Source organism: Bradyrhizobium sp. CCBAU 45394 (genome assembly GCF_028128655.1).
GTDB lineage: Bacteria > Pseudomonadota > Alphaproteobacteria > Rhizobiales > Xanthobacteraceae > Bradyrhizobium > Bradyrhizobium diazoefficiens.
Genome location: NZ_LBIX01000172.1, coordinates 343,545 through 398,109, shown reverse-complemented (window position 1 = coordinate 398,109; position 54,565 = coordinate 343,545). Strand labels below are relative to the sequence as shown.

The window sequence follows — 54,565 nt, the reverse complement described above, 5'->3', positions numbered from 1 at the left end:
GTTTCCCTGATGGATACATCCAGCTTCGTTTTGACACCTTCCTCTCCAGAAAGTGGAGCAGGATCAAGCAGCTCGACGTGATAAATGGACGCCGAGGATGACCAGGCTCAACGCCAACAAGGTCGCCGGGAAAATATCCTCGGACAGGAAAGCTACGGCGATCACGAGGCTCACCAGCGGCTGGCCAAACTGAAGCGGGGCGATCGAGGTGACGCCACCGTGCTCAAGCGCCCAAAACCACACTGCAAAGCCGATCAGCGTGCAGAAGACGGCCAGGAAACCGAGCGCGCCCCAGACGGCGAACGAGAGTTGACCAAGACCGGCAGCCAAGGCCGGAAATGCGGGAAGAGTGATCAACCCAGCGAGAAGAAGCGACCAGCAGGTCGCCGCGAACAGGCCGATCCGCGCTGAGAGCCGTGCGCCTGCGACATAGCCAACGCTGACCGTGACCGTACCGGCAAGAACAAGAAGGTCGCCGAAGAGCGTCGGCGCTGCCACGCTTCCGGCAGGGTTGCGGCCGGGAATGAGAATTGCCACGCCCATGAGCGCCATCGCGCTTCCAAGCCACCAGAGCGGCCTTGGCCAGCAGCGGGAAAGCAGGAAATGGACGGTCGCCGTGAAGATCGGAGCCAAGGCAAGGACGAGGGCGGCGTGCGAGGTGCTGGTGCGTGCAATGCCGACGCCCTGCAGGACGAATGATCCGGCGAACCCGACCAGGGCGCTGATCAGCAGCGCGATCCAACCACCCCGGTCGCTCGGGAGTTCTGGCTTCAATGAGACGGCGATGGGGATGAGAATGGCAGCCGATAGCAACAGCCGCGCCAACCCGATCAACCCAGGTGACAATTCGCGGGCAACGATGGCGGTTGCTGCAGGAGTAGCTCCCCAGATCACGACGGCGACGCCGGCGCCCATGTATGCAAGGCGGGTTTTCGCTGTGGTCATTGCAGAAACCTCGGGGGGCCGGGCTGCAGGCCAAGATGACGATTACCCATTCTCGATCAGCGTTTCTTTGCGTTTGAAATGAGTATGGAGATCCCCCGGCAAGTCGATCATGGGGCTACGTCGCCTGCCTAAACCGCAGTCCACTCCGTTCTGAGGACGGCCATTATCAATTCATCGCGATGGATTCCTCCAAAATAGGCGCTGCCACGTGCGATGCCTTCTGCCTTGAAGCCCACAGCTTCATACGCTCTGCGGGCTCGTTCATTCTCTGGAAAAACGCTTAGCCAAACACGGTGAGCTTCGGTTTCCCGAAAGACGGTGCCAACAACCGCGCGAACAAGCCGCCTCCCTAGCCCCTTGCCAGGGTTCGACACCGCTATCCGTTTCAGACAGGTCACTCTCTCCGGAGCCCCCCAATCCCGGACAATGGCGAATCCAACAGAAGCCGCGCAATCCCTGGCAATGAAATAGGCATAGTGATTGTCATCGATAGCCGCCAGATGCCGCGCCTCGTCCCACCGGCCGACGAGTGTATGGTATCCTTCCGACCGTTCGGTCATCATCACGAATGGCAAATCCGTCTTGAACGCGCGCTCGATCTTAAGGTTCATCATCGGTCCATGCCTTCAAATAGATCGTGCGTCACACCGTCTTCCTCATATTTCCCCTCGGCGCCACTCCCCAGCCGGCAGCACGCGGATGCAGATGTAACGCGTCGCTCTGGTTCCGCGGCGAGATCAGAGGGCTCCTTAGTTGGGTCCTATCCGCCGCATTCTTGTCAACCGAAGCTTAAGGCACGACGTCGCTCGTGGCGCGCAAACGCGTGCGCGATTAGCTTGTCCATGAGGTCGGTTTGAGACAAGCCGCTTGCTTCCCAAAGCTTGGGGTACATGCTGCTCCATGTGAACCCTGGCAACGTGTTCGCCTCGTTGACAAAGACTTCATCGCCTTGAACAAAGAAGTCGACTCTGGCCATACCTTCGCAGCAGAGCACGTTGAAGACCTCAACGGCAAGTTCCTGAAGACGGCGAGCCTGTAGCAGGGGAAGGTCTGCCGGGATGTGCAGAGCGGCGCCATCGGCGTCGATATATTTTGCCTGATACGAATAGAAGCCGTGCTCGCTCGCGGGAACAATCTCGCCGAGCCCAGACGCTCGAATATCACCTGTCGATTCCTCCAGGACAGAACACTCGATCTCCCGCGCTCCGTTCAGAGCTTGCTCGACCAGGATCTTGCGGTCGTAGCGGAACGCGAGAGCACACGACGCTGCGAATTCCTCCTCGGACCGCGCGCGGGAGACGCCGACCGATGATCCCAGATTGGCGGGCTTTACGAACAAATCCGGCGTCCCGAGCGCGGCAACTGCCGCAGCGTATTCGATTCGGGACGAGGCAGTCGTTGTTAGGAACGGCACCACGGGAAGGCCAGCGTCGCGCATCAGCCGCTTGGAAACTTCCTTGTCCATCGCCACGGCAGAACCCGTCACCGACGAACCGACGAACGACACGTCGGCTAATTCCAGTGCTCCCTGCACCGTCCCGTCTTCTCCGTTCGGCCCGTGCAAGATCGGAAATGCAACGTCGATACTCCCCGCGTCACTTCCTGTTGGTCCGTCGCAATGAACGAGGCGGCCTCGCCCGCCCGGCACAAGGCCGATCTCCGGTGCCTCGTCCGAAATTGTGAGCGCTGTAGAACCCGTTCCCGCGCCATTCCCTGAATCGCAGGCAAACCAGCGACCATCTCGCGATATGCCTATGAGATAAACGTCATAGCGATCGCTGTTCAGAGCTCGAAGGATATTGGCAGCGGATGCCCTGGAGACTTCGTGCTCAGCCGAGCGCCCTCCAAACAGCAGCCCGACAGTAATCTTACGTCGCTCTTTCGTCATCTCTCCACCGTATGCTGTCACAAACCAGCATCAGTCGGCTTCGAGCCAAGCTCTTGAACCTGGGTCACGGGCGGATAATATTGAGGCGCCTCCTTTCGATCGAACATGCCGTAGTCGCGAGACACGAGATACAATCGGATCGATGTCACGACGCCTGCCAACAAGAATTCCTCTGCCATTCGAAGCCCGTCTGCAAGCGACGATGCCAGGGCCAGGACGATGTATTCTCGCTCGCGAGAAATGCTCGCCAGAAGGTCACCTTCAACGCCCGCTTGGATGGGCGAGTTGGCGGTGGAAACGATCATGAATCGTTCTGGCCGCAGAACCGGGTCGTTGTAGCTGTTGGTGGTTTCGAATTGACGCGGAGCGCCGGCTTGAGGAGTCCACTCGCAGACGAGCTGGCCGATGCGCAGGCGATAGTCCTCGAAGTGCAGCTTTCTTCCCGCGATTTGCGCGGCATGATGCTTTGCGTGGGTACGCCATCCGGCAAGGCTTGCCTCATCGCGCCAGTGAGAGTGCGAAAGCACGATGCCTGGCCGACCGACGCTTTTGAAGCGGTCAATGAACAGAAGGCCGGGATTCTTGTCCAATTCGGGTCGTAGACCGGCGGCAATATCGAAATAGGCCTGCTCGTGTCCTGGTCGCGGCATAACTTCGAAGAACAATCCAATCATATCCGCTCCACTAGATTGTCGGGTCTGCATGCACCGCGCGGTTGGAGGTGGGACCGCATATCATCACTCTGAGTTCCGTTCTTGATGCGCCAAGAGCGATCCGCCGATGATTAGGCCCATTGCCAGAAACTACGATGGCTCAACGGAGTCATTGAGGCTGATGGCGGCGCTCATGATGCCAACGTCTGGAATCGCAAGTAAACCCTGGGACATTCCGCTCAAATAGCGCGACCAAATTTGCATTTTGCATAAGGTTTCAGGTGGCTCTATGAAAAGGGCCAGTTCTAAAAAATACAGAGAGCCAGAAAGATGCTCTTGCTGGAGGGGACGCTGCTCTTGTCGCCGGGAGTGAGCAGACCTTGTTGCTGCAACTGTCTGGGGGGTGAGGACGCGCATTACGAGCGGACGCCCGACCACCGGCCAACGCCTCCATGTGCCGCGCAGCTTGGCCGCCGATGGCGTCCACGCCCTTCAAGCCGGGGAAACTTACGGCACAACTCTTCGAGGCTGGCGCAATATCGCCCGTTGTCGGGCAAGCTGTTTCACAAATCAAAAGAGCGAGGATTGTTTCTTGGATTTGCGGCATGGAATGAGAGGGAGATCGACCGTGCCACACGGGTTGTCGACCGGATAATCCGTTGACGTGCACAATGCGGGGCCGTCACGCAGCGCGGAGTGTCGGCCGGATAGCTCCCGCTAGATGACCGTCAATCGGCGGCGTCCAATTTTGCCCGCCGAATAGCGCTTACGGCCCCAGGCCCACGAGGCTGGTACCGCCGCAGACATAGAGCACCTGGCCGGTGACGAAATCGGAACGTTCGTCGAGGAAGAAGGTGATGGCGTGCGCCACGTCCTCGCGCGAGCCGAGCCGCCCGACCGGGACGTTGCGCGCCATCCGCGCCTGCTGCTCGGAGCCCTTGGGAATGACGCCCCAGAAATTGTCGGTCAGGATCGGCCCCGGCGCGACCACGTTCACGGTGATGCCGCTCGCGGCGAGCTCCAGCGCCCAGGTCCGCGCCATGCCATGCACGCCGGCCTTGGTCGCCGAATAGGCCGAGCGCGTCGCCGCGCCCATCGCCGCCCGCGAAGAGACGAACACGATGCGCCCGAAGCGACGCGACAGCATCCCTTCCAGCGCCGCCTGGGTCAGCAGCATCGGCGCGCCGAGGTGCAACTGCGCCAGCATCAGAATGTCTTCCGGCTTCGCGTCGGGCAGCAGGTTCGGCAGGATGACGCCCGCATTGTGCACGAGGCAGTCGATGGCGTGATTCCGGCCGATCTCCTGCGCGATCGCGCGCGTCTCCGCGATGTCGGTCAGATCGGCGCGATAGGCCGCGAGCAGATCATGGGTCCAATCAGGCTTCTCCAGCCCGACCGAGACCACGCGCTGCCCCTTCTCGACGAGCTTTCTCGCCAGCGCCTCGCCGATCCCCGAATTGCCGCCGGTGATGAGTGTGGTGCGGATCTCGCTCATGATCGATTCCCTACCCCGCGTCAGACCTGACGCCGCTTGAGGTCGCGGAGGTCGAAGAAGGCGCCATCGCGCATCAACCTTGCGACAAAATCCTTCAGCCCGCCGCGCTGGATCTTCTCGGTCGCGGTCAGCGGCAGGCTGTCGACGAAGCAGATCCAGCCCGGCGCCTTGTAATAGGCCATCTGCTCCAGGCTCCAGCGGACGACGTCCTCGGCGAGCGCGCGGCCGGCGCCGGCCTCCTCGGCGATGATGACGGCGGCAACCTCGTCGCCGCGCACCTGATCGGGCGTCGCCGCAACCGCGGCCTGCCGGATCGCGGGATGGCGGTTGAGGACGGACTCGACCTCGACCGCGGCAATGTTCTCGCCGGACCGGCGGATCACGTTCTTCTTGCGATCGACGAAATGGAGGTCGCCGTCCGCATCGCGCGACACGATATCGCCGGTATGCAGCCAGCCGCCCTCCCACGCCTCGGCGGTGGCCTCCGGGTTCTTCAGATACTCCCGGAAGAAGCCGTAGCGCGGGTCGGCGCCAGCCCGCCGCACCAGGAGCTCGCCCGGCGTCCCAATTGGGGCGTCATTGCCGCCGTCGTCGACGATACGAACGTCAACTTCGGGTGCGGGTCGCCCGAAGCAGCTGGTGCCGATCTTGCGCGGCTCGACGTTGGCGGCGATGACGCCGCCGCTGCCCGTCTCGGTCATCGCCCAGGCCTCCAGCAGCGGAAAGCCGAAGCGGTCCTCGAACGGCGCGTGCAGCAGCTTGTCGACGCCGGCACCGAAGCCGAAGCGAACGGTGTGCGCGCGGTCCTGCTCCGACGGCGGCGCGCTCATCAGCATCGAGGGCATGACGCCGAGATAATGCAGGCAGGTCGCGCGGCTGTCGCGCACGGAAGCCCACCAACTGCGCGGATGGAAGCGATCGAGCATGGTCAGGCTGCCGCCGACCGACAGCATCGCCATCAGCGACACCGCCATCGCGTTCATGTGGAACAGCGGCAGCGGCGTGATCATGCGCTCGCCGTCGGGCTTGAGCGCGATCAGCCCGCCGACGTCGCGATACCAGTTTCCGGAATGCAGGAAATAGGCGTTGGTGAGCACGCAGCCCTTGGGCTGACCTGTCGTCCCCGACGTATAGAGCAGCGCGCATTCGGTCGCGCCGTCACCCGTGCTCGCCGGCCGCACGCCGCCGAATGGCGCGGGCACGTCGTCCTCGCTGGTCACGACGGGGATCGGCCGACCGGCCTGGCGCGCCGCCGTCTCGACCTCGTCGCGCCGCTCGGCAAGCACGAACGCCGCGTTCATCTCGGAATGCGCGATGATGTATTCGAGCTCGCTCAGTCGCAAATCCGGATTGATCGGCACCACGGAGACGCCGAGCGCGTTGAGCGCGAACCACAGCTCGACGAACACCGGCCTGTTCTGGAGCAGCAGCCCGACCCTGTGGCCTTCGCCGTAGCCGCGGCCCGCGAACGCGGCGCGCCAGCGCTCGACCCGTTCGAGCATGGCGCGATAGGTGATCTCGCCCGCCGCGATGCCGTAGATGCCTGATGTCTCCGGCAGCACGTTGAGGAAGCCCGCCTCGCCGCGGCGAAGCGCGGTCTCGCGAAAGCGGGCGTAGACTGTGGTCGCAGCGGTCAAATTCGTCTCACATGAAGAGCTGGATGTTGCCGAACGGCGCGTCGAAATTGACGAGATCGACGCGCTTGAGCTTGATCTTCAGGGCATCGCCGACCTGGACGAGATCGTGCGAGGCCCATCCCGAATAGCGCTCCAGCATGTCGCCGCGCGTCTCGGTGTAGATGTAGGACGTCCGCGCCTTGAACACGCCGGCAGCCGTGTCGCACGCCACGATCTGCGGCGCCTGCAAAAGATGATGGCAACGGCTCTTCGGCTTCTGGCTGAAGGTGCGCTCGCCGGCCAGACGCTCGACCCGCACCTTCAGGAGCAGCAGGTCCTCATACATCAGCGACGGCTGAAGCACCGGATCCTGCTGCTGCCATTCGAGCGGCATCCAGTAGCGCCCCTCGGGGTGAAACAGATCGAGCCAGGCCTGCCACTGCATCGTGTCGAGCAGCTCGGCCTCGCGATAGATGAAGTCCGTGATCGTCTTCTCGGTGATCATTCGGCGGCCTCGACACGCTTGTCCATATCCATGGTCATGAATTTCGCCCAGGCGTGGAACTGGTTGCGCATCTGCCGCTCGGAGGTGCCGTTGATCACCGCCGTGACGTCCTGCTCTTCATGGCTCTCGTAGAGCCGCCGCAGATTGACCCATTGATTGCCGTTGGATTTCAGGCCTTCCTGCGCCCGCTCGTACATTTCGAGGTCGTCGTGGCCGACGATCGAGGTCGGCGCGTTGATGAAGCGGTTGTACATCAGCGCCCGCTCGTAGAGCTTGTCGGGCGCGCCGACCAGGCGATAGACCCAGCTCTCGACCAGGGTCTTGTCGACCGCGATCGGGATGAAGTTGCGCAGGATCTGGACGGCACCCTTGACCATGATGTTGGGGAAATAGACGGTGTTGTGCCTGACCTCGCCGAGGATCTCGTGCGCCCGCTTCTCGCCGTAGGCCGCGACCATCTGGTCGAGATAGCCCGGGACATCCGAGTAGTTCGAATGGATGGAGTTGGCGACGCCGGTATGGCCGTGGCCGTTCGGCCAGATCCGGATGCCGCTCTGCTCGTAGAACTCGTACGGGCTCATGAAGGGACCGTAGAGCTGCACCGCCATCGGCGTTTCCGTGGAATCGCCCTGCTCGCGCTTCCAGACCTTGACCGCAGTGCCGGCCGAGCTCTCATGCGCCACCATCGGATGGCAGGTGTCGGTCTGGTTCTCGACCAGCATCTTCCAGTTGCAGGTGTGCATGTAGCGGATCGGCGTCGCCATGACGGCGAGCTTGCCCTCCGGCGAGCGGTCGACCATGTTGTCGATGGTCGAAAGGCTCTCGCCGAAATAGTCCTCGAAGGAGACGCCGCTGTCGCTGAGCCGCGCGAAGATGAAGTCGCGATGGATCACGACGTTCTTGACCCTGGACAGCCCCTCATTCGCCTGGGTGTCGCCGAAGCCGGTGCCCTCATAGCCCTTCTTCAGTGGGATCGCGAGCAGCGAGCCGTCGGTCTTGAAGGACCAGGCGTGATAGGGGCAGCGGAAGAACTTTCCGGTGTTGCCGCAGGGCTCGGAGGCGATCTTCACGCCCTTGTGCGGACAGCGATTGTAGAACACATGGATGGAGCCGTCGGTATGGCGGCTCGCCAGCACCGGCTGGCGGCCGATCGTGGCGGTGATGAAATCGCCAGGCTTCGCCAACTGGCTGGCATGCCCGACATAGACCCAGCTGTTCGGGAACAGATGCTCCATCTCGAGCTCGAAGATCTCGGGGTCGACATAGACGTCGCGATGAACCTCGGCCTCGCGCACCAGCGCGGCAATCGCGTGGGCATCCCTTCCGTATTTCGCCATGGCGTCCCTCGCCTCCCTCACAAATCCAGCACCAGACGTTCCGACTTCGCGCGCGACACGCAGATCTGCATGACCTTGTTGGAGGCCTTCTCGTCGTCGCTGAGGATGACGTCGCGATGGTCGGGCACCCCTTCGACCACGCCGCACTGGCAGATGCCGCAATCGCCGCGCTGGCAATCGTAGAGCACGTCGAGCCCCGCCGCCTCCAGCGCCTGGATAATGGTTTGGCCGGCTGCGACGCCGACGACCTGTCCGGTCGATCTGATCTCGACCTCGAACGGCAGGTCGGGTGAAGACGGCTGCTCCGCCTTGAAGAGCTCGTAGTGAATGCGGTCCGCGGCGACGCCCTCGGCAAGCGCGGCCGCCTTCACCGCGTCTATCATCCCCGCCGGACCGCAGACGTAGATGTGGGCGTTCGCGGCTGCTCCTCCGAGCGCCGCGGCAAGATCCAGACGGGACTCGTCGCTGTCGTAGTGAACGGACAGACCTTTGGCGCAAATGTCCCGCAGATGCGGCAGGAACGCCAGAAGTCCTTGCGTGCGGCCGGCGTAGTGCAGGCGAAACGGATTTGCGCGGGCGGTGAGCTCTGCCGCCATCGACAGGATCGGCGTGACACCGATGCCGCCGGCAAACAGCAGCGCAGGCGCCGGCCCCTCGTGCAGATGAAAATTGTTCACCGGCGCGCTTGCCTTGACGACATCGCCGATCTTCAGCGCATGCATGAACTGCGAGCCGCCGGTCGAGGCCTCCTCGCGCAGCACCCCGAGCGCCAGCGCATCCTCGGCAAGACCCGGCAGGGCCATCAGCGAGTACGGCCGGTCGCCTCCGTTCGGGAGCGCCACGCGGATGTGTGCGCCTGCCTGCCATGGCGGCACGGGGCCGTCCTCCACGCCAAGCACAAGGCTCCGTACGAACGGTGTCTCCGCGGCATACGACCTGACCCTGAGCTTGAGCGGATGCGCGTCCATTCAGGCATCTCACGAATTATATGAATTTGCATATTTTTAGACATGTAATAATTGGATGTCAATCGGCCGCAAGGGGGCGCCATGGGCGGGCATGGCCGGAGGCCCCGGCGCCGGCCGCCCTATTCGATCGGCGCGGGCCGCACCAGCTGGAAGAGATCGCGAGGCCTCGCGTACCAGCCCGACCCGTGCATGCGGGCGATGAGGTCGAGGCCGACCGTATCGATATAGCCTCTCTGTGCATCGATCACGAACTGCTCGGCCACATGAGCACAGACGATCTCGCCGATCACCGCGATCTGCCGGGGCCCGGTCTCGTGAACCGAGAGGGAGCGACATTCGAACGCCACCGGGCACCCCTCGATGAGCGGAGGCGCAACCATCTGCGAAGGACATGTTTGAAGTCCCGCGATCTCCATCTCGTCGACACCGGCCGGAGCATCGACGGCCGTCGCGTTCATGGCTTCAGCCATCTGGTGCGACACCAGGTGAGCGACGAACTCGCCCGTTTCGACGATATTCTGCGCCGTGTCTTTCAAGCCCTTGTTCGGATGACGCAGCAGGCCGAGCACGACCGTCGGCGGTTCATGCCCGAGGACGTTGAAGAAGCTGAAGGGCGCGGCATTGGCGGCGCCGTCCCGGGAACGGGTCGTCACCCACGCGATGGGGCGCGGCGTAACGGTCGCGGTGAGAATCTTATAGCGGATATCCGCCGGAAGCTGGCCCATGTCGAAGAGCATCGGTCCCTCAATTGCGCGCGCGAACGGCGCTGACGGTTGATACTGCCCGCTTCGGTCGATCGTCGACGACGAGCTGGAAAACGTCCGGACGGGAATAGTGCCCCGCGGCGTCGAAATCAAACTTGCCGCGCGTCACCTCATCGAGCGCAATGTCGGCATACAGGATGGTCTCCCCCTCGAAGCATGGGCCCGCCAGCACCTTGCCGAGCGGATTGACGATGGCGCTGCCGCCGCGCATGAGCACGGTCTCGGGATCGGCACCCAGCGCGCACTCGTAGTCCGCCGGGAAGGCGCCGCGCTTGAGATGCTGACAGGCCGTCAGGACGAAGCAGCGTCCCTCCAGGGCGATATGCTGCATGGTCGGAAGCCAGGTATCGCGATCATCCGCGGTTGGAGCGCAGTAGACGCTGATGCCCTGGCTGTACATGTGCATCCGCAGCATCGGCATGTAGTTTTCCCAGCAGATCACGGCGCCGATATTGCCAAGCGAGGTCTCGAACACCGGCATGGTCGAGCCGTCGCCGAACCCCCAGATCAGCCGCTCGCCCGCGGTCGGCATCAGCTTGCGGTGCTTGCCGACGAGCCCGCGCGCCCCGTCGAAGAACAGGGCCGTGCAGTAGAGCGTGCCCTGCTCTCGCTCGATGCAGCCGATGACCGTAAAGGCACCGGTTGCGGCCGCCGCCGCAGCGATCGTCTCGACCTCCACGCCATCGAGATCGATGGCCGCCTCCCAATACGAACGGAACGCCTCGCGTCCTTCGGGCTTGCGCATGCCGACGGGAGCGCCGAACGAATTTCCCTTGGGATAGCCGCCAATGAAGGCTTCGGGGAAAACGACCAGCCTGGCGCCGGCACCAGCGGCCTTCTCGATCAGGGCTGCAGCCTTTTGCGCCGACACCAGCGAGCTTGTCGGATCTGACGCGGCCTGAACGACGGCCGCCTTGTAGGTGTTCGGTCGGTTGCTATCCATCATGTCATCCCGGGCACGGAAACGGAGAGCGGGCCGCTGCTGCGGCCCGCCGGCATGTCATACTCAGTGATCCGTCTCGATTTGCGGCCTGTTCGGCAGCATGATCGATCCGATCACGGCGACGACCGTGCAAATGACGACCGGATACCAGAGCCCCGCAAACACGTCGCCGACCGCGAGCGAAAGATAGGTTGCAAAGAACGGCAGGAAGCCACCGAAGATGCCGGCGCCGATGTGGTAGGGAAACGAAAGCGCCGTGTATCGGATGTTGGCCGGGAACACCTCGACCAGGAACGACGCCACCGGCCCATAGACCATCGCGACGATGACGGTCATGACGACCAGCAGAAAGACGATGTAGGCCGACGACACCTTCGCGGGATCCGCCTTGGCGGGGTAACCCGCCTCGGACAGGGCCTTGCGATAAGCCGCCGCATCGTATCCGGCAATCGTCTTGCCGTTGACCGTCATGGCTACGGCCTGGCCATCGACCGGGGCGGCATAGCTGAAGTTGATGCCGCTTCCGATCAACAGCTTCTTGGCCTGGACGCAAGGCTTGCCGTGATCGCCATGCGAGCTCAGCAATGCGGCCGCAAGGCCGAACCGGCATGCTTCGCTGGTGGTGTCGGCGTGCACCGTCACCGGCGCGCTACGCGTCGCGGCCACGAGCTGCGGATTTGCTGCCTCCAGCAGCGACGAAAACATCGGCCGGTAGCACAGCGCCGAAAGTACGAGACCCGTCATCATCAGCCATTTGCGTCCGACCCGATCGGACAGCCAGCCGAAGAACACGAAAGCCGGCGCACCGATGACGAGGCCGATGGCCATCAGGGTATAGGATGTCTGCAGGTCGATCCTTGCGATCTGCTGCATGAAGATCATCACGTAGAACTGGCCGGTGAAGTAGGTGGACCCCATGCCCGCGGTTACACCGAACAGCGCGATCAACACCAGGCGAAGGCTGGACCACCGGGCAAAGGTGTCTCTGACCGGGCTCCTGGACAGGCGACGCTCTGCCTTGAGACGCGTGAAGACGGGCGATTCATGCAGCTTCGCTCGGACGTAGATCGAGAACGCCAGCATCGCGATCGAGATGATGAAGGGAGCGCGCCATCCCCAGGCCTTGAAATCGGCCTCGCTCATGACGCTCTGCGTGCCGATGATGACCGCGATGGAGAGCGCCAGCCCGACCGACGATGTGATCTGGATCCAGCCGGTCAGAAGCCCGCGCCGGTCCGGACGCGAATGCTCCGCAACGTAGATGACGGCACCGCCATACTCGCCGCCGACCGCGAGGCCCTGGATCAATCGCAGCATGACCAGCGAGATCCATGCAGCATGACCCACGCTGGCATAGGTGGGCAGGAAGCCGATCAAGGCCGTGCCGCCGCCCATCATCACGATGGTGATGAGGAAGGTATATTTTCGACCGACCAGATCGCCGATGCGGCCGAAGACCACTGCGCCGATCGGCCGGATCACGAAGCCTGCCGCAAGAGCACCGAGCGACGCAAGCACGGCGGCGGTCGGGTTGTCCGGCGGAAACAATACCGAACTCATGAACACGGCCAGCGAGCCGTAGATGAAGAAGTCGTACCACTCGAACACGGTGCCGAGGGTCGAGGCGAGAACGACCTGCCGCTCCTCGCTGCGCGTCAGATTCTGGTCGGCGGGTACCGCCGTCGCTCGTGCATCCATCGTCATTCCCCTGTTTGCGCCCGCGGCCAAACCCAGCCCCGCTTCAGGCAATTTTATTTAGTCATATACATATGATCTCGTCAAATACAGCAAGCTTGAATATCCGGCGCGACGCGCCCAATAATGCGCCAGCACGACACCCGCCATAACGCCCTGATCTATAAGGATTTTCAGTGAAGAAGCCGCGCCGCCCCCGTCCGCCGGATCCGGCGCCCGCATCCGCACGAGGAGCCAAACCCGGCAAGATCACCAAGGCGGAACGGCCCGGACGGCGCGGCATTCAGTCGATCGAGATCGGCTTCAAGATCCTCGACTACCTCAGGACCGAAATGCGGCCCGTGCCGCTGAAGATGATCGCCGCCAACACCGGAATGTCCGCGGCCAACGTCCACTATTATCTCGTGAGCTTTCAGGCGGTGGGCATCGTCCGACAGGAGAGCGACACCGGCTGCTATGCCCTCGGCCCCTACGCATTGAAGCTCGGCATGGCGGCCATCGAGCAATTCGACGTCTTCGCCGTCGCGCGGCCGGCCATGACCGAACTCGCAACGACGATCGGCCACACCGTATTTCTCGGCGTGTGGGGCAATCGCGGACCGACCATCATCTATCGCGTCGAGGGCGGAGCCAGCCGGCCCATCATCGAACTGCGCGTCGGAAGCGTCCTGAGCCTGCTGCGGTCCGCGCTGGGGCGAAACTTTCTTGCACATTTGCCGCGCTCGCTGACGGGCGAGATGCTGGATCAGGAGCTCAAGGAGGAACGCTCGCGCGAGACGCGGGTCGATGACGCGCCAACCACCAAGGCCGAGGTGGAGGAGATGATGGACACGATCCGGCGCGACGGCATCAGCCGTTGTCGTGACGCGCTGCTGCCGAACTTCACCTCCCTATCCGCGCCGATCTTCGACCAGGGCGGGTTCATGATCGCGGCCATCACGATGATGGGACCCATCGGTATTCTCGACGATGACCTGAAAGGTCCGACAGCGACGGCCCTGAGCGCCCACGCGCGCGCCCTCTCCGCGACCGCCGGCTGGCAAGGCGGAGGCTGAACCGCCGCCGGCGGCTCGATCGGGCGAGAGCAGCGGCCGCGCATCAGAGCTCGCAGTTACGGCAGATTGTCCCGCAGAAAAATGTCGATGCGGATGCGTTCCTGGTCGGGGCTGATGGGCTCACCCGAGCAATGCGCGAGCAGGACGCGCGCCGCGGACCGCGCCTCGTGGCCGGGGTCCTGGTTGATGATGGCGTCGAGCGTGCCGCGGACCAGGAAGCGCCGCGTGTGCTGGGTCAGCTCATGGGTGATCCAGACCACCTCGCGCGCGCGGCCCGAGGCCTCGAGCGCATCGGCGATGCCACGGTTCCCGGCGCCGCAGCAATAGATGCCGCGGAGATCGGCATGGCGCGCCAGCAGCGCGGCCGTGAGCTTCCGCGTTCGGTCGCTGTCGTCGCGGCCCTCGATGACCGGGAGCGCGCGCAAATCCGGATACTCGCTGGACAGGATCTGGTGGAAGCCGAACTGCCGCTCGGTGTGATCGCGCAGCGACAACGATCCCGCGATCACCGCGACCGTCCCCTCGTTGCCGGCGAGGAAGCGTCCCATCAGCGTGGCAGCGGTCCGCCCCGCGGCCGGGTTGTCGATACCGACATAGTGCAGGCGGCGCGAGCTCGGCGCGTCCGACACCAGGGTCACCACGGCGACCCCGCGGCCCACGAGTTCGTCGATCGCGGCGCGTACCCTCGGATGGTCGAGCGCGATGACGGCGACGCCTTGATAGGCCGGCGACAGGTTTTCCAGCGCGCTGGCCAGCACGTCCGGATCGAACACGTCGACATGGAGAATATCGATGAAGCCGCGCTGGCCGGCGAGCCAGTCCGCGGTGCGCTGGACCTGCTCGGTCAGGTTGGTCATGAAGCTGTTGCTGCCGGTCGGCAGCACGAACGCGAAGCGGAACGTCTGGCCGCGGGCAAGCCGCGCGGCCGCGACGTCGGCACGATAGCCGAGCTTGGCGACCGCGGCCTCGACGCGCGCAACCGTCTTGGCGCGCACGCCCTCGCGCCGGTTGACGACGCGGTCGACGGTGGCGAGCGAAACGCCCGCCGCGCGCGCGACATCCTCGAGCGTCGCGCGAAGCACCGGCTGCGCCGCGCCGGCTGTCATTCGCGCGCCGCCCACAGCATGCCGCGGATCATCAACGTCCGGATCTCAGGGACGTCGAGCTCGTAGGCGCGGTGGCCGAGCGAGGAGTAGAATACCCTGCCCGCGCCGTAGCGCTTCTTCCACACCACCGGCATGACCACGCCCTCGATCCAGGGCGCGTGCTCGCCGGTGAAGGTCGTCGTCGCCAACACCTCGTTGGCGGGGTCGACATGCATGTAATACTGCTCTGAACGATGCTCGAAACTCTTCAGGCCCTTCATGATGGGGTCGTCCGGCTTCGTCAAGTCGACCTTGTAGTCGATGATGTTGCCGGGATGCGCGACCCACTGCCCGCCACACAGGAACTGGTAGTCGACGGAATCGCGGAACGCGTCGCACATGCCACCATGATGGCCGGCGAGCCCGACGCCGCTGCGCACCGCCGCGCAGAGATTGAGCGCTTCCGCCTTCTCGATCTTCGACATGGTGTAGATCGGGATGATCAACGACAGATCGTGAATCGCGGGATCGGCGAACGCCGCCGTCGTGGTTTCGATCCGCACCTCGAAGCCTTCCGCCTTCAGCCAGCCGCGGATCATCGAGGCACAGAGATCCGGATCGTGTCCCGGCCAGCCGCCCCAAACAATCATTGCCTTGCGCATGTTTCTGTCCTCAGTCGATCTGTCCGGTTTCGCGTCCGGCCGGCAGCATCGCCGGCCGCTCGACGCGGCTCTCGATCTTGACGCGCCGCCCGTCGTCGGCGGAGGTCTGGAACGCCTCCATCACCTCCAGCACGTGGAAGGCGAGCGCGCCACTGGCGCGATGCGGCCGGTTGTTCAGGATCGCGGCGGCCATGTCGGCGACGCCCATCGAGCGGAACTCACCGTCGACATGGCCGTGCGTCGGCGGCACCGTCTCCCATTCACCGCCGGTCCTCGCGACCTGCACCTCGCCGCCGAAGCGGTTCGGGTCCGGCACCAGCATGCTGCCCTTGTCGCCATAGATCTCGATCGGCGCGTGCCGGTGCTTCGGGACATCAAAGCTCATCGCGATCGAGACGACCGCCCCGCTCTCGAATTCGAGCGTGCCCGCCACATGGGTCGAGACCTCGACCGGAATCAGCGTGCCGTTCATCGGCTGGCTGGTCACCACGCGCTCGGATTTCGGACGCGCGGTCGAGCCCATCACGCTCGCGACCGGGCCGAGCAGCTGGACGAGATCGGTGATGTAGTATGGCCCCATGTCCAGCATCGGCCCGCCGCCGCGCAGGTAATAGAAGCCTGGCGCCGGATGCCAGCGCTCGTGGCCGGGACAGCCGAAGAAGGCGCTGCCCGCAACCGGCGTGCCGATCGCGCCGTCGTCGATCAGCTTGCGCGCGGTCTGGTGTCCGCCGCCGAGAAACGTGTCCGGCGCGCAGCCGACGCGAAGGTTCTTCTGCGCAGCAAGATCGATCACCTTGCGCGCCTCCGCGACGTTGATGCCGAGCGGCTTCTCGGAATGGACATGCTTGCCGGCATTGAGCACGGCGAGGCTGACGTCGGTGTGGGCGAGCGGCACCGTGAGATTGATGACGACCTCGACGTCGTCGCGCCTCAGCAACTGATCGACCCGCATCCCCGGCAGGCCGAAAGCCGCGCCCTGGCGCTCCGCGGCATCGCTGCGCATGTCGGCGAGCGCCTTGACCTCCATGACCGGGAAGCGCTGGGCCGCCTTCAGATAGGCGGTGCTGATATTGCCGCAGCCGATGATTCCGACGCCTATTCTTCTCATTGTGATCTCCGTGAGATTCCGTTCATCCCTTGACCGCGCCCGCGGTGAGGCCGGCGACGATGTGCTTCTGCGCCAGAAGGAAGAGAATGACCGTCGGCAGGATGGTCAGCGTGATGAAGGCAAGGATCAGGTGCCACTCGGACGAATACTCGCCTTGATAAACCATGATACCGAGCGGCCAGGGATAGAGCGCATCGGTGTTGAGCATCACCAGCGGCAGCAGATAGGCGTTCCAGCTGTTGACGAAGGTGATGGTTCCGACGGTGGCAAGAATCGGCCGTGACAGCGGCAGCGTCACGTAGCGAAAGAACTTGATGTAGCTGCAGCCGTCCACCAGCGCGGCTTCGAGCAATTCATAGGGAATGTCCTTGAAGAAGCGCCGCAGCAGCAGCACGCTCATGGCCAGGCTGAATGCGACCTGCGGCAGCGCGACGCCGAAATACGTATCGAGCAGCCCGAGATCGCGCACCTTGATGAACAGCGGCAACACCGCCGTCGCGGCGGGAAACAGCAGGCCCAGCGTCAGGTAGCTCAGCAGCATCGATGAGCCGTAGAACCTGACATGAGCGAAGGTGAACGCGGCCATCGAGGCCACGATCAGGGTCAGCGTCACCGCGAGCGTCGAGATGACCAGGGAGTTGCGGAGCAGCTGCCAGTAGCGCGCCGAGAACAGGATGTCGGCATAGTTCTGCCATTCCCAGTGCCTGGGCAGGCCGAACGGATTGACGCGCAGCTCGCCGAGCGACTTGAAGCCGCCGAGCAGGGTCGCAAGCAGCGGCACCAGCACGAAGACGGCGATCACGGCGAGGAACAGCGCCTTGAACAGGATTGCGGGATCGAACGGGGTACGGGCGGGCTCGGCGTCATTCATCGCGCATGAAACCATCGCTTGTAGGTGAAGGCAAAGGTCACGCAGATCACGAACAGGATGACGCCGATGGCGCTGCCGTAGCCGACGCGCATACGGGAGATTCCGTTGTTGTAGAGGAAGCTCACCATCGTGTTGGAGGAATCCGCAGGTCCCCCGCGCGTCAGCGGCATCACCAGGTCGAACAGCTGGAGCGAGCCGATGATGGCGAAGAACACCGAGAGGCGGATGGTCGGATAGAGCAACGGGATGACGACGTGGCGGAGCGTCTGCGACCGCGTCGCGCCATCGATGGTGGCCGCCTCGACCAGGCTCTTGTCGAGGCCCTGAAGCGCGGCGATGAACAGCATCATGTGGAAGCCGAAATACTTCCATACGATGACGATCAGCACCGCCAGCATCGCCGTGTCGGTCGAGGCCAGCAGATGCGGCGGCTCGGCGCCGAAAGTACGCCAGATCGAAGCGACCAGGCCATAATCGCCATCATAGACGAATGAGAAGATCAGCCCGGTTGCGATCTCGGCCAGGATATAGGGCATGAAGAACAGCATGCGCAGCGCCACTGCCCCGCGGAAACGTTCGGCGAGCATCAAGGCCAGCGTGAGCGCCAGCGGCAGCTGGACCAGCAGCGAGACCGCGATAATCAGGCCGTTGTTGCGCAGCGCGAGCCAGAAGGCGCGCGTCTCCAGCACGAAGCGGTAATTGTCGAAGCCGATCCAGTTGGTCGGCCGGCCAAAGCCGTTCCAGTTGAAGGCCGAGTACCAGGCCGCCTCGCCGATCGGCACCACCACGAACAGCGTGAACAACAGCAGCGCCGGCGGCAGGAACAGGATCAGCACCGTGAAGCGGCCGTCCCAGCCGGGGCCGCGCACCGCCGTCGGCGAGACCGATGTCTGCGCAACGCTCATCGCCGGCGCGCTCGCGATCGGTCGCGCCACCGTCAGTTACCCTGCTTCCAGGCCGCCTCGATCGCTTTCGCGGCGTCCTGCGGGCTCATGCTGCCGCCGGCGATTTCGGCAGTAACGTCATTGACGACGCGACCGACCGAGGGACCGAGGCTCTGGTCGTAGAAGTTCTGGTGATAGTTCGACTTCGCCAGATTGGCCGCGATCAGCTTCATGAAGGAATTGTTGAGGCCGGCATCCGCGCCCTGCACCACCGGGATGATGAAATTGCCCGCCGCAAGCCGCGTCTGTACGTCCCTGGAGACGAAGTATTTCAGGAAGTCGACCGCCTCCTTCGGCGAGCCCTTGGTGATCAGCCAGCCGGTGATGCCGCCGAGCGTGTCGGTCGGCGCGCCCTTGCCGCCCGAGACGACCGGGAAGTCGAACCAGCAGATCTTGTCCTCGGAGAGGCCCACCTTGTCGGCGGCGAGCGCGCGCTGCAGATGATAGACGGTGCTGATGGCGAGCGTCATTGCCGCCTTGCCGTCGCCGAAATAACCGACCGCCTGCGGATTCTTGAAGCCCAGGAAACCGTTCTGGAACGGCTGAAGATCGACGAGCTGCTTGAACAGCTCGCCGGACTTCTGGAAGGTTTCGCCGGCGAAGCCGCCGTTCTCGCCGCGCAGCGCCGCGTCGAAGGCCGGCTTGCCGCCAATGCGCACGGCAAGATGCGTCCAATAGAAGTGCAACGGCCATTTGTCGGCGCCGCCGACCACGATCGGCGTCACGCCTGCGGCCTTCAACGTCTTGACGGCGGCAAGCAGATCATCCCAGCTCTTGATCCCCGCGGGATCGACCTTCGCCTTGGCCATCAGTTCCCTGTTGCAGAGGAAGCCGACCTGCGACAGCGCGGTCGGAAGTCCATAGACGCGGCCATTGCTGGTGAAGGCAGCGAGCGCTGCCGGCGTCAGGCTGTCGCTGTAACCCTTCACGGAATCGGTGATGTCGTCGAGGACGCCGGCTTCGATCTGCGCCTTCAGGACGCCACCGGCCCAGCTGTAGATGATATTGGGCCGATCCTTGGATTGCAGGATGGTCGGCAGCTTGGCCTTGTAGGCCTCGTTCTCGAGGAACTGCATCTCGACCTTGACGCCCGGATGCGACGCCTCATAGGCGCGCGCGACCTCCTCCCAGATCTTCACCTGGGCCGGATTGGCCTCGATGTGGAGCCATTTGACCGTCGTGTCGGCTGCGGCAGAGTTGGCCCAAAGCAGGCATGCGGCAGCGGCGAGTCCCAGCTTCCCGAGCAGTCTCATCACATCCCTCCCGATCGGCTCTTATTCTTTGGCTGCAATCCTGCCTTCGATTTTTGAGGTGCGCAACTAAAATTCTGATCTATGGACCTCACGGCGGAAGCGGCTAAGGTTGGCGGGACAACCGGGCGGCGCCTTGCACCGCCCGCAACACAAGAAAAAGAGGTGCCCATGGCCGCCGTTTATTCCGACCTTGCCGACAAGGTCGTTCTCGTCACCGGTGGCGCATCGGGGATTGGCGCTGCGATCGTGCGGCGCTTCGCGCAGCAGAAATCCAATGTCGTGTTCTTCGACATCAAGGCCGACGAGGGCCAACGCCTGGCACGCGAGCTGTCCGATCAGGGTTTGGCTGCGGATTTCCAGCGCGTCGACCTGACCGATATCGCCGCGTTGCGCGCCGGCGTCGCGGCGGCGCGCAAAGCGCACGGCGCGATCAACATCCTCGTCAACAATGCCGCACATGACGAACGGCACAACACCGAGGAGATGACGCCGGAATATTGGGACGACCGCATCGCGGTGAACCTGAAGCACCAGTTCTTTGCGGCGCAAGCCGTGCTGCCGGACATGAAGGCGGCGAAGGCCGGCGCCATCATCAATTTCGGCTCGGTGTCGTGGATGGCCGGACAAGGCGGCATGGCGGCGTACACGGCCAGCAAGTCCGGCGTCGTCGGCCTCACGCGCTCCCTCGCGCGCGACTACGGTCCCTACAATATTCGGGTGAATGCGATCGCGCCGGGCTGGATCATGACCGAGCGCCAGCTCGAGAAATGGATGACGCCGGCGGGCGAGATCGAACTGCAGCAGCGACAGTGCCTGAAGCGCCGGCTGGTGCCGGACGAGGTCGCGAAATTCACCGTCTTCCTCGCCTCCGACGAGGCCTCCGCCTGCACCGCTCAGCACTACGTCGTGGATGGCGGCTGGGTGTGAGATGCCTTGAGGACGGCGGGCGCATCAGGGCGCGGCACGGCCGCCGATTGCACTGCAAAATCACTTGCGCCGCAACATTCAAAAATGAGACTGCCCGTCAAACCGGACGCGGCGCCCACGCAGGCACCGCATTCGACTTCAGCTAGCTTCCCTCCAAAGCCGCGGGCCGTTCGAGAGCCACGGGCGTCGCGCCCGGTTCGGCGCGGCAACAAAGCGACGACACAGGGAGGAGCACAATGTCGAAATGCGGTGTGGGACTGCTTGCGCTGAGCAGCCTGTTTCTTTCGAGCGCGGCGATCGCCCAGGAAAAGATCAAGGTGGGCGTGACCGCAACCCTCGAAGGCACCTACACGGTGCTGGGCGAGGACGGCATGCGCGGCCACCAGACGGCACTCAACGTGCTGGGCAAGAAAATCGGCGACAAGGAGCTTGAGTTCATCGTCGCATCGACCGACGCGACGCCGGATTCGGCAGTGCGCGCCGTCCGCAAGCTAATCGAGCAGGACAAGGTGCAGATCCTGCTGTCGCCGCTCTCCGGCGACGAGGGTATCGCGGTGAAGAACTTTGCAAAGACCCATCCCGAGCTGACCTTCATCAATGCGGCATCCGGCGCCCAGGAAACGACCTATGTCGATCCCGCCCCGAACTTCTTCCGCTACAACATGGACGGCGCGCAGTGGCAGGTCGGCCTCGGCAAATACGCCTATGACGACAAGAAGTATCGCAAGATCGCGACCGTCGGCGAAGACTACTCCTTCATCTACACCCAGGTGTTCGGCCTCGTGCTCGAGTTCTGCGGCGCCGGAGGCCAGGTCACCAACCGGCAATGGGTTCCGCTCGGCACCAAGGACTTTGCCTCCGTCATCGCCGCGCTGCCCGACGACGTCGATGCCATCTATCTCGGGCTTGGCGGGGCGGACGCCGTCAACTTCCTCAATCAGTATCAGCAGGCCGGCGGCAAGGCGCATCTGATGGGAGGCTCCATCATGATCGACCAGACCATCCTGTCGTCAAAGGGGAATGCCAAGAACGCGCTGATCGGCACCATCGCAGCGAGCGGCCAGGCCGATACCTGGGAGGATCCGGGCTGGCAGAAGTTCGTGAAGGCCTATCAGGACGCCTTCCCGCCCAACAAGCGTTTTCCAAGCCCGTCACTGCTCGCGACCAATTACTATGGCTCGACAATGGCCCTGATCCTGGCGCTGCGCGAGGTCAATGGCGATCTCAGCGACAACCAATCGAAGTTCAGGACTGCGCTCGCGAAGATCGAGCTCGACGCGCCGAACGGCAAGATCAAGCTCGACTCCAATCGTCAGGCGATCGGCACCAACTTCGTCACCGAAGTCGTCGATGATGGCAAGGGCGCGCTGTTCAGCAAGGTCGTGAAGGTGATCCCGAACGTGAACCAGACGCTCGGCTACGACCCGGCCGTGTTCTCGAAGATCGGGCTGCCGAGCCGCACCGTGCCGGAATGTAAGAAATACTGACGCATCACATCGGCAGCAGACGAGCGGGGAGCGACTTGCTGACGCGGGCGCTCTCCGCTCTTGCAATCTCGGCGGCGTTGTTGAACGCTGGCTGAAAAGACAAGAACATTCGGGAGGGAAGGCATGAGCCGTGCGCTCGCCGTCTTCCACGGCCGGTTCGGTCGGGCGACGGTTTATCAGTTGAACCGCCCTTTCAATATCCACGCGCATCGTGAAGGTCATCTGATCTTCCATGTCGGCGGCATGCCCGCATGCATCGATGTCTCCGCCGGCCACTACGATCTCAACGAAACCTCGGTCGTTGCCGTCAATCCCTGGGAGCCGCACAATTTTCTGCCGACCGACCTCGACGGCGGCGCGATCTTCTTCGTGCTCTATGTCAATCCCGAATGGTTTGCGCCCGATGCATCGGGCACCGACCGGCTGCGCTTCGGTCGCACGCAGTTCAAGCGCACTGTCGCGCTCGACAAGCACATCCGGCGGACCGCCGCCTTGGTGTGCGGCGCACCATCGCTCTCCAGCCTCGATTCCGAGCTCCGGCGGCTGATCGACATTTGCTACGATGAAAGCTGGCAACAGGCGGAGACCGTACGCGATGCGCGGGCGAGCGGCGCCGTAACCGACTTCCGCGTGCGCAAATGCATCAAGCTGATGTCCGAGAGTCCGGGGGCGGAGATGGAGCTCGACACCATCGCGCGCGAGTCCGGCCTGTCGCGACCGCATTTCTACCGGCTGTTCCGCGTCCAGACCGGCGTCACGCCGAACCTCTATCTCAACACGCTGATCATGGAACAGGCGCTCGAAGCGCTGGTCGCCAGCGAGGCACCGATCGCCGATATCGGCTTCGATCTCGGCTTCTCCTCGCAGAGCGGCTTCACCCGCTTCTTCGCCGCCAATGTGGGGATGGCTCCGACCGACTATCGTCGCGCCGCCAAGGTCTTGCGCGCCTGACCGCCGCGCGAAAAGATACTCACGATCAAATGTCGCACTTAAAGCCCGGCTAGGATGAGCGCAACGCGACCCCCAGATGGTCGCGACGACGGGAGCGCACGTTCATGGCGAGGCGAGCAGCCGCTGCAAGGCTGTCTGACCTGCATTCGGTGGAGCTTCGGCGCGCCGCCTGGACAAGCGGGCGGCGCAAATGAGCCGTTTCATCGAACGCCATCCCGCCTGGGCGCTGATCTCGATCATCGCGATCGCCATCGCGCTCTGGCTGATCTTCGCGGTCTGGCCGCCGGGCCTCGAAGAGGCAATCGGGCGCAAGCGCGTCTTCCTCAACGCCGTCTTCAACGGCATCACGCTCGGCGGGCTCTACTTCCTCGTCGCAAGCGGCTTCACGCTGATCTTCGGCCTGATGCGCAACGTCAACCTGGCGCACGGCTCTCTCTATCTGTTCGGCGGCTATGTCGGCTACGCCATCAGCACAGCCACCGGCTCCTGGCTCCTCAGCTTCATCGTTGCCTTCGTCCTGACCGCGCTGGTCGGCGTGCTGCTTCAGGTGATCGTGTTCCGGCGCATGGAAGGCCAGGACCTCAGGCAGACCATGGTGACGATCGGGCTCTCGATCGTGTTTGCCGACCTGATGCTCTGGGCCTGCGGCGGCGACTTCTACCAGATCCAGACCCCGAGCTGGCTGATCGGGCCCGTGGATCTGCCGCTGATCACGGCGGTGAAATCCTCGGGCGAGCCGGTCTATCTCCGATATCCGGTGGTGCGGCTGGTGATCTTCGCGGCGTCCGTCGTGATCGGCGTCGGCATGTGGCTCGCGCTCAACCGCACCCGGATCGGCATGATCATCCGCGCCGGCGTCGACGATCGCGACATGCTGGCCGCCACCGGCGTGCGCATCCAGCTCGTCTTCGTGCTGGTGTTCGCGTTCGGCGCAGGGCTTGCCGGCATCGCCGGGGTCGTCGGCGGCACCTTCCAGTCGCTGTCCCCCGGCGAGGACATCCGTTTCCTGCTGGCCTCGCTGGTGGTGGTGATCGTCGGCGGCATGGGATCGATCCCCGGTGCGGCGCTCGGCGCGCTCATCATCGGCCTCGCCGAGCAGCTCGGCTCGGTCTACATCCCGACCTACGCCATCGTCGTGACCTTCCTGATCATGGTGCTGGTGCTGGCAATCCGGCCGCAGGGCCTCCTGGCGAGGCGCTGACATGTCCCTCGCCCACGAAACCCGCGTTGCCGTCCGCCCCGCCGCCGTGGCGGAGCGTTCCGCGCGGGCATGGCCGGAGATCGACAATCCCGCCGCCTGGATCGTCGCGGTCCTCCTCCTGATCATGCCGCTGATCGCCAACGGCTTCTTCCTGATCGAGATCTTCGCCACCACGCTGATCCTCGGCACCATGGCGCTGAGCCTGATGTTCCTGGCCGGCTATGGCGGCATGGTCAGCCTGATGCAGCTCACCATCGCCGGCTTTGCGGCCTACATGGTCGCCGTGTTCGGCGTCAGCGCCAACGTCAATATCAGCCTCGGCTGGCCGTGGTGGCTCGCGGTCCCGATGGCGCTCGCGCTCGCGACCGTCTTCGGCACGCTCGGCGGCGCGCTGGCCGTCCGCACCGAGGGCATCTACACCATCATGATCACGCTCGCGATCGGCGCGGCCTTCTACTACTTCACCAACCAGAACTGGGCGATCTTCAACGGCCACACCGGCATCAACACCGTCGCGACGCCGCATTTCTGGGGCGTCAACTGGCGCGCCGACATTCCCTTCTACTACATCGTGCTCGCGGTCGCCGCGCTGTGCTACTTCGCCGTCGACTACATCTCCCGCGCACCGTTCGGCCTGGCGCTGCAAGGCGTGCGCGACAATCCGCGCCGCATGGCCGCGCTCGGCTTCAACGTCAATGCGCACCGCGTCGCGGCGTACGCCTTCGCATCCTTCGTCGCGGCGCTCGCCGGCGTGCTCCAGGTCTGGAACTACCGCCAGATCTCGCCGGGTTCGGTCAGCGTCGGCGCCTGCATCGACGTGCTGATCATCGCCGTGGTCGGCGGCATCACGCGCCCGATCGGTCCCTTCATCGGCGCGCTGATCTTCGTGCTGCTGCGCACCTTCGCGCTCGATGTCCTGATCAAGTTCGGGCTCGACGGCAACCGTTTCCGGCTGCTGATCGGGCTCGGCTTCCTCGCCATCGTATTCTGGTCCTCGGACGGCGTGATCGGCCTGTGGCAGCGCTGGCGCCAGAGCCAGCGCCCCACGACGAGCCGTTCGGGCGGAGCAAGCGGCCATGGATAGCGTCGCCCAACGCCTCTCCGCCGTCGGCGCCGGCGCCGCGCTCGAGCTGCGCGGCGTGACGCGCCTGTTCGGCGCGCTGGCGGCGCTGACCGACGTCACCATTACCGTGCGTCCCGGCGAGCGGCGCGCCGTGCTCGGCTCGAACGGCGCCGGCAAGACCACGCTGTTCAACTGCATCACCGGCGACTTTCCGCCCTCCTCGGGCACCATCCGCTTCTTCGGCGAGGACGTCACCCACTTCCCGCCCTATGAACGCATCCGCCGCGGGCTGCGCCGGACCTACCAGATCTCGGCGCTGTTCCCCGGCCTCACCGTGCAGGACAACGTCTATCTCGCCTGCCGCGGTATCTCGCGCGGACGTTTCTCGTTCCTGCGCCCGGGACAGAACGACGCCCTGATGCACGCAGCCGACAACCTGGTGCAGGCCGTGCACCTGACCGCGGTGAAGGACCAGCGCGTCGCCGAGCTCGCGCATGGCCAGCAGCGCCAGCTCGAGATCGCGCTCGCGCTCGCCGGCGCCCCGCGCTTCGTGCTGTTCGACGAACCGGCCGCGGGCCTGTCCCCGACCGAACGGCAGGAGCTGATCGAGATCCTGACCTCACTGCCCGCCCATATCGGCTACATCATCATCGAGCACGACATGGACGTCGCCTTGCGCGTCGTCGAGAGCGTCACGATGATGCATAACGGCCGCGTCTTCAAGGAAGGCCTACCGCAGGAGATCGAGTCCGATCCCGAGGTGCAGGAGCTTTACCTCGGAGGCGGCCATGAATGAGGTCCGCCGCACAGCCGCCGCGCTCGAGGTCCGCGGCCTCGACGTCTACTACGGTCACTCGCACGCGCTGCAAGGCGTCGACCTCGCGCTGGAGAGCGGCGTGTTCTCCGTCGTCGGCCGCAACGGCATGGGCAAGACCACGCTGTGCAAGGCGATCATGGGACTGGTGCCGGTCAGCGGCGGGTCGATCCGCATCCGCGGCGAGGACATCACGCGGCGCTCGCCGGCCCACATCGCCCGCCTCGGCGTCGGCTATGTGCCGCAGGGCCGCCGCCTCTGGCGCTCGCTCAGCGTCGACGAGCACCTGCGGCTCGCCGCCAGCATGCGATCCGGTGCCTGGACCGTCGAGCGCATCTACGACACCTTCCCGCGCCTCGCCGAGCGCAAGGACCATGGCGGCGGCCAGCTCTCCGGCGGCGAGCAGCAGATGCTCGCGATCTCGCGCGCACTGCTCACCAATCCGCATCTGTTGATCATGGACGAGCCGACCGAGGGGCTTGCGCCCGTCATCGTGGCGCAGGTCGAGGAAATGCTGCTGCGGCTCGGCGAGGACGGCGACATGGCCGTGCTCGTGATCGAGCAGAACATCGGCGTCGCCACCGCGGTCTCGCGCAATGTCGCGATCATGGTCAACGGCCGCATCAACCGCATCATCGATTCGGCACGGCTTGCCGCCGATCGCGAGCTCCAGCAGCGCCTGCTCGGTGTCGGACTGCATGCGACGCTCGAGCCCGATACCGACGCGCCCGCTGCCGGCAGTGAGCCGAAGCCGGCCCCGCAGCCGTCGCGCCCGAGCGGGCCGATCCGGATTTACATCTCCAACCCCATCTTGCCGACGCGCTGGTCCCAGCCGGTCCCGATCGCACGGATCGAAGCCGCCGCACGCACGCTCTCGACGCAGGTTGCGCGTCTCGACGAGACCGCGCGACGCAAGCGCGAGCCGGCGACGGCGCAGACATCCGGACCTCCGGTGGTGCTGGTCGTCGGCACGCTCGACACCAAGGGCGCCGAGCTGCGCTTCATCCGCGACATCATCACGGGAAGCGGCCTGCGCACACGCCTGGTCGACGTCTCCACCAGCGGCAGGCACGCGAGCTGCGATGTCTCCGCGCAGGAGATCGCGCTGAACCACGGACGCGGCGGCTCGGCCGTGTTCGGCCCGGACCGCGGCGCCGCCGTCACCGCGATGGCGGATGCATTCGCCAACTGGCTGCGGCGGCAAGGCAATATCGCCGGCGTGATCACGGCCGGGGGCTCGGGTGCCGCATCGCTCGTTGCGCCGGGCATGCGTACCCTGCCCGTCGGCGTGCCGAAGCTGATCATCTCCTCCGTCGCCTCCGGCGATGTCGGGCCCTATGTCGGGCCCGCCGACATCACCATGATGTATTCGGTCACCGACGTGCAGGGGCTCAACGCGATCTCGCGCGCGGTGCTGTCGAACGGCGCGAATGCCATCGCCGGCACGGTGAAGGCGCGCCTCGATCAGCGCGAACGCAGGGAGCGCGCGACCGCCGCCAGCCTGCCGTCGATCGGCATCACCATGTTCGGCGTGACGACGCCGGCCGTGCAGAGGATCGCCGCCGATCTGCGCGAGGATTTCGAGTGCCTCGTCTTCCACGCCACCGGCGTCGGCGGCCGCTCGATGGAGAAGCTGATCGAGACCGGCCAGCTCGCAGGCGTCATCGACCTGACCACGACCGAAGTCTGCGACCTCCTGATGGGCGGCGTGTTTCCCGCGACCGAGGATCGTTTCGGTGCGATCATCCGCACCCGCGCGCCCTATGTCGGCTCGGTCGGCGCACTCGACATGGTCAATTTCGGCGCGCCCGACACCATCCCGGAGCGTTACCGGGGCCGCAAGTTCCACGTCCACAATCCGCAGGTGACCTTGATGCGGACCACGGCCGAAGAGAACGAGCGCCTCGGCCGCTGGATCGGCGAAAAGCTCAACCACATGGACGGGCCCGTGCGCTTCTTCCTGCCCGAGGGCGGCGTCTCCGCGCTCGATACCCGTGGCCGGCCGTTCTGGGATCCGGATGCCGACGCCGCGCTGTTCCGCACGCTGGAGCGTACGGTGCGGCAGACCGGCAACCGTCAGCTCATTCGCGTCCCCAGGAACATCAACGATCCCGAGTTCGCCTCGACCATCGCAGCTGCGTTCCGAACGCTGTTCGGCCGCACCGGGGCGCGCCGGAGACTAGCGAGGTGATCGATGGCCAGGTTTGAGCGCGCAGCACTCCTGAGGCGATTTCGCGGCATGGCCAAGCGGGGTGAGCCGATCGTCGGCGGCGGCGCCGGCACGGGGCTGTCGGCCAAATGCGAGGAGGCCGGCGGCGTCGATCTCATCGTCATCTACAATTCCGGCCGCTACCGCATGGCCGGCCGCGGCTCGCTCGCGGGGCTCATGCCGTACGGCGATGCCAACGCCATCGTGCTGGAGATGGCCGGCGAGGTGCTGCCCGTCGTCAGCAAGACGCCGGTGCTCGCCGGCGTCAACGGCACCGATCCGTTCCGCGACATGGACGTGTTCCTCGACCAGTTGAAGGCGCTCGGCTTCGCCGGCGTGCAGAACTTTCCGACCGTCGGCCTGATCGACGGCGTGTTCCGCGCCAATCTCGAAGAGACCGGTATGTCCTATGCGCTCGAGATCGACATGATCGCGAAGGCGCGCGAGAAGGACCTGCTGACCACGCCCTACGTCTTCAGCGAGAAGGAAGCCGCCGCGATGGCGATCGCCGGGGCCGACATCATCGTCTGCCATCTCGGGCTCACCACCGGCGGCACGATCGGGGCGCAGACCGCGCCGAAATTGCAGGACTGCCCGGCGCGCATCGACACCTGGGCCTCGGCCGCGCTCAGCGTCAATCCGGAGATTCTGGTGCTCGCGCATGGCGGGCCGATCGCCGATCCCGCCGACGCCGATTTCATCATGAAGAACACCCGCAACTGTCACGGTTTCTACGGCGCGTCCTCGATGGAACGACTGCCCGTGGAGCGCGCCCTGACGGAACAGGTGCGTCAATTCAAGGCGATCGGCGCGCGATAACGCCTTTAAGGTTCGAGGGAGGACAAGATGTCAGGGATATTGGTCGGCGAGTTGATCCTCTGGCTGATCGTCGCGATCATCGTGATCGTCGTGGCCGTCTACATCGTGAACTGGCTCTACCATCGCTCCTCCAAGGAGACGTCGTTCGTCCGGACCGGCTTCCTCGGCGAGCGCGTGGTGATCAACGGCGGCGCCTTTGTGCTGCCGTTCATCCACGACTACACGCCGGTCAACATGAACGTGCTGCCGATGGGCATCGTCCGCTCCCGCCAGGACGCCGTGATCACCCGCGACCGCATGCGCGTGGATATCGAGGCCGACTTCTACGTCCGGGTCCAGGCCACCAAGGAGGCGGTCTCGATCGCGGCTGCCACACTCGGCCGCCGCACCATGGAGCCCGAACGGCTCCACGCGCTTCTGGCCGGCAAGTTCATTTCCGCAATCCGCTCGGTCGCGTCCGAAATGACCCTGGAGGAGATGCACGAGCGGCGCGGCGACTATGTCGTGCGCGTCAAGACCAATGCGGCGGAGGCACTTGCCCAGAACGGGCTCGAGCTCGAGTCCGTCGCGATCACCGATCTCGACCAGACCGATCTCGAATTCTTCAACCCGTCGAACCGGTTCGACGCCGAAGGTCTGACCCGCCTGATGGAGGACATCGAGGCCAAGCGCAAGCTGCGCAACGACATCGAGCAGGACTCGATGATCAAGATCCGCTCCCGCAATCTCGAGGCCGAGCGGCAGGCGCTGGAGATCGAGCGCGAGAGCGAGACGGCGCGGCTGGAGCAGGAGCGCGACATCGAGATGCGCCGCGCGCTCCAGCGCACGGAAGTCGCCCGCGAACGCGCACTGCGCGAGACCGAGGCCGAACAGGCCCAGATCTCCGCCCGCGAGACCATCGAGCGCGCGCGGATCGCCAATGACCAGGCCATTGCCGAGGCCCGCATCGCCTCGGAGCGCGAGACCCGCCAGAAGGAGATCGAGCGAACCCGCACCATCGAGGAAAAGGAGCTGCTGGCGCGCGAGGAGATCGAGAAGACCCGGATCGCCAACCAGCGCTCGATCGACACCACCCGCATTGCCTCGGAGCGCGAGGTGCGCCAGCGCGAGATCGAGCGCATGCGCACCGTCGAGGAGGCCGAGATCGCCGCACGCGAATCGATCGAGAAGGCCCGCATCCAGCAGGACCGCGTCGTCACCGATGCCCGCATCGCCAACGAGGAGGAGACGCGGCGCCGCGAGATCGAGCGCACCCGCGCCGTCGACGAAGCCGAGATCGCCGCACGCGAGGCCACCGAGAAGGCGCGCATCGCCCAGACCATGACGGTCAATGTCGAGCGCATCTCCTCGGACGAGCGGACCCGCGCCCTGGAAATCCAGCAGGTCCGCACCATCCAGGAGGCCGAGATCGAGGCGCAGCGCGCGGTCGAGGCCGCCCGCATCGCCCGCGAACGGACGCTGGCCGCCGAGCGCATCGCCGCCGAGCAGAACACGCGGCAGCTCGAGATCGAGCGCAACCAGACGCTCGATGTCGCGGGAATTGCCGCGCGCGAGGCGACCGAAGCCTCCCGCATCGCCCAGGAGGAGCGGGTGCGCTCGCTGGAAATCGCCCGCAACCGCGCCGTCGAGGAAGCCGACATCGCCTCGCGCGAAGCGATCGAGGCCGCCAGGATCGCGCAGGAGAAGACCGTTGCGGCCGAGCGCATCCAGGCCGAGCGCGAAACCCGCACGCTCGAAATCGAGCGCACCGGCGTTCTGGAGGCGGCCGAGCTGAAGCGGCGCGACGCGATCGAACGCCAGCGCATCGGCGTCGATCTTGCGCTCGAGGCCGAACGAATCAACTCGTCCAAGAAGCGCGAGGTGCTCAATATCGAGCAGAAGAAGGCGATCGAGATCGCGGACGAGGACCGCGTCATCGCGCTCTCCACCAAGCGCTCGGAACGGATCGACGCCGACCGCCAAGTCAAGCAGGCCGAGATCGTCGCGCGCAAGGACGTCGAGACCACCGACGTGTCGCGCGAGCAGGCGCTGGAAGCGGCGCGGATCGAGCGCCGCCGCGCCATCGAGCAGCTCGAGGTCGCCCGCGTCCAGTCGCTGCAGGAAGCCGAGATTGCCGCGCGCGAAGAGGTGGAGCGCGCGCGGATCGCGTCCGACCGCGGCCTCGATGAGGCGCGCATCGGCCGTGAGCGCGAGCTGCGCAAGCTCGAGGTCAACCGCGAAAAGGACGTCGAGACGGTGCTGATGGAGAAGGCCATCGCGATTCATCAGAAGTCGCTGGAAGAGTCCGCAGCGCGTGCTGCTGCGGAGGAAGCCCGCATCCATGCGACGGAAGCCACCGAGCGCGTCATCACCGCGCGCGAGAGCGAGATCGCAAGGCGGCGCAAGACGGTCGAGGTGCTGCTGGCCGAGAAGCAGGCGGAGGAGACCCGGATCGCGGCCGACGCCGAGCGTGTCCGCGCCACCGTCGAGGCCGAAGCGCAGCGGATGCTCAACGAGGCCGAGAACGTCCTCACGGATCAGGCGCGCTACTCGCTGTTCCGACGAAAGCTGCTCGACCGCATCGAAGGCATCGTGCGCGAGAGCGTCAAGCCGATGGAGAAGATCGAGGGCATCCGCATCCTCCAGGTCGACGGGCTCAACGGCAATGGCCATGGCGGCAATGGCGGCCGCAGCGCCACCGACGAGGTGATCGACTCGGCGCTGCGCTACCGCGTCCAGGCGCCGCTGATCGATTCGATCCTCGCCGACATCGGCGTCGAGGGCGGCAGCCTCGCCAAGATGCCGGGCCTGATCCGCGAAGCCCGTGACATGCAGGGCATCAAGGAGTCAGCGCGCAAGGGCGGCGGCGACAAGCCAGCCGCCTCCCCGCCTGCGACTGAGGGCGGCGGTGAACCGCCGGCCGAGCGCGGGCCGCGGAAGAAGAGCTGAGGATCGCGTTCATGGCCCGCGTCTACGTCTCCACCGTCGTCAACGCCCGCAACGACCGCGTCTGGGCGCGGGTGCGCGATTTCAACGGCCTGCCGAATTGGCACCCGGCGATCGCGGAGAGCCGGATCGAGGGCGGCGAGCCCTCGGACAAGATCGGCTGCGTCAGGGATTTTCGCCTGCGCAACGGCGACCGCATCCGCGAGAAGCTGCTCGGCCTCTCCGACTACGACATGTTCTGCACCTATTCGATCCTGGAATCGCCAATGGGCGTGGAGAACTACGTCGCCACCCTGCGGCTCACGCCCGTCACCGACGGCGACCAGACGTTCATGGAATGGACCGCCGAGTTCGACTGCGCGCCGGAGCGCGAGACGGAGCTCGTCAACAATATCGGCGGCGGCGTGTTCCAGGGCGGGTTTGACGCGCTGAAGCGCGTGTTCGGAGGCTGACACCCGTGCCGCATATCGTCAAAAGCACGATTTTGGACGCGCCGACCGATACGGCGTGGTCCGTGCTGCGCGATTTCAACGGGCACGACCGCTGGCACCCGGCGGTTGCGACCTCCACGATCGAGCGTGCGCAGCCCTCCGACAAGATCGGCTGTGTCAGGCGCTTCAAGCTGAAGGACGGCTCCGAGCTGCGGGAGCAGCTTCTGGCGCTGTCCGATCTGGAACAGTCCTTCAGCTACTGCCTGCTCGATACGCCGCTGCCGATGTTCAACTACGTCGCCCATGTCCGGCTACTGCCGGTCACCGACGGCGACCGCACCTTCTGGCACTGGGAGTCGCGCTTCACGACCAGGCCGGAAGACAGGGATCGCATCACCCACATGGTCGCCGAAGACATTTATCAGGCCGGGTTCGAGGCGATCCGCCGGCATCTGAAGGAGGCCGCATCATCATGGCCGTGACAGTGAAGACGTTCACCAGCGCCAGCGAGGCGGCCGGGGCGCTGTCCTCGGACCGCAGCGCGCGCTATCTCGGCGGCGGCACACTGGTGATGCGCGCGCTGAACGAGGGCGATGTGACGATCTCGACCGTCGTTCGCGCCCACGACCAGGCGCTGACCCGCATCGACGCATCCGGCCCGCGCGTGACGCTCGGGGCCGGCGTCACCTTCGCGCGAATCCTCGCCGAACGGGACCTCGCCTTCCTGCATGCCCCTGCCCGCTCGATCGGCGGTCCCGCCGTGCGCAACATGGGCACCGTCGGCGGCAACCTCTTTGCCCCCAATCCCTATGGCGATTTCACCGTCGCGCTGCTGGCGCTTGACGCCACCGTCGCCGTGCAGGGCGGCTTTGGCGCGCGCGACGTCCCGATCGAAGAGTTCTTGCAGGCGCGCGACCGCCAGGCCGGGACGCTGGTGCTGTCGGTGTCCTGCACCCGGCCGGCCAGCAGCGAGGCCTTCCGCTATCGCAAGATCGCGCGCATCAAGCCGAAGGGCGGCTCGGTCATCACCCTTGCCGCGCATTTGCCGGTCAGCGGCGGCCGGATCGCGGGCGCCCGCATCGCGCTGGGCTCGATGGCGCCGACGCAGATCCGCGCCCGCGCCGCCGAGCGAGCGCTCGAGGGCCGCTCGCTCGATGCCGCGACGATCGCGGCCGCCGCATCCGCAGCAACCGAAGGAACATCGCCATCCGACAACGCGCTCGGCAGCGCCTGGTATCGCCGCGAAATCGTCGGCGTCCATCTGCGGCGTCTGCTGTCCGGCCAGGAATAGATCAAGAATAGACAGGGAATAGGTCGTCATGTCCAAGATACCCCTGCAATTTCGTCACAACGGCCGCGACGTCGCGATCTTCGTCGACGGCGGCACCAATCTGCTGGTGGCGCTGCGCGAATTGATCGGCGACATGACACCGAAATTCGGCTGCGGCCAGGGCGGCTGCGGCACCTGCAGCGTGCTCATCGACGGCGAATTGCACCTCTCGTGCCTGACGTTGGCCGAGACCGTCGCGGGCCGCGCGGTCGAGACGCTCGACGGCATGAAGCAGGGCCCGAATTTGCATCCGCTCCAGCGCGCCTTTGCCGACCATTTTGCCGCCCAATGCGGCTATTGCACGCCGGGCATGCTGATGGCGGCAAAGGCCCTGCTCGACCGCAACCCCGCCCCGAGCCGCGCCGAGGTCGTCGAGGCGATCTCCGGCAATATCTGCCGCTGCACCGGCTACGAGCCCATCATCGACGCCATCCTCGCTGCTTCCGGCAGCCGAGCGAGTGCCTGAGGATCCCCATCATGCTGGAACTGCGCAAGGACATCTTCGCCGACGAGCGCGACGATAATTTGAAAGAGATCGGCAAGGGGACGCAGCGCCAGGACATGCTCGGCCACGTCACGGGCACGTCGAGCTATTTCAACGACCACAAACTTCAGGGCATGCTGCACCTGAAGGTCGTCCGCTCGACCGAGGCGCATGCGAGACTGCGCCGTATCGATACCACCGAGGCCGAGCGCTCGGCCGGCGTGCGCCGGATCATCCGCGGCACTGACGTGCCGGTCAATCTCAACACGCTGCTGAGCCTGATCAATTTCGGCAAGGACGACGAGCCTTCGCTGGCGGTCGACAAGGTCCGCTACAAGGGCGAGCCGATCGTCGCCATCGTCGCCGACAGCGAGCGCGAGGCGTTCGAGGCGATTGCCAAGGTCAAGGTCGACTACGAGGTGCTGCCGGCGGTGTTCGACGTCGAGGACGCGCTCAAGCCTGGCGCGCCCGTGGTCAACGAGACCTACCCGAAGAACACATTCACCTATCACGAGGTCTACGATCACCAGCGCTTGCGTTTCGGCGACGCCGATGCGGCGCTCGCCACCGCCGATCACGTGCTGGAGCAGCGCTACCAGATGTCGCCGATCGAGCACGCGCCGACCGAGACCAACGGCGCGATCGCCGCGCCCGACACCAACGGCCGCTACGTCGTCTACACCTCGACGCAGGCGCTGTTCTTCTCGGTCGACACCTGCGCCAAGATCCTGGACGTGCCATCCAACACCTTCCACTTCATCGGCGGCACCGTCGGCGGAGGCTTTGGCGGCAAGGTGGACACGCTGACGGAACCGCTCGCGATCCTGGGAGCGATGCTGACCGGGCGGCCCGTGCGCTACGTGTTCGGCCGCGAGGAGGAGATGCAATACGGCCCGCCGCGCGGCGCCGAGCGCATCTACATCAAGGATGGCGTGATGCGCGACGGCCGCATCGTCGCGCGCAAGATCCGCGCCTATTTCGACAGCGGCGCCTATACGCGGCTGTCCAGCTACGCGGCCGTGAAATGCGCCGCCCACCTGCCCGGCCCCTACACCATCCCGAACGTCTATGGCGACGTCTATTGCGTCTTCACCAACCGGACGCCTGCAACCGCCATGCGCGGCTTCGGCGTCACCGCGATGGATTTTGCCATCGAGTGTCAGATGGACAAGCTGGCAAATCTCGTCGGCATGGACCCGATGGAGTTCCGCATCCTGAACGCCTATCGCGACGGCGACATGAAGGCGCACAGGCGCGAAGCCAAGAACACCGCGCTGATCGAATGTGTTCAGGTTGCGGCCGAGAAGGCCAAATGGCCGATCCGCGACGAGTTCAAGCGCGCGTCCTCGCGCAAGGACGGCGGCGGCAGCCGCGCCGTGATTCCGCCGACACCGACGGATTCGCACCCAAGGCCGGCTGTGGCCGCGCAGCAGCGCACGACCTATGACCGGCTTCCACCGACGGTCACCCGCGAGCCGCCGCGCGAGCCGCCACCACCGGCGCCGCCTCCCCCGCGGCCCGCTGCGCCCTCGCATGGCGCGACCCGTTTCTCCTCCGTCTTCGGCACCAGGAGGCGCTAGATGACCCGGCATCGCGGACGCGGCATGGCGTCGATCAACTATCCCATCGGCATGAATCTCGGCGGCGACCCCAGCCAGGCGCTGGTGCACTCCAATCCGAGCGGCAAGTTCACCGTCGCGCTGTCGTCGATCGACCTCGGCCAGGGCATGAAGTCGGTGACACGGCAGATCTGCGCGGAGACGCTGGGCGTGCCGGTCGAGGACGTCTATGTCGACACGGCCGACTCCGACACCGGCCCGCACTGCATGGGCTCGTTCGCCTCGCGCGGCACCCACCGCGTCGGCAATGCCGTGATGGCCGCCGCCCGCGAGGCGCGCGGCGTGATGATGGAGGCCGCCGCAGAGGAGCTCGAGGTCAACGCCGCCGATCTCGAGACCGACGGGCGCGGCAACATCCACGTCAAGGGCGCGCCGCACCGGTCGATCTCGACCAAGGACGTCGCGATCGCCGCGCAGTTCAAGCAGGGCAAGACCATCTCCGGCCGCGGCATCTTCCTCGTCCCTCTTTCCAACGTCGATCCGGAAACCGGCGAGATGTCGCCGGCAACCTGCTACGCCCATGCCTGCCTGGTCGCCGAGGTCGAGGTGGACGACGAGACCGGCGAGGTCGCGATGGTGCGCATGGACTCCGCCTATGAGCTCGGCCGCGCGCTCAATCCGCGCCTGGTCGAGCAGCAGCTGGTCGGCGGCGCCTGGATGGGCGTCAGCCACGCGCTCTACGAGACGCCTGAGCCCTACTATCCCGATCCCGTTCACGGCCCCCGCGATTTCGTCGAATATCTGATGCCCGGCCCCGGCGATATCTGCCCGCACGACATCGCCGTGCTGGAGCGTCCTGCGCCGGATGGCCCGTTCGGCGCCAAGGGCCCCGGCGAGATGTGCGCCAATCCGGTGCTACCGGCCGTCGCCAATGCGATCTTCAACGCGGTCGGCGTCCGCATCGACGATCTGCCGATCACCCCGGAAAAAGTGCTGCGCGCCATCAAATCCCAGGGCGGCGCGCGACCGCAGGCACGGCGCTAGAGGTCTTGCAATGGCGGTCCGCAGCAACATCGTCGGCATCGACAGCCCCGAAGCGCTGGAGAAGGCGCTGCGCGCGGCCTATTACCTCGCCGACGAGGGACTCGCGACCGCAGCCTATCTCGGCCTCGCCCTCGGCAAGCCTCTGCTGCTCGAAGGCGCGCCGGGCGTCGGCAAGACCGAAGCGGCGAAGGCCATCGCCGCCGTGCTGGGGCGGCGATTGATCCGGCTGCAATGTTATGAGGGCATCGATTCGTCCGCGGCGCTCTACGAGTGGAACTACCCGCGCCAGATGCTCGCGATCCGCCAGGCCGGCGACGAGAGCATCGACATCTATGGCGAGACGTTCCTGATCGAACGGCCGATGCTCGCCACACTGCGTGCGCCCGATTCCACCGTGCTGCTGATCGACGAAATCGACCGCGCCGATCAGGAGTTCGAGGCCTTCCTGCTCGAATTCCTGTCCGACTTCCAGATCTCGATCCCCGAGCGCGGCACGGTCCGCGCGGCGGAGCGTCCCGTCGTGGTGTTGACCTCGAACCGGACGCGCGACCTGCACGAGGCCCTGCGCCGCCGCTGCGTCTATCACTGGATCGACTATCCCACCGAAGAGCGCGAGGCGCGCATCGTGATGCTGCGCGCCTCCAGCGTTGCGGAGGCAACCGCACGCGCCGTCGTTGCCGCCGTCGGCAAGCTCAGACGCGAGCCGCTCAGCAAGGCCCCGGGCATCGCTGAAGCCGTCGACTGGGCCGAGGCGGCGACCTTGCTGCACAAGGGCGGCGCGCGCTGGCCCGATGCCTTCAGGCGCTCGATCGGCGTCGCGCTCAAGGACGAGGAGGACCTGCACTTCATCTCACCCCGGCTCGATGCGATGCTTGCGGAGGCAACCGCATGAGTCCCGAACTGCAACTGCCGCAGGCGGCGCGCGTGTTCGTCTCCTTCGTCGCACTGCTGCGCGCCAACGGCTTTGCCGTCGCCCCGGAGCAGACCACCGCGTTCCTCACCGCGATCGAGCTGCTCGGCCCGCGCCACCTCGGCGATATCCGTCAGGCGGCTCTGGCCACCCTCGCCCCGCCGCCCGAACGCCGCGCGACCTTCGACCGGCTGTTCGACCTCCATTTCCGCGGCAGCGAGGCCGTCACGCGCGATGACGACGGCGAGGACGACGAGACCGTCCGGCTTCAGGAAGAAGGCCGCGGCGAGGAGGAGCCTCTGCTCTCCGACGACGCCAACGAATCCGGCCTCACCGCGACCCGTACCGAGGCGCTGGTCGACCGCCGCTTTGCGCAACTCTCTCCCGGCGATGCGCTGCGCCGCCTAACCCGCGAAGCGCCGCGGCGTCTGCCCAGGCGACGCGGCCACCGGCGCATGCAGGCCCGGCGCGGTCCGTTCGCCGATCTTCGCCGGACCTTGCGCGATTCCGTGCGCAGCGACGGCGAGGTCCTGCGTCTCGGCCACCTGAAGCGCAGGCAGCGCCCGCGAAAGATTCTGCTGCTGATCGACGTCTCCGGCTCTATGAAGAGCCGCACCGAGGAGAACATGAAGCTCGCCCACGCGTTGGTGCAGGCCGCGCCCAATGTTGAGGTCTTCACCTTCGGCACGCGCCTGACCCGTGTCACCCGCGCGCTGCGGCTCAAGCGGCGCGAACAGGCGCTGAGCGCGGCCGCCCATCTCGTCAGCGACTGGGACGGCGGCACCCGGATCGGCGATGCCTTGCAAGCCTTTCTCGCGGTGCCACGGTTCGGCGGCTATGCGCGCGGGGCGGCCGTTATCGTCGTCTCGGACGGGCTGGAGCGCGGCGCGCCCGACGCGCTGCGCGACGCCGTGGCAAGACTGTCGCGGCGGGCCTGGCGCATGAGCTGGCTGACGCCGCTCGCAACGGGACCAGGCTTTCGCCCGCAGACCGAAGCGCTCCTCGCCATCGAACGCTTCGTCGACGATCTCGTCGACGGCGGGTCGAGCGCGTCGATCGTCGCGCATGTCCTGGCACTGGGACGAAGGAGAGTTGCGTGACCGAGATTGTCGACGGCCATCATCACATCTGGCGGCAGGCGGACCTGCCCTGGCTGATCGGCCCCATGCAGCCCCGCATCTTCGGACCCTACGAGCCGATCCGGCGCGACTATCCGATCCAGGAATATCTCGGCGATCTCAAGGGCACCGGCGTCAATCGCTCCGTCTACGTCCAGACCAACTGGGCCAACGATCGTTTCGAGGACGAGGCCGCCTGGGTGCAGCAGACCGCGGACGAGCAAGGCTGGCCCCACGCCATCGTCGCCTATGCCAATTTCGCGGTCGACGACGTCCGCCCGCAGCTCGACCGCCTCAAGCGTTACCCGCTCGTGCGCGGCGTGCGGATGCAGCTGCACTGGCACGAGAACCCGCTTTATCGGTTTGCCACCCGGCCTGATCTCTGTCTCGCCCCCCTGATCCGCCGCAACGTCGGATACCTCGCCGACTACGGCTGGAGTTTTGACCTTCAGGTGTTCACACCGCAGATGCCGGATGCCGCGCACCTGGCCGAGGCCTGTCCGAAGGTGACGTTCATCCTCCAGCACGCCGGGATGCTGGAGGACCTTTCGCCGGCGGGCCGCGCGGCCTGGCGCGCGGGAATGGCGCGCCTCGCCGCATGTCCGAACGTGGTGTCGAAGCTGTCCGGGCTCGGCACGTTCATCCACCGCAACGATCCCGCGCATATCGCCGCGGTGCTGACCGACACGGTCGCGATCTTCGGCGCCGAGCGTTGCCTGTTCGGATCGAATTTCCCGATCGAGAAATTGTGGACCAGCTATCGCGAGCTCGTCGACGCGTTTCGCGCGGCGGCCGCTCCGCTGAGTACCGGGCAACAGGACGCGATCTTCAGGACCACCGCGGCGCGCGTCTACCGGCTTTGACAGACAAGAAACGAGACAGGGAGAGACACGGATGGCGCTGGAGATCAAGATCCTGGACTATGGCGATATCGAGCTGGAATCGAGCTTTCTGGTTCTCGGCCGCGACTGCGGCCGCACCCGCCGCGTCCTCACGCTCGGCTTTTTGATCCTCGGCGGCAAATATCCGGTCGTGGTCGACACGGGCTACCGCTCCAACCAGATCATGGAGACGCTGGGCATGCGCGGGCTGCAGTACCACGAGCACATGATCGAGAACCAGCTTGCCCGCCATGGCGTGCGCATGGGCGACGTGCGCTTTGTCTGCCACACCCATCTGCACATCGACCACGCCGGCAAGGACGATCTGTTTCCGATGAACACGACCGTCGTCCTCAACCGCAAGGAGCTGGAATATTCGGTCTCCGGCCTGATGCATCCGCAATATCCGGCGCCCGACATCAAGCACCTGATCGACCGCCTGCACACCGAGAGCGCGCTGCGCTTCCTCGATCTGGAGATCACCGGGCCAATCGAGCTGATGCCCGGCGTCTATTGCGACGCCGCCAACGCCCACACCGAGGGCTCCATGAACATCATCGTCGAGACCGCCGACGGGATCGCCACCATCTGCGGGGACGTGATCTACGATTTCAACGACCAGATCGTCACGCCGTTCAACGAGATTCACGACTGGGAGCCGCGGACGACCGGCAACCACGGCACCAGCAAGCGGGCGGAGAAGGCCTCGATCAAGAAGCTGCTGAGCAATTCGCGCTATTTGCTGCCGGTGCACGACAGGCCGGCCAAGATCGAAGGCGGCATGGTCGTCGGCCGTCTGCACGACCAGGTCCCCGGCCCGATCGTGCAGTCGCTGCCCCCGCGCAACTGGTTCCCGGCCTGACGCGCTCGAAGGATCGACCGATGACGCATGTCACCTTGCGAAGTGAGTTCGAGACCTTGATCGATCCCTATGCGCCGGTCGCGCAGGTCGGAACGGGCTTTGACTTCACGGAGGGCCCGATCTGGCATCCGATCGATCACTACCTCCTGTTCTCGGACATGCCCGGCGACGTTCGGCGGCGTTGGGACGCACGGCGCGGCGTGGCCGAGGTCAAGCGCCCGTCGAACAAATGCAACGGCATGACGTACGACGCCGAGCTCAATCTGATCGTCTGCGAGCACGCCACCTCGTCGCTGATCCGCGAGCGGCCGGACGGCCGGCGCGAGGTGCTTGCCTCGCATTTCGGAGGCCAGGAGCTCAACAGTCCCAACGACGTCTGCGTGCACTCCTCGGGCGGAATCTATTTCTCGGATCCCTGGTACGGCCGCATGCCGGTCTATGGCGTCGAGCGGCCGCGGCAGCTTGGGTTCCAGGGCGTCTATCGCGTCATGCCCGGCGGCGAGCCGAAGCTCGTCGTCGATCGCAATCTGTTCGACCAGCCGAACGGACTGTGCTTCTCGCCCGACGAACGGCTGCTCTATGTCAACGACACCGTGCAGGCGCTGATCCGCGTATTCGACGTCCATGCCGACGGCACGCTCTCGAATGCGCGGGTGTTCGCAAGTGGCATCAAGTCCGAGCTCGAGCCTGGCCTGCCCGACGGCATGAAGTGCGACCAGCACGGCAATGTCTGGGTCACCGCACCCGGCGGCGTCTGGGTCTACTCGCCGCGCGGCGAGCTGCTCGGCAAGGTACGTGTGCCCGAGCTCGTCGCCAACCTCGCCTGGGGCGGGCCGGATTTCCGCACGCTCTATCTGACCTCGACGCATTCGGTCTATGCCATCCCGACCAGGGCGGGACCGCGCCACGAGCCGTATATGAGCGGCAGGCGCGGCGGCGCAGGCGCAAGCGCCAGCCCTGCGGCCGCAGCGCCCATCCTCACCGACGGCGAGATGCGGCTCGATCCGCAGCGCTGCGCCATGATCATCCAGGATCTTCAGAACGACGTCATCATGGATGGCGGCGCGTTCGACGGGTCAGGCGCGCCCGCTCACGCGAAGCAGCAGCATGTGGTCGAGAATGTCCGGCGTCTTGCCGAGGCCGCGCGGGCGCGCGGCGTCGCCATCATCCATGTCTGGTTCGTGGTCGAGCCCGGCGCCCCCGGCGTGACGCTGAACGCGCCGCTGTTCGAGGGTCTGGTCGACAGCAAGGCGATGGTACGCGGCAGCTGGGGCGCGGCACCGGTCTCGGGCCTGGAGCCCCGGCCCGGCGATTTCGTCGTCGAGAAGATGCGGATGAGTGCCTGGGAGGGCACGCGGCTGGAGACGATCCTGAAGGCCACCGGCCGCGACATGATCATCAACACCGGCGCCTGGACCAACATGTCGGTCGAGCACACCGCGCGCACCGGCGCCGACAAGGGCTATTTCATGATCGTGCCGGAGGATTGCTGCTCGACCATGAATGCCGACTGGCACTCGGCCTCGATCAATTTTGCCATGCAGAACGTCGCCATCGTCACGCGGGCGGATGCCGTCATCAGAGCGCTGGGATGAGCGGTGGCAAAGCTCCTGCACCTCTCCTGCTCGCCGCGCCCCGACTCGGAGTCGAGCGCCGGCGCGCGCGTCTTCCTTGACGGATTTCACAAGGCGCGTCCCGACTGGGACATCGACGTCATGGATCTCTGGCGGGAGCGGATGCCGGAGTTTGCGGGGCCGATTGTCGAGGCCAAATATGCGCGGATGAAGGCCCAGGCCTTCGACGACGCCCAGCGCGACAGCTTTGCCGAGGCCGAGCGCATGGCGACGCGCTTGTCGCTCGCCGAACGCGTGCTGATCTCGACGCCGATGTGGAATTTCGGCATCCCCTACAAGCTCAAGCAGTGGTTCGACATCATCGTCCAGCCCGGGCTTACCTTCCGGTACGACCCGGCGTCGGGATACCTCCCGCTGCTCAAGGACCGGCCAACCCTCGTCATCCTCGCCAGCGGCAGCGACTTCGTCACCGGCATGAACCGCGGCCGCACCGACATGGCGACACCCTATTTGCGCGAGGCGCTGCGCTTCATTGGCATCAGCGACGTGCGCTTCGTGCCGATCGGGCCGACCACCGGCCCGGCGGACCCGATCCTCACCGCGCGCGAGACGGCGTATCGACGCCTCCGGGAGATCGCCACATGGTTTTGATCGACTGGTGACGCGCCACGCTAGGCGATTGCGAGCTTCAACGCTGCGGCGGGATCAGCGCACGCAGGACGTCCGGCTTCCAGGCCTGACGCGCGCTGTCGAAGGCCGCGAAATCATGGTCGAATTGCCAATAGGCCCATGACCAGCCAAGCCTGTCGGCGCTTCTCGCCATGAACGACAAATATCTCGCGCGGCTGTCGGATGGCGCGCGCTCGTACACCCCGAATTCGCCGAGATAGACGGGGCGCTTCTCCTTCTCCGCCCAGAGATTCATCTTCCCGAAGTCAGCAGCAGCCTTGGCTTCGTCGTCGGGACTGCCCCAATCCAGCGGCCCGATCCGCGAAAACGTCGGGGACCACGGTGCGCCCTGATGCGTGAATCGTATCGGCGCGTAATAGTGAAACGTGACGATCAGGTTCCTGTCGTCGGCCGGCAGAGCCAGGTCGTCGACGGGGATGTCGTCCGTGTTGAGAACCGCGGCAATGACCGGCCGCGCCGGATTGGTGCGGCGGATGATTTCAAGACATTCGTTGAGGAGTGAATTCCAGTCGGCGGACGTCATTTGCCCGCCAGGCTCGTTCAGGACCTCGAAGACCAGCGCGGGGTATTTTCCGGCATAGCGCTCGGCGATCTGCCGCCAGAATGCCCTGAGCTTCTCGCCGCATTCGGAAACGTCGCGTTGGCAGATATGGGTGTCGTGCTCGTCAACGATCGGAATGAGGTTCCTTGCAAGGACGTCCTCGATGACGGCATCGAGCCGCCTCAGAACGATCTCGTCCAGCACGTTCCCCGGACCCATGAACTTGAAGCCGAAGAAATTGATCCTGACGTGCGAAAATCCGGCCTTCCTGATTGCCGTCAGATTGTCCAGGCGGAACGGCGCGTTCCGGCCGCCTTCCCAGATCCCGTCATAGCCGAGAATATTGATGCCGCGCCCCAATTTCGGCAGGTCACGGGAAGCCTGCCCGGCCCCATGGGCATGGAAGCAAGACGACGCGAGGAAAAATACCGTTGCCGCAAGATTGAAGCTTCTCGTCCAGCGAGCGCGGATGGCTCTCATCTTGCTTCCATTCGTTGAGACTAGAGATCGGTCTGCGGCACAGGCCTGCACGTCGCGAAGAAGAACGCCACCAGCAGCACCGACGTGAACATCGTCGAACGAAGGAACGTCGTCTCGGTAAAATTGGTCTGAAAGCTGAGAACGACAAATCCGATGATCAGCGCGCAGTGCGACCGGTCGATCGCGCGGGCCGAAATCAGATGAAGAACCTTGTTCGAAAACAGCAGGACGCTCGCGGCGAAAAGCGTGTAGCCGAGAAACCCCGACTCCATCAGGATCGCGATATAGCCGCTGTGATAATTGTCGAGCACCCAGCCATGGTTCTGCTCGAAATAGTCGTATATCGACGGGATGGTCCAGAAGCCGTTGATCCCGAAGCCGAGCAGCGGCGCGTCATCGAAATGGCTGATGGCGTAATGCCAGATGAACGTCCGCTCGGTCAAATCGACGGACGCGTCGCCGACATGGATCGCGTCATACCCCGTCGCGTAAAAATAGAAGATCAGCGCGCCGGCCAGCAAACACATGACGAACGGCAGGACCGCATAGAGTCTCATGCAGATGACCGACCACATCGAGGTCAACAGCAATGCGCATGCGGCCAGGGCAACGGCACCGGCGCCCCGCGATTCCGACGCGAGGACACATGTGGACGCCAGAAGGAAGGTCAGAAGGAAGGCCGGCCACCCTTGCCCCTTCATCTTCAGATAGCAGGCGAAGAACATCAGATACGCGCCGACGAAACCGAGGGTCTGCTTCGATTCATAGACGCCTTGCCATTGACCGTTATGCATCCAGCTGTGGTCTATCCCGATATCGGGTACGGCGAGCGCAACGAAGGCCGACGCGGCGACCAATATGAAAAGGCCCAACGCCGTGGCCCTGACAACCTCGTCCATGTCGATGCGCGTGATGAGACAGAAGGCACCGAAGGTCGTCATCGCGAGCGCCAGGCTCTTCATGATCGCGGCAGCATTCAGGCTGGTCCAGAACACGGAGATGACGGCGAAGGCGTAGAATGCGACCAGAACGATCAGATCGGGATTGAACTGCAAACGCAGCCGCGGACGCACGAATGCGCTGGCGTAGATCAGGACGCCCCACATCAGGACCGCGACAGCCTGCTGCAGATAGGTCAGCTCCGCCGGCAACAGCCCGGTGTTGAAGGTACCCATCGACGCGACGACGTTGATGGTGATCGAACAGCCAATCGCGGCCCTGGCAATCTTCTCAACGCCAACGCTGCGCGTCTTCCAGATCGCGCTCCCGGGAGCCCCGGAGTCCACCTCGGTCTGTAGGCTGGCCATGATTGACCTTCCTTAAACGCGGTTAATTATTTGCTAGCGCGGCCAGGTCTCCACATCGCAGCCTCCGCAGACGCGAAACCTTAAGACTTCGGTAACGATACGAACCCGGCTCAGTCCATTTGATGCAAATCGTACCACCTCGGTATCTCGACCGTCACTCCCCTGCTATAAGCCCTCAGCTCGATCGAGCACTCCCGAATTCCCTGGCCTCCCTGGTTACGCATGAACACGCCCGGCAACACGTTCGATATCGCCGTCGAGCCGGCATTCGACTTCCTGTCGGCGGACTATGCAGAGCTGTTCGACCACTCGGCCGCCACCGCGTTCCAGCATCCGCTCTGGCTGCACAGCCTCTACAGCAGGCTCGCGTCTCATGCGGGAGCAACCCCTCTGGTTGTCGTGGTTCGCTACCGCGCGACGCGCGCCCTTGCGATGGTGCTGCCCCTGCTCCGGATCCGGCGCGGTCCGATACGGACCGTCGAATTCGCAGATCTCCGCGTCTCCGACTATCTGGCGCCGGTTTGCAGTCCGACGGTGTTTTCCGAACTGCTTGGGGATGCGGAGGCATGCGCCGGGATTCGCCGCCTCGTTCGCCCTTTCGACCTGCTCCGCATGACCAAGCTGCCGGACGGGCGGCTGCCGATCGAGAACCTTCTGGCCGCGCCCCGCCGCGTCGCGATGGACACCAGTGCCTACGCGACCGTTCTCGTCGCCCCATTCGAGCAATGGCGGGCCAGTGCGATGGATCGTTCCTATCAGAAGGAGCTCGCAAAGAAGTATCGGCAGCTCCAGAAGAAGGGCGCGCTGAGCTTCTCGTGCTGCAGCGACGGTGCCGCCGTCCTCGAGGCGCTGGACGTAATGAGGAAATTTCGCGGTCCGCGGTTCCAGTCGCAGGGCGACGGAGACCTGCTCCAGCGCCCCGAATATTACGACTTCTATTCCGACGTCGCGGTCCGTGGTCTCGGTTCCCTTGCGCGGCTCTATGCCATGAAGATGGATGGCGAGGTGATCGCCGCCGTGCTCGGGCTGCAGCAGCGCGACAGCTTCCTCGTCATCATGAGTGCCTTCGACATCGCCGGATACAAGAGCCAGTCCCTGGGTGCCCTGATGTTCGAGCAGGTGGCGAAGGACTGTATCGAGCGAGGGGATCAGATGCTCGACTTCACCATTGGTGACGAGCCATACAAGAAATCGTTCGGCGCGCAGGCCTCGCCGATGTGGGCGGTCACGCAGGCCGGCAGCACCACAGGCGCGATATCCCTGTTCGCACTGGAGCAGGCGCCCTGGCTCAAACTTGCCGCCAAGCGAATTTCGGAGTTCAGGCTCTCGCCGACCCGTACCTCGACGCCCACGCAGTGACCGGCGTGAGGCCCTGGAGGGCCGCGGCCCTCAGGCGCGCAGCACGCTGCGGACCTGCGCGAGCCAGCCCGGCCGCATCTGATCGACCCGATGGGTGATGCTTCGCCGCAGGAAGTGCAACCGTCGCCGCACGTCCCAGCTGATATCGTTGCGGGACGTCAGCGCCTGGCGAAAGCGCGCCATCTTCAGTGACTGCTGGTCCGCGGCGATCTTGTCGCGATCGGAATAGAACTCCGATATCTTCTCCTTGCCCATGCCTTCGGTCGCAAGCCACCGCGGTGCATATTCGGTGCAGAGACGCTCGACGTCCACCAGCAGGCGGGCGACGCCCGTTCCGGCGGCGGGACAGTTGGTCTGAAACGCATCGCCGATCAGCACGACGCCGGGCTGGAGATGTCCTTCGGCGACGGACAGATCCATCACCCAGTTCTGTACCCGATCCGTCACGCGAAAATCGCCGAGATAGGGCTGCAATCCCGGCAGCAGCCGCAGGACTGTCGCTTCCGTGTCGCGCCGCAGATCACGCATGACCGGATCGGTCGGGTCGCGGAACATGAAGAGATTGGCCCGCATGCCGGCGGGTACCGGAAACAGGCTGAGATAATCGACGCCGTCGGAGGTGCGCTCGCCGTAACAGGTCAGCGCCTTGAAATCGAACGGCGTGCCGTCCCGGCGCGCGATCGTGAAGCCGAACGAGACCGAGTGGCCTGCGGCCAGCACGCGCCGCCTGATGCCCAGCTTGTAGCCGAGGGCTCCGGCCATGCCCGTCGCCAGAACGACAAGACGCGCATTGAGGCGGCGCCCGGAGGCAAGCTCCAGATGCTGGACGTCGTCGCTACAGGTGACTGCGGTGACCTCGTCGACGATGAGGCTGGACGGACCGGGTATCTGGCCGCGCGCCATGGCAACGAGACCGGCATAGGGAAGCCCGTAAGCCTGGCCGACGCTGACATCGACCACCTTGCCTTCCCTGACATTGAGCACCTGATCGTATGGACAAGCGACGCTCGCGAGGCCGCGGATGAAGCCCAGCCTGCGGAACATCTCCAGCTGCGGGCCTCCGATCTTCTCGACCCGAAACTCGTCCGGATAGACCGCGCGCTTGTCCACCAGCGCGACGCGATGCCCTGCCCGCGCAAGGACAGCAGCCGCGAGCGAACCTGCAAGGCCACCTCCGACAATCGCGACGTCCGCAACGATCGTCGTGGTCGCAGCTGCGGCGATCGGCTCAGTCACGGTGCTATCCGCCGTCATGGTCCAGGCTCCCACGGTTAACGGTGGTTCCATGTGCAATTATCCCGCCTGATGTCGCATCGCAGGACCGAACGCGATCATTTCCGTCGATCGAGGTTAACGAACCGAAGACTCGATCTGGCCGGACGATGTTTCGGCACGCGTCTTGCTCGGGATGTTCGACAAGAACCGGTGTTCGGCGACGCCACGGCGGAACGCATGGCTGCTTCTCGTCAGAGCGACATCACGTCGCTTTTCGACGAAGCCGGCCTGCGCTCTAACTGGGACAGCCGGAACGAAGGTGTCCCACCGTGACGCAGCGGATGTTTCGCCGACATCGGCCGCAACCAACAGGACTCCAGAGGCCCCATTAACACTCGCGGTTTTTCACCATGCTAGGCTGTCACCGCCATCGCAGCGCGTATCTCCAGGGGAAAGTCGTCCCTCAACGTCCATGATCGAATCCATCGTCCAGTTCCTGCGGCGCGACGTGACGCGCGGTGTTGTCGGGACCATCCTCCTCAAGGTTGGCAGCGGCGCGCTTGCGTTTGCGTTGTTCTCGCTGGCGGCGCGAACGATGTCGCCTGATGGATTCGGCATCTTTGCGACCTGGCTTTCCGTTGCCCAGATCGCAGCGGTCGTGGGGCTGGTCGGCCAGGAGTCGCTTCTGGTGCGATTTTTGAACGAGTATCAGGTCGAAGACAGGCCCGACCTCACCAAAGGGGTCCTCCTGTCGAGCTTCAAGATGACCTCCGTCGCGATGCTGATCGCGATCGCCGCGGTCGCGTTGGCCGCGAGCTTGAGGGGCGATTGGTGGCTGCTGATCCTTGCTCTCTCGGCCTACACGGCGGTGAATGCCGGACTGATGCTCGGCAGCCAGATCGCCCGCTCGCTGGTCAGCATTCTCATGGGCGAAGGAAACCGGGAGCTCTTCTGGCGGGTCATCGTCGTCCTGTTTCTGCTTGCCATGTTGTTCGGCCATCGGCAGCTCGATCCCGCCGAGTTGTTCGCCGTGATGACGATCGCCATGTCGGTGGGCCTTGTCGCGCAGGTCGTTGCCATTGCGCGAGCCCTGCCGGACTTGCGCAGCACAGCGGCGCGTTACGAGACCTCTCGCTGGAGAGCCAGCGCGCTTCATTTCTGGGTCGCGTCCATCCTGGAAGCGGCCAACCAGTATTTCGACGTCATCCTGGTCTACTGGATGCTGGATCCGGCGACCGCTGGAATCTATTTCGCCGCCTCGCGCCTGGCCAACATCTTCGCCATGCTGTCGGCGGCGCTGTACAGTTTCGGGGCGCGCCGGCTTCCTTCGCTGTACTTCAGCAAGAACCACCAGGAGTTCGGGCGAACGTTGCGGCTCATGGCGGAAGTGACCGCACTTTGCGTGGCCAGCGGACTTCTCCTGATCTGGATCGGCGGCCCCCATCTTCTCAACCTGTTCGGGCCTCATTTCGCCGCACAGCACTGGGTCCTGATCGTGCTCGCGATCGGCACGGCTTTCCAGGCGGCGGGCGGTCCATCCGCGGCGATCCTGCAGCTGACCGGCCATGAGCGCATCTATGTCCCCGTCGTCGCGGCGAACGTCGCACTGCGGCTGGTCGGATTTCTCGTCCTGATTCCCTGGCTCGGCGTGCTTGGCGCGGCGATCTCGGCGACCGTGTCGTTGGCGTTCGCGACCATCGCGCTCAACATCCTCTGTCGCCGGCGAACCGGAGTCGACCCTTCAATTCTCGTGCTTCTGCGCTTCTCGGCATCGAAACGCGGCGCCTTTGCGGTCCGCGGTGCCGACTCCGGCGATTAGGCGTCGATCAACCGGCCAGGCCCAACACTTCGCCCCGACGACGCGCCGCCGACGGATCGGGCGGGACACGATTGATGACGAGCCCGGTCGGCACGCTGCCAAAGCGGGACAGCGCCGCCATTGCCCTGCGCATTGCAGCGGAATCGACCGCGTCTTCGCAAGCGACCAGGACGACCAGATCAGCGTGAGCGGCGAGCGCCGCCGCCTCCGGCTGCAAGGCCAGCGAGGTGGCGTGGACGACGATCAGATCGAACTCCGAACGAATGTCATCCGCGGGCGACGCCTCGGGCCGCTTGCCGGCGCCCAGAAGCGCGTCGACGCTGCGAAAGTCCGCCGTGGTCATGCCGTCCGCCTGCTCCTTGACGAGGCTAACCGCGGCACCACCGAGGTCCGGCTCGACCCGGATCAGGACGCTCAACTTCCCCTTGTTCACCGCCCACCGGTTCAGCGACCGCGCGACGGTGTTGCCGCCGGCCCGCTTGCCGACCGACATCACGAGCGCGACCTTGCCCCGGGCTCCCGGCAATTTCTCCAGCCGGTCGAGCAGCGGGCGCAAATGTGGACTGAGATCGAGCGCAGCCGTCGCTGAGACCGGACCTTGCCAGATGTTTCGGGGCACATCGCCCGGCAGCAAGTCGGGAATGCGGGCCCACACGGGCGGGCGTGGCCACGACGCGGGCTGGCGCGGAGCCGGATCGGGGGCACGAACGTCTTCGACGGGCTTGTCCGATCGGCGTCCCGTAGCGGCAACGACCGCCGTCGATGTCAGCAGCGAGCCGATCGCGAGCGCGGCAAGCAGCAAGGGCAGCGGCGGAAGGGTCGAGCGAAGCGGCGGAATGGCGGACGACGCAATCTTGGTCTGGGAGCTCTGCAGGAGACGCTGCTCGTTCGTCGTCTTCGAGCGCGACAGGAATTGTTCGTAGATGTTTCTGTTCGCCTCGGCGTCGCGCTGCAACTCCTGGAGCCTGACCAGAGCCTGACCGTCGACCAGGAGCTGCGATTCAGCCGCCTTCATCTGGCCTTCGAGGGCCTTCTGCTGTTCGCGCTGGGCCTCGTACTCCGACTTTGCGGTGTCGATGCTCTTGGCCCGCTCGACCTCGATCTGCCTGTTGAGATCGTTCAGCTGGCTGTAGGACATGACGAGGTCGGGATGGCGATCGCCGAACACCGCGCGCTTCTGCGCGATTTGATCATTGAGCGCCGACCGCTGCGCGCGCAGCGCGCTCAGGAGATCCTGCTTGGCCGGACCCTCGACATTCGCCTTGACGTCGCGCTGCGCCTGCTCGTAGCGGGCTTTGGCCTCTTCGGCCCGGGCGCGCGCGGCGGCGACCTGCTGCGACAGCTCGGTCACGCGCAATTGCTGGGTCGTGGAATCCTTGCCGGCGTTGACGATCCTGTGCTCGAGCTTGAACGTGGCCACGGCGTCCTCTGACGCCCTCAACCGGTCGTTCAATGTCTTGAGCCGGCCACTGAGCCAGTCGGCCGCCTCGTCGGTCGCATCGGTGCGGTTGCGACTCTGGCTCGCGACGAACGCCTCGGCTATCGCGTTCGCATAATAGGCCGCCCGCTCCGGCCGGTTCGACGTGAAGCGGATGGCGATGACGTAAGTGAGCCCGCGGCGGGAAATGTCGAGACGGTTGCGGAACCTCTCGAGCAGGCGCGCGGGGTCGGTATGTCCCCCGGAAATGTCCTCGTCATCCCGAATCTTGAGCTGCTCGATCAGCGGCTTGAGAAAGCCGTCGGACTTCGCCACTTCGACCAGGCTTTGCAGCGCGGCGCTATCCTGCCCTATGCCCGGCAGAACGTCCTGATCCGCGGTCACGCGTTGTTCGCGGGGATCGACGACGACCAGCGCGGTCGCCGCAAATCGAACCGGGATCACCAGCAGAACGATGACGCCGAGGGCGAAGATCGCAAGAGCGAGCGCCAGGATACGGCGAGCATTGTCCCGAATGAAGGAGAGCGCGCCTGCGGCGGTGAGCACACCGCCAAGGCGGGCTGCGGCTCCGCCAGCCTCACCGTTCGACGCATCTTGAGTCTGCCACGACGCGGAGACACCGGTCGATCCGGAACTTGTCGGGTCTGCGCGGCGACCGAACGTCATGGACTTTACTCGGATTCAACTGGCAAGCACTGTTCAGTGGCCTGCGCCACCGTAAATATCTATGGTTAATCCGCGGTTACCCGCCTCCGCGCGAAGATGAACAATTGGTTAACGCGCTCGCTTCGCTCCGTCCGCAAACCGCTGCCATTCTCCTGTGAACGATGCTGTTCCGGCGGACAGGGCATTAACTCCGTTTGTTGCTAGCCGGTGTCCGCGCGACGCTCGCATGATAGGTACGGCGTTAAGAAGGTGAACGTTTCATTAGCGGGTCGGGATCCGTGCTGCATTACCAGCCAGGCGCAGAACTGGGCGAGGCACCGAAGCTGCCGTCGACCGCGGCAGCACTCGCAAGTCGGGGCAGCGGCCGACGAAAGCCGCACGTGCTTCTCGTCCAGACGCAAGCCGAGAATGCGGGCGCCCAGGAGATTTCCAGGCTACTCGGCGCCGGCCTGACCGCGCGCGGCTATCGGGTCACCAATCTGTTCTTCTTCCGCAAATCGGATTCATTCGACGAGCCGCCCGATACGCTCTACTGCGCATCGCGCCGGCCGGGACATCCACTGGCCCTGCTGCAAATGCTGTGGACGCTCGGCCGTCATATCAGGACCACCAGGCCCGACGCCGTTCTGACCTTTCAGCATTTCGGCAACGTCATCGGCGCGGGCGTGTCTCGCCTCGTCTGCCGCGCGCCCGTCATCGCCAATCAGGTGTCGTCCGCACTGTCGATGAGCTGGCCGATCCGCACGGCCGACATCGTCATGGGCAGCCTCGGCTTCTTCGACCGCATCACGCTGAACTCGCTGGACATGCAGCGCGAATATTCGCGCTACCCTGCGGCCTACCGGTCGCGCATGGTGCATGTCCCGCACGGCTTCGACGACAAGGCCCTCACCCTGCCGAAGGAAGCTGCGCGACAGAAGTTCAATCTTCCGCCGGACCGCATATTGCTTGGCTGCGCAGCCAGGCTGCACCCGCACAAGCGGCTCGATGCAGCGATACGCCTGCTGCCGGATCAACCGTCCTGGCATCTCGCACTGGCCGGCCAGGGTGCCGACGAGGTTCGGCTAAGGCAGCTGGCGGATGATTTGAAAGTCTCGGACAGACTGCATCTGCTCGGGGAAATCACCCCGCGCCAGATGGCCGACTTTCTCGCCTGCCTGGACGTGTTCGTATTTCCGACACAAGCCGAGACTTTCGGCCTTGCCGCGGTCGAAGCCGCAAACGCCGGCGTTCCCTCCGTCGTCACCGATCTTCCCGTCCTGCGCGAGGTGCTGTCCTTCGAAGGCAAACCGACAGCACTGTTCGTGGATGCCTCCGATCATGCGAAGCTGTCGGCCGCCGTCTCGAAGCTCCTGACCGACCAAACCCTGCGCGACGAACTGCGACAAAACGCCAAAGGCCTGAGGTTGCGGTATTCGGTGGACTCCATGGTTGAGGAATACGTTCGAATTCTCGGCCAAGTCATTTGACCTGATCCGCTGGAATAGATTGGCTCGACATGATCATCGAGTTTCGCTGTGAACGTGAGCATGCGCGGCGGTGGATGCACCGCGAGACGCTGTCGGTCGACGGGCGGGACGTTCCGGTCCAGATCGCCTGGACGGCGACGGCGGAGTCACGGCCTGCGGGTCTCGACGCGCTGTTCGCGCTCGAACGCATGGTGTTGCACGAGGGCAAACCCGGCGGTGCCGACGGGCTGAAGATCATTCCCAAGCGGACGCAGGCTCGCACCGGCACGGCCGACGTGATCGTCGATTTCACAGGCGGCGCGCGCGATCGGGACTGCTCGGCTTCGCTGTATCTGCGCCCGCTGTTCAACGGAGCGGCAGGAGAAAACGCCGCGCTCTCCGCCATTCTTGCCGGCGACATGCCGGTGATCGACATCGTCAACGAGATCGACGGCGCCGTCCTCGATCGCGGCCACCCGTCGGGAGAAACTGCAGCCGGCCTGAGCGGCGCCCTCGAAACGGTCATGGCGCGAACCCTGACCATGGTGGCGGCAATCCTGTCGGGACGGCCGCGCATTCTGCCACAGCTGTCGCGTCCTGCCGGCGCCACGAACCGACGTGGACCTGTTGGCTACGTCGTGCGCGGCCTCGCCGTCTCGATCGCCAAGGAGATCTATCGCCTCTGCTGCTACGCCCCGCATTGGCATATCGGATGGCGCTTCAATGACGGCGCAGGCGTCTGGCAGACCGGAGATCTCTCCGGGCCCCGCTGGAACGTTCTGGGAGATCCCGGAAACCACTTCTACGCCGATCCCTTTCCCGTCACCTGGCGTGGACGAACGTTCGTCTTTTTTGAAGATCTCGATCACCGGGTCGGCAAGGGAATCATTTCAGCGATCGAGTTCGGTGACACCGGGCCAGTCGGCGACGTCATGCCTGTGCTGGAAGAGCCCTGGCACCTGTCCTATCCGTTCCTGATCGAGGACGACGGCGAGTTGTGGATGATCCCGGAGAGCTCGATCAACGGGGACGTCGCCCTCTACAAATGCGTTCGGTTTCCGGACCAATGGGAGCGGCATGCGACGCTGCTTTCGGGCCTGGAGCTCGCCGACGCGACGATCACGCGGCACAACGGCCTGAACTACCTGTTTGGCGCCTGGCGCGACGGGGCCGGCGGCTATTCGGATTCGCTTGCGATCTACTACGCCGACCACCTGCTCGGCCCC

Annotated in this window: 48 protein-coding genes (1 of these 48 running past the window's edge); 26 read left to right on the top strand and 22 right to left on the bottom strand. The window is 65.0% G+C overall.

The window, feature by feature from the left end:
- Positions 1–63: 63 nt before the first annotated feature.
- From WN73_RS31415 to WN73_RS31360, 12 genes are all read right to left on the bottom strand, one after another.
- Positions 64–945 (bottom strand): DMT family transporter, encoded by an 882-nt coding sequence (locus WN73_RS31415; RefSeq protein ID WP_271556124.1) that lies wholly within the window; start codon positions 943–945, stop codon positions 64–66.
- Between the two features lie 128 nt (positions 946–1,073).
- Positions 1,074–1,559 carry a GNAT family N-acetyltransferase gene (locus WN73_RS31410; RefSeq protein ID WP_060911374.1) on the bottom strand — a complete coding sequence of 162 codons (486 nt, stop codon included), beginning with the start codon at positions 1,557–1,559 and terminating at the stop codon, positions 1,074–1,076.
- A 164-nt stretch (positions 1,560–1,723) separates the two neighbouring features.
- Positions 1,724–2,833: a D-alanine--D-alanine ligase family protein gene (locus WN73_RS31405; protein ID WP_202633032.1), complete on the bottom strand. Its 1,110-nt coding sequence runs from the start codon at positions 2,831–2,833 to the stop codon at positions 1,724–1,726.
- A gap of 17 nt (positions 2,834–2,850) precedes the next feature.
- Entirely contained in the window at positions 2,851–3,507 is a 657-nt protein-coding gene (locus tag WN73_RS31400; RefSeq protein WP_161535561.1) for an antibiotic biosynthesis monooxygenase family protein, read from the bottom strand.
- Positions 3,508–4,252: 745 nt separating this feature from the next.
- Entirely contained in the window at positions 4,253–4,981 is a 729-nt protein-coding gene (locus WN73_RS31395; RefSeq protein ID WP_028172016.1) for an SDR family NAD(P)-dependent oxidoreductase, read from the bottom strand.
- A 20-nt stretch (positions 4,982–5,001) separates the two neighbouring features.
- Positions 5,002–6,618, bottom strand: coding sequence for an ATP-dependent acyl-CoA ligase (locus WN73_RS31390; protein ID WP_271556121.1), 1,617 nt, complete (start codon positions 6,616–6,618; stop codon positions 5,002–5,004).
- 7 nt (positions 6,619–6,625) lie between these two features.
- Positions 6,626–7,102, bottom strand: coding sequence for an aromatic-ring-hydroxylating dioxygenase subunit beta (locus WN73_RS31385; RefSeq protein ID WP_028172018.1), 477 nt, complete (start codon positions 7,100–7,102; stop codon positions 6,626–6,628).
- A complete protein-coding gene (locus WN73_RS31380; protein ID WP_271556119.1) occupies positions 7,099–8,439 on the bottom strand; it encodes a Rieske 2Fe-2S domain-containing protein in 1,341 nt (446 codons plus the stop codon). Before WN73_RS31380 ends, WN73_RS31385 begins: the two co-directional genes overlap by 4 nt.
- 17 nt (positions 8,440–8,456) lie before the next feature.
- Complete coding sequence (locus WN73_RS31375) at positions 8,457–9,407, bottom strand: PDR/VanB family oxidoreductase (protein ID WP_271556117.1); 951 nt, start codon at positions 9,405–9,407, stop codon at positions 8,457–8,459.
- A 119-nt stretch (positions 9,408–9,526) separates the two neighbouring features.
- Positions 9,527–10,144, bottom strand: coding sequence for a flavin reductase family protein (locus tag WN73_RS31370; RefSeq protein WP_271556115.1), 618 nt, complete (start codon positions 10,142–10,144; stop codon positions 9,527–9,529).
- Positions 10,145–10,151: 7 nt separating this feature from the next.
- The gene (locus WN73_RS31365) at positions 10,152–11,117 is read right to left on the bottom strand and encodes a nitrilase (protein ID WP_271556113.1); all 966 of its coding nucleotides are present in this window, start codon (positions 11,115–11,117) and stop codon (positions 10,152–10,154) included.
- Between the two features lie 60 nt (positions 11,118–11,177).
- Positions 11,178–12,812, bottom strand: a complete 1,635-nt coding sequence (locus WN73_RS31360) for an MFS transporter (protein WP_271556111.1) — start codon at positions 12,810–12,812, stop codon at positions 11,178–11,180.
- Positions 12,813–12,985: 173 nt separating this feature from the next.
- On the opposite strand from WN73_RS31360, the gene WN73_RS31355 reads away from it, so the two are divergent.
- Entirely contained in the window at positions 12,986–13,864 is an 879-nt protein-coding gene (locus WN73_RS31355; RefSeq protein WP_049832418.1) for an IclR family transcriptional regulator, read from the top strand.
- A gap of 56 nt (positions 13,865–13,920) precedes the next feature.
- Here WN73_RS31355 and WN73_RS31350 read toward each other — a convergent pair whose 3' ends face one another.
- From WN73_RS31350 to WN73_RS31325, 6 genes are read right to left on the bottom strand one after another with little or no spacing between them, the layout of a single operon-like run.
- Positions 13,921–14,970, bottom strand: a complete 1,050-nt coding sequence (locus WN73_RS31350) for a LacI family DNA-binding transcriptional regulator (RefSeq protein WP_271556109.1) — start codon at positions 14,968–14,970, stop codon at positions 13,921–13,923.
- A complete protein-coding gene (locus WN73_RS31345) occupies positions 14,967–15,611 on the bottom strand; it encodes a ThuA domain-containing protein (protein WP_060911367.1) in 645 nt (214 codons plus the stop codon). The genes WN73_RS31350 and WN73_RS31345 overlap by 4 nt, the downstream gene beginning before the upstream one ends.
- A gap of 10 nt (positions 15,612–15,621) precedes the next feature.
- A complete protein-coding gene (locus WN73_RS31340; RefSeq protein ID WP_271556108.1) occupies positions 15,622–16,719 on the bottom strand; it encodes a Gfo/Idh/MocA family protein in 1,098 nt (365 codons plus the stop codon).
- Positions 16,720–16,741: 22 nt separating this feature from the next.
- Complete coding sequence (locus WN73_RS31335) at positions 16,742–17,590, bottom strand: carbohydrate ABC transporter permease (protein ID WP_161535571.1); 849 nt, start codon at positions 17,588–17,590, stop codon at positions 16,742–16,744.
- The gene (locus tag WN73_RS31330; RefSeq protein ID WP_442870131.1) at positions 17,587–18,495 is read right to left on the bottom strand and encodes a carbohydrate ABC transporter permease; all 909 of its coding nucleotides are present in this window, start codon (positions 18,493–18,495) and stop codon (positions 17,587–17,589) included. The genes WN73_RS31335 and WN73_RS31330 overlap by 4 nt, the downstream gene beginning before the upstream one ends.
- A 32-nt stretch (positions 18,496–18,527) precedes the next feature.
- Positions 18,528–19,787, bottom strand: coding sequence for an extracellular solute-binding protein (locus tag WN73_RS31325; RefSeq protein WP_271556106.1), 1,260 nt, complete (start codon positions 19,785–19,787; stop codon positions 18,528–18,530).
- Between the two features lie 168 nt (positions 19,788–19,955).
- On the opposite strand from WN73_RS31325, the gene WN73_RS31320 reads away from it, so the two are divergent.
- From WN73_RS31320 to WN73_RS31220, 21 genes are all read left to right on the top strand, one after another.
- Complete coding sequence (locus tag WN73_RS31320; protein WP_271556105.1) at positions 19,956–20,714, top strand: SDR family NAD(P)-dependent oxidoreductase; 759 nt, start codon at positions 19,956–19,958, stop codon at positions 20,712–20,714.
- 236 nt (positions 20,715–20,950) lie between these two features.
- Positions 20,951–22,201, top strand: a complete 1,251-nt coding sequence (locus tag WN73_RS31315; RefSeq protein WP_011086171.1) for an ABC transporter substrate-binding protein — start codon at positions 20,951–20,953, stop codon at positions 22,199–22,201.
- A gap of 123 nt (positions 22,202–22,324) precedes the next feature.
- Entirely contained in the window at positions 22,325–23,152 is an 828-nt protein-coding gene (locus tag WN73_RS31310) for a helix-turn-helix domain-containing protein (RefSeq protein WP_011086170.1), read from the top strand.
- A 190-nt stretch (positions 23,153–23,342) separates the two neighbouring features.
- Complete coding sequence (locus WN73_RS31305; protein WP_011086169.1) at positions 23,343–24,353, top strand: branched-chain amino acid ABC transporter permease; 1,011 nt, start codon at positions 23,343–23,345, stop codon at positions 24,351–24,353.
- Between the two features lies 1 nt (position 24,354).
- Positions 24,355–25,437 carry a branched-chain amino acid ABC transporter permease gene (locus WN73_RS31300; RefSeq protein WP_271556104.1) on the top strand — a complete coding sequence of 361 codons (1,083 nt, stop codon included), beginning with the start codon at positions 24,355–24,357 and terminating at the stop codon, positions 25,435–25,437.
- Complete coding sequence (locus WN73_RS31295) at positions 25,430–26,212, top strand: ABC transporter ATP-binding protein (protein ID WP_011086167.1); 783 nt, start codon at positions 25,430–25,432, stop codon at positions 26,210–26,212. The genes WN73_RS31300 and WN73_RS31295 overlap by 8 nt, the downstream gene beginning before the upstream one ends.
- Positions 26,205–28,421, top strand: a complete 2,217-nt coding sequence (locus tag WN73_RS31290) for an ABC transporter permease (RefSeq protein ID WP_271556102.1) — start codon at positions 26,205–26,207, stop codon at positions 28,419–28,421. Before WN73_RS31295 ends, WN73_RS31290 begins: the two co-directional genes overlap by 8 nt.
- A gap of 3 nt (positions 28,422–28,424) precedes the next feature.
- Positions 28,425–29,258 carry a phosphoenolpyruvate hydrolase family protein gene (locus WN73_RS31285; RefSeq protein ID WP_161535579.1) on the top strand — a complete coding sequence of 278 codons (834 nt, stop codon included), beginning with the start codon at positions 28,425–28,427 and terminating at the stop codon, positions 29,256–29,258.
- Positions 29,259–29,285: 27 nt separating this feature from the next.
- Positions 29,286–32,186: a flotillin family protein gene (locus WN73_RS31280; protein WP_271556099.1), complete on the top strand. Its 2,901-nt coding sequence runs from the start codon at positions 29,286–29,288 to the stop codon at positions 32,184–32,186.
- 11 nt (positions 32,187–32,197) lie between these two features.
- Complete coding sequence (locus WN73_RS31275) at positions 32,198–32,635, top strand: SRPBCC family protein (protein WP_011086163.1); 438 nt, start codon at positions 32,198–32,200, stop codon at positions 32,633–32,635.
- A gap of 5 nt (positions 32,636–32,640) precedes the next feature.
- Positions 32,641–33,096 carry an SRPBCC family protein gene (locus WN73_RS31270; protein WP_271556097.1) on the top strand — a complete coding sequence of 152 codons (456 nt, stop codon included), beginning with the start codon at positions 32,641–32,643 and terminating at the stop codon, positions 33,094–33,096.
- The gene (locus tag WN73_RS31265) at positions 33,087–33,905 is read left to right on the top strand and encodes an FAD binding domain-containing protein (RefSeq protein WP_271556095.1); all 819 of its coding nucleotides are present in this window, start codon (positions 33,087–33,089) and stop codon (positions 33,903–33,905) included. The genes WN73_RS31270 and WN73_RS31265 overlap by 10 nt, the downstream gene beginning before the upstream one ends.
- 28 nt (positions 33,906–33,933) lie before the next feature.
- Complete coding sequence (locus WN73_RS31260; protein ID WP_027548905.1) at positions 33,934–34,410, top strand: (2Fe-2S)-binding protein; 477 nt, start codon at positions 33,934–33,936, stop codon at positions 34,408–34,410.
- An 11-nt stretch (positions 34,411–34,421) separates the two neighbouring features.
- Positions 34,422–36,008 carry a xanthine dehydrogenase family protein molybdopterin-binding subunit gene (locus WN73_RS31255; protein ID WP_060911357.1) on the top strand — a complete coding sequence of 529 codons (1,587 nt, stop codon included), beginning with the start codon at positions 34,422–34,424 and terminating at the stop codon, positions 36,006–36,008.
- The gene (locus WN73_RS31250; RefSeq protein WP_011086158.1) at positions 36,009–37,031 is read left to right on the top strand and encodes a xanthine dehydrogenase family protein molybdopterin-binding subunit; all 1,023 of its coding nucleotides are present in this window, start codon (positions 36,009–36,011) and stop codon (positions 37,029–37,031) included.
- 10 nt (positions 37,032–37,041) lie between these two features.
- Entirely contained in the window at positions 37,042–37,923 is an 882-nt protein-coding gene (locus WN73_RS31245; RefSeq protein WP_011086157.1) for an AAA family ATPase, read from the top strand.
- Entirely contained in the window at positions 37,920–39,041 is a 1,122-nt protein-coding gene (locus WN73_RS31240; protein ID WP_271556089.1) for a vWA domain-containing protein, read from the top strand. Before WN73_RS31245 ends, WN73_RS31240 begins: the two co-directional genes overlap by 4 nt.
- Positions 39,038–39,922, top strand: coding sequence for an amidohydrolase family protein (locus WN73_RS31235; RefSeq protein ID WP_271556087.1), 885 nt, complete (start codon positions 39,038–39,040; stop codon positions 39,920–39,922). The genes WN73_RS31240 and WN73_RS31235 overlap by 4 nt, the downstream gene beginning before the upstream one ends.
- Positions 39,923–39,953: 31 nt before the next feature.
- Positions 39,954–40,802 carry an N-acyl homoserine lactonase family protein gene (locus WN73_RS31230; RefSeq protein WP_271556085.1) on the top strand — a complete coding sequence of 283 codons (849 nt, stop codon included), beginning with the start codon at positions 39,954–39,956 and terminating at the stop codon, positions 40,800–40,802.
- Positions 40,803–40,822: 20 nt separating this feature from the next.
- Positions 40,823–42,397, top strand: coding sequence for an isochorismatase family protein (locus WN73_RS31225; protein ID WP_271556083.1), 1,575 nt, complete (start codon positions 40,823–40,825; stop codon positions 42,395–42,397).
- A gap of 3 nt (positions 42,398–42,400) precedes the next feature.
- Positions 42,401–43,027, top strand: a complete 627-nt coding sequence (locus WN73_RS31220) for an FMN-dependent NADH-azoreductase (RefSeq protein ID WP_271556081.1) — start codon at positions 42,401–42,403, stop codon at positions 43,025–43,027.
- A 37-nt stretch (positions 43,028–43,064) separates the two neighbouring features.
- Here the strand turns inward: WN73_RS31220 and WN73_RS31215 are convergent, their stop codons facing one another.
- Positions 43,065–44,087, bottom strand: a complete 1,023-nt coding sequence (locus WN73_RS31215) for a glycoside hydrolase family 5 protein (protein ID WP_271556079.1) — start codon at positions 44,085–44,087, stop codon at positions 43,065–43,067.
- 20 nt (positions 44,088–44,107) lie between these two features.
- The gene (locus WN73_RS31210; protein WP_271556077.1) at positions 44,108–45,394 is read right to left on the bottom strand and encodes an O-antigen ligase family protein; all 1,287 of its coding nucleotides are present in this window, start codon (positions 45,392–45,394) and stop codon (positions 44,108–44,110) included.
- A gap of 222 nt (positions 45,395–45,616) precedes the next feature.
- Here WN73_RS31210 and WN73_RS31205 point away from each other — a divergent pair, with 222 nt between their 5' ends.
- Positions 45,617–46,753, top strand: a complete 1,137-nt coding sequence (locus WN73_RS31205) for a GNAT family N-acetyltransferase (protein ID WP_271556075.1) — start codon at positions 45,617–45,619, stop codon at positions 46,751–46,753.
- 30 nt (positions 46,754–46,783) lie between these two features.
- On the opposite strand, the gene WN73_RS31200 is transcribed toward WN73_RS31205, so the two are convergent.
- Entirely contained in the window at positions 46,784–48,007 is a 1,224-nt protein-coding gene (locus WN73_RS31200) for an FAD-dependent oxidoreductase (protein WP_271556073.1), read from the bottom strand.
- Between the two features lie 433 nt (positions 48,008–48,440).
- Here WN73_RS31200 and WN73_RS31195 point away from each other — a divergent pair, with 433 nt between their 5' ends.
- Positions 48,441–49,787: a lipopolysaccharide biosynthesis protein gene (locus WN73_RS31195; RefSeq protein ID WP_028172046.1), complete on the top strand. Its 1,347-nt coding sequence runs from the start codon at positions 48,441–48,443 to the stop codon at positions 49,785–49,787.
- Between the two features lie 7 nt (positions 49,788–49,794).
- On the opposite strand, the gene WN73_RS31190 is transcribed toward WN73_RS31195, so the two are convergent.
- Entirely contained in the window at positions 49,795–51,891 is a 2,097-nt protein-coding gene (locus tag WN73_RS31190) for a GumC family protein (protein WP_271556071.1), read from the bottom strand.
- Between the two features lie 278 nt (positions 51,892–52,169).
- On the opposite strand from WN73_RS31190, the gene WN73_RS31185 reads away from it, so the two are divergent.
- Both WN73_RS31185 and WN73_RS31180 read left to right on the top strand, forming a co-directional pair.
- Complete coding sequence (locus WN73_RS31185; RefSeq protein WP_028172048.1) at positions 52,170–53,360, top strand: glycosyltransferase family 4 protein; 1,191 nt, start codon at positions 52,170–52,172, stop codon at positions 53,358–53,360.
- Between the two features lie 29 nt (positions 53,361–53,389).
- Positions 53,390–54,565, top strand: the 5' portion of a protein-coding gene (locus WN73_RS31180) for a glucosamine inositolphosphorylceramide transferase family protein (protein ID WP_028172049.1). It continues 360 nt past the right edge of the window; the window shows 1,176 of its 1,536 coding nt (coding positions 1–1,176); it begins with the start codon at positions 53,390–53,392; its stop codon lies beyond the right edge, outside the window.

Coding starts and splice junctions, on each gene's coding strand:
- WN73_RS31365 (WP_271556113.1), bottom strand. CDS start 11,117: ATGATGGATAGCAACCGACCGAACACCTACAAGGCGGCCGTCGTTCAG.
- WN73_RS31380 (WP_271556119.1), bottom strand. CDS start 8,439: ATGGCGAAATACGGAAGGGATGCCCACGCGATTGCCGCGCTGGTGCGC.
- WN73_RS31340 (WP_271556108.1), bottom strand. CDS start 16,719: ATGAGAAGAATAGGCGTCGGAATCATCGGCTGCGGCAATATCAGCACC.
- WN73_RS31405 (WP_202633032.1), bottom strand. CDS start 2,833: ATGACGAAAGAGCGACGTAAGATTACTGTCGGGCTGCTGTTTGGAGGG.
- WN73_RS31230 (WP_271556085.1), top strand. CDS start 39,954: ATGGCGCTGGAGATCAAGATCCTGGACTATGGCGATATCGAGCTGGAA.
- WN73_RS31195 (WP_028172046.1), top strand. CDS start 48,441: ATGATCGAATCCATCGTCCAGTTCCTGCGGCGCGACGTGACGCGCGGT.
- WN73_RS31325 (WP_271556106.1), bottom strand. CDS start 19,787: ATGAGACTGCTCGGGAAGCTGGGACTCGCCGCTGCCGCATGCCTGCTT.
- WN73_RS31290 (WP_271556102.1), top strand. CDS start 26,205: ATGAATGAGGTCCGCCGCACAGCCGCCGCGCTCGAGGTCCGCGGCCTC.
- WN73_RS31360 (WP_271556111.1), bottom strand. CDS start 12,812: ATGGATGCACGAGCGACGGCGGTACCCGCCGACCAGAATCTGACGCGC.
- WN73_RS31330 (WP_442870131.1), bottom strand. CDS start 18,495: ATGAGCGTTGCGCAGACATCGGTCTCGCCGACGGCGGTGCGCGGCCCC.
- WN73_RS31285 (WP_161535579.1), top strand. CDS start 28,425: ATGGCCAGGTTTGAGCGCGCAGCACTCCTGAGGCGATTTCGCGGCATG.
- WN73_RS31245 (WP_011086157.1), top strand. CDS start 37,042: ATGGCGGTCCGCAGCAACATCGTCGGCATCGACAGCCCCGAAGCGCTG.
- WN73_RS31210 (WP_271556077.1), bottom strand. CDS start 45,394: ATGGCCAGCCTACAGACCGAGGTGGACTCCGGGGCTCCCGGGAGCGCG.
- WN73_RS31410 (WP_060911374.1), bottom strand. CDS start 1,559: ATGATGAACCTTAAGATCGAGCGCGCGTTCAAGACGGATTTGCCATTC.
- WN73_RS31370 (WP_271556115.1), bottom strand. CDS start 10,144: ATGCTCTTCGACATGGGCCAGCTTCCGGCGGATATCCGCTATAAGATT.
- WN73_RS31255 (WP_060911357.1), top strand. CDS start 34,422: ATGCTGGAACTGCGCAAGGACATCTTCGCCGACGAGCGCGACGATAAT.
- WN73_RS31310 (WP_011086170.1), top strand. CDS start 22,325: ATGAGCCGTGCGCTCGCCGTCTTCCACGGCCGGTTCGGTCGGGCGACG.
- WN73_RS31295 (WP_011086167.1), top strand. CDS start 25,430: ATGGATAGCGTCGCCCAACGCCTCTCCGCCGTCGGCGCCGGCGCCGCG.
- WN73_RS31260 (WP_027548905.1), top strand. CDS start 33,934: ATGTCCAAGATACCCCTGCAATTTCGTCACAACGGCCGCGACGTCGCG.
- WN73_RS31265 (WP_271556095.1), top strand. CDS start 33,087: ATGGCCGTGACAGTGAAGACGTTCACCAGCGCCAGCGAGGCGGCCGGG.
- WN73_RS31250 (WP_011086158.1), top strand. CDS start 36,009: ATGACCCGGCATCGCGGACGCGGCATGGCGTCGATCAACTATCCCATC.
- WN73_RS31205 (WP_271556075.1), top strand. CDS start 45,617: ATGAACACGCCCGGCAACACGTTCGATATCGCCGTCGAGCCGGCATTC.
- WN73_RS31190 (WP_271556071.1), bottom strand. CDS start 51,891: ATGACGTTCGGTCGCCGCGCAGACCCGACAAGTTCCGGATCGACCGGT.
- WN73_RS31280 (WP_271556099.1), top strand. CDS start 29,286: ATGTCAGGGATATTGGTCGGCGAGTTGATCCTCTGGCTGATCGTCGCG.
- WN73_RS31350 (WP_271556109.1), bottom strand. CDS start 14,970: ATGACAGCCGGCGCGGCGCAGCCGGTGCTTCGCGCGACGCTCGAGGAT.
- WN73_RS31315 (WP_011086171.1), top strand. CDS start 20,951: ATGTCGAAATGCGGTGTGGGACTGCTTGCGCTGAGCAGCCTGTTTCTT.
- WN73_RS31275 (WP_011086163.1), top strand. CDS start 32,198: ATGGCCCGCGTCTACGTCTCCACCGTCGTCAACGCCCGCAACGACCGC.
- WN73_RS31375 (WP_271556117.1), bottom strand. CDS start 9,407: ATGGACGCGCATCCGCTCAAGCTCAGGGTCAGGTCGTATGCCGCGGAG.
- WN73_RS31300 (WP_271556104.1), top strand. CDS start 24,355: ATGTCCCTCGCCCACGAAACCCGCGTTGCCGTCCGCCCCGCCGCCGTG.
- WN73_RS31395 (WP_028172016.1), bottom strand. CDS start 4,981: ATGAGCGAGATCCGCACCACACTCATCACCGGCGGCAATTCGGGGATC.
- WN73_RS31320 (WP_271556105.1), top strand. CDS start 19,956: ATGGCCGCCGTTTATTCCGACCTTGCCGACAAGGTCGTTCTCGTCACC.
- WN73_RS31415 (WP_271556124.1), bottom strand. CDS start 945: ATGACCACAGCGAAAACCCGCCTTGCATACATGGGCGCCGGCGTCGCC.
- WN73_RS31400 (WP_161535561.1), bottom strand. CDS start 3,507: ATGATTGGATTGTTCTTCGAAGTTATGCCGCGACCAGGACACGAGCAG.
- WN73_RS31345 (WP_060911367.1), bottom strand. CDS start 15,611: ATGCGCAAGGCAATGATTGTTTGGGGCGGCTGGCCGGGACACGATCCG.
- WN73_RS31200 (WP_271556073.1), bottom strand. CDS start 48,007: ATGACGGCGGATAGCACCGTGACTGAGCCGATCGCCGCAGCTGCGACC.
- WN73_RS31225 (WP_271556083.1), top strand. CDS start 40,823: ATGACGCATGTCACCTTGCGAAGTGAGTTCGAGACCTTGATCGATCCC.
- WN73_RS31335 (WP_161535571.1), bottom strand. CDS start 17,590: ATGAATGACGCCGAGCCCGCCCGTACCCCGTTCGATCCCGCAATCCTG.
- WN73_RS31240 (WP_271556089.1), top strand. CDS start 37,920: ATGAGTCCCGAACTGCAACTGCCGCAGGCGGCGCGCGTGTTCGTCTCC.
- WN73_RS31305 (WP_011086169.1), top strand. CDS start 23,343: ATGAGCCGTTTCATCGAACGCCATCCCGCCTGGGCGCTGATCTCGATC.
- WN73_RS31215 (WP_271556079.1), bottom strand. CDS start 44,087: ATGAGAGCCATCCGCGCTCGCTGGACGAGAAGCTTCAATCTTGCGGCA.
- WN73_RS31385 (WP_028172018.1), bottom strand. CDS start 7,102: ATGATCACCGAGAAGACGATCACGGACTTCATCTATCGCGAGGCCGAG.